General features: G+C 65.8%; 36 protein-coding genes, 3 tRNA genes and 1 riboswitch (1 of these 40 only partly in view). Of the genes, 36 read left to right on the top strand and 3 right to left on the bottom strand.

The genetic code is table 11. The annotated features are described in order from the left end of the window. Positions 1 to 284: 284 nt before the first annotated feature. Positions 285 to 467, top strand: a complete 183-nt coding sequence (locus H5T74_07610; protein ID MBC7230239.1) for a hypothetical protein — start codon at positions 285 to 287, stop codon at positions 465 to 467. Between the two features lie 308 nt (positions 468 to 775). Here H5T74_07610 and H5T74_07605 read toward each other — a convergent pair whose 3' ends face one another. Then, on the bottom strand, positions 776 to 2,245 hold the full coding sequence (locus tag H5T74_07605; protein MBC7230238.1) for a CoA-binding protein: 1,470 nt from the start codon (positions 2,243 to 2,245) through the stop codon (positions 776 to 778). Between the two features lie 241 nt (positions 2,246 to 2,486). Between H5T74_07605 and H5T74_07600 the strand changes: the two genes are divergently transcribed. From H5T74_07600 to H5T74_07580, 5 genes are all read left to right on the top strand, one after another. Continuing rightward, positions 2,487 to 2,663: a hypothetical protein gene (locus H5T74_07600; protein MBC7230237.1), complete on the top strand. Its 177-nt coding sequence runs from the start codon at positions 2,487 to 2,489 to the stop codon at positions 2,661 to 2,663. A 181-nt stretch (positions 2,664 to 2,844) separates the two neighbouring features. Then, positions 2,845 to 3,636, top strand: coding sequence for an ATPase (locus H5T74_07595; protein MBC7230236.1), 792 nt, complete (start codon positions 2,845 to 2,847; stop codon positions 3,634 to 3,636). Between the two features lie 40 nt (positions 3,637 to 3,676). Beyond that, complete coding sequence (locus H5T74_07590) at positions 3,677 to 4,042, top strand: hypothetical protein (protein MBC7230235.1); 366 nt, start codon at positions 3,677 to 3,679, stop codon at positions 4,040 to 4,042. Between the two features lie 54 nt (positions 4,043 to 4,096). Further along, positions 4,097 to 4,172 (top strand) — tRNA-Gly (locus H5T74_07585). 63 nt (positions 4,173 to 4,235) lie between these two features. Beyond that, positions 4,236 to 4,309 (top strand) — tRNA-Cys (locus tag H5T74_07580). Positions 4,310 to 4,345: 36 nt separating this feature from the next. Here the strand turns inward: H5T74_07580 and H5T74_07575 are convergent. Further along, positions 4,346 to 5,407 (bottom strand): M48 family metalloprotease, encoded by a 1,062-nt coding sequence (locus tag H5T74_07575; GenBank protein MBC7230234.1) that lies wholly within the window; start codon positions 5,405 to 5,407, stop codon positions 4,346 to 4,348. Between the two features lie 170 nt (positions 5,408 to 5,577). Here H5T74_07575 and H5T74_07570 point away from each other — a divergent pair. From H5T74_07570 to H5T74_07555, 4 genes are all read left to right on the top strand, one after another. Beyond that, a tRNA-Val gene (locus tag H5T74_07570) sits at positions 5,578 to 5,652 on the top strand. Positions 5,653 to 5,822: 170 nt separating this feature from the next. Next, positions 5,823 to 6,416, top strand: coding sequence for a zinc ribbon domain-containing protein (locus H5T74_07565; protein MBC7230233.1), 594 nt, complete (start codon positions 5,823 to 5,825; stop codon positions 6,414 to 6,416). A 1-nt stretch (position 6,417) separates the two neighbouring features. After that, positions 6,418 to 8,328 carry a threonine--tRNA ligase gene (gene thrS, locus H5T74_07560; protein MBC7230232.1) on the top strand — a complete coding sequence of 637 codons (1,911 nt, stop codon included), beginning with the start codon at positions 6,418 to 6,420 and terminating at the stop codon, positions 8,326 to 8,328. A 40-nt stretch (positions 8,329 to 8,368) separates the two neighbouring features. After that, entirely contained in the window at positions 8,369 to 8,920 is a 552-nt protein-coding gene (locus H5T74_07555) for an HIT domain-containing protein (GenBank protein ID MBC7230231.1), read from the top strand. 198 nt (positions 8,921 to 9,118) lie between these two features. Here the strand turns inward: H5T74_07555 and fusA are convergent, their stop codons facing one another. Further along, a complete protein-coding gene (gene fusA / locus H5T74_07550) occupies positions 9,119 to 11,197 on the bottom strand; it encodes an elongation factor G (protein ID MBC7230230.1) in 2,079 nt (692 codons plus the stop codon). 347 nt (positions 11,198 to 11,544) lie between these two features. Between fusA and H5T74_07545 the strand changes: the two genes are divergently transcribed. From H5T74_07545 to H5T74_07420, 26 genes are all read left to right on the top strand, one after another. Next, the gene (locus H5T74_07545) at positions 11,545 to 12,021 is read left to right on the top strand and encodes a ribosome maturation factor RimP (GenBank protein MBC7230229.1); all 477 of its coding nucleotides are present in this window, start codon (positions 11,545 to 11,547) and stop codon (positions 12,019 to 12,021) included. Between the two features lie 33 nt (positions 12,022 to 12,054). Next, the gene (gene nusA, locus H5T74_07540; GenBank protein ID MBC7230228.1) at positions 12,055 to 13,224 is read left to right on the top strand and encodes a transcription termination/antitermination protein NusA; all 1,170 of its coding nucleotides are present in this window, start codon (positions 12,055 to 12,057) and stop codon (positions 13,222 to 13,224) included. 74 nt (positions 13,225 to 13,298) lie between these two features. Continuing rightward, positions 13,299 to 15,650, top strand: a complete 2,352-nt coding sequence (gene infB / locus H5T74_07535; GenBank protein ID MBC7230227.1) for a translation initiation factor IF-2 — start codon at positions 13,299 to 13,301, stop codon at positions 15,648 to 15,650. Between the two features lie 10 nt (positions 15,651 to 15,660). Further along, positions 15,661 to 15,948, top strand: a complete 288-nt coding sequence (locus tag H5T74_07530; protein ID MBC7230226.1) for a DUF503 domain-containing protein — start codon at positions 15,661 to 15,663, stop codon at positions 15,946 to 15,948. A gap of 31 nt (positions 15,949 to 15,979) precedes the next feature. After that, on the top strand, positions 15,980 to 16,327 hold the full coding sequence (rbfA, locus tag H5T74_07525; GenBank protein ID MBC7230225.1) for a 30S ribosome-binding factor RbfA: 348 nt from the start codon (positions 15,980 to 15,982) through the stop codon (positions 16,325 to 16,327). Beyond that, entirely contained in the window at positions 16,324 to 17,292 is a 969-nt protein-coding gene (locus H5T74_07520) for a bifunctional oligoribonuclease/PAP phosphatase NrnA (GenBank protein MBC7230224.1), read from the top strand. Before rbfA ends, H5T74_07520 begins: the two co-directional genes overlap by 4 nt. Then, positions 17,285 to 18,229, top strand: a complete 945-nt coding sequence (truB, locus tag H5T74_07515; GenBank protein MBC7230223.1) for a tRNA pseudouridine(55) synthase TruB — start codon at positions 17,285 to 17,287, stop codon at positions 18,227 to 18,229. Before H5T74_07520 ends, truB begins: the two co-directional genes overlap by 8 nt. 120 nt (positions 18,230 to 18,349) lie before the next feature. After that, the gene (locus H5T74_07510; protein MBC7230222.1) at positions 18,350 to 19,273 is read left to right on the top strand and encodes a bifunctional riboflavin kinase/FAD synthetase; all 924 of its coding nucleotides are present in this window, start codon (positions 18,350 to 18,352) and stop codon (positions 19,271 to 19,273) included. Positions 19,274 to 19,503: 230 nt separating this feature from the next. Beyond that, positions 19,504 to 19,773: a 30S ribosomal protein S15 gene (gene rpsO, locus H5T74_07505; protein ID MBC7230221.1), complete on the top strand. Its 270-nt coding sequence runs from the start codon at positions 19,504 to 19,506 to the stop codon at positions 19,771 to 19,773. A 60-nt stretch (positions 19,774 to 19,833) separates the two neighbouring features. Continuing rightward, complete coding sequence (locus tag H5T74_07500) at positions 19,834 to 22,131, top strand: polyribonucleotide nucleotidyltransferase (protein MBC7230220.1); 2,298 nt, start codon at positions 19,834 to 19,836, stop codon at positions 22,129 to 22,131. 25 nt (positions 22,132 to 22,156) lie between these two features. Then, complete coding sequence (locus tag H5T74_07495; GenBank protein MBC7230219.1) at positions 22,157 to 23,422, top strand: insulinase family protein; 1,266 nt, start codon at positions 22,157 to 22,159, stop codon at positions 23,420 to 23,422. 267 nt (positions 23,423 to 23,689) lie between these two features. Continuing rightward, positions 23,690 to 24,466: a 4-hydroxy-tetrahydrodipicolinate reductase gene (locus H5T74_07490; GenBank protein MBC7230218.1), complete on the top strand. Its 777-nt coding sequence runs from the start codon at positions 23,690 to 23,692 to the stop codon at positions 24,464 to 24,466. A 310-nt stretch (positions 24,467 to 24,776) separates the two neighbouring features. Further along, positions 24,777 to 27,128 (top strand): DNA translocase FtsK 4TM domain-containing protein, encoded by a 2,352-nt coding sequence (locus H5T74_07485; GenBank protein MBC7230217.1) that lies wholly within the window; start codon positions 24,777 to 24,779, stop codon positions 27,126 to 27,128. 233 nt (positions 27,129 to 27,361) lie between these two features. Further along, complete coding sequence (locus H5T74_07480) at positions 27,362 to 27,595, top strand: hypothetical protein (GenBank protein MBC7230216.1); 234 nt, start codon at positions 27,362 to 27,364, stop codon at positions 27,593 to 27,595. 53 nt (positions 27,596 to 27,648) lie between these two features. After that, entirely contained in the window at positions 27,649 to 29,091 is a 1,443-nt protein-coding gene (gene rimO, locus H5T74_07475; GenBank protein MBC7230215.1) for a 30S ribosomal protein S12 methylthiotransferase RimO, read from the top strand. Continuing rightward, positions 29,063 to 29,665, top strand: a complete 603-nt coding sequence (gene pgsA, locus H5T74_07470) for a CDP-diacylglycerol--glycerol-3-phosphate 3-phosphatidyltransferase (GenBank protein MBC7230214.1) — start codon at positions 29,063 to 29,065, stop codon at positions 29,663 to 29,665. Before rimO ends, pgsA begins: the two co-directional genes overlap by 29 nt. Beyond that, positions 29,652 to 30,905: a CinA family nicotinamide mononucleotide deamidase-related protein gene (locus H5T74_07465; GenBank protein ID MBC7230213.1), complete on the top strand. Its 1,254-nt coding sequence runs from the start codon at positions 29,652 to 29,654 to the stop codon at positions 30,903 to 30,905. The genes pgsA and H5T74_07465 overlap by 14 nt, the downstream gene beginning before the upstream one ends. Beyond that, positions 30,895 to 31,491: an RNA 2',3'-cyclic phosphodiesterase gene (thpR, locus tag H5T74_07460; GenBank protein MBC7230212.1), complete on the top strand. Its 597-nt coding sequence runs from the start codon at positions 30,895 to 30,897 to the stop codon at positions 31,489 to 31,491. The genes H5T74_07465 and thpR overlap by 11 nt, the downstream gene beginning before the upstream one ends. Further along, on the top strand, positions 31,439 to 32,155 hold the full coding sequence (gene rpe, locus H5T74_07455; protein ID MBC7230211.1) for a ribulose-phosphate 3-epimerase: 717 nt from the start codon (positions 31,439 to 31,441) through the stop codon (positions 32,153 to 32,155). Before thpR ends, rpe begins: the two co-directional genes overlap by 53 nt. Positions 32,156 to 32,346: 191 nt before the next feature. Further along, positions 32,347 to 32,461, top strand: a riboswitch (FMN riboswitch). Positions 32,462 to 32,555: 94 nt separating this feature from the next. Continuing rightward, the gene (ribD, locus tag H5T74_07450; GenBank protein MBC7230210.1) at positions 32,556 to 33,638 is read left to right on the top strand and encodes a bifunctional diaminohydroxyphosphoribosylaminopyrimidine deaminase/5-amino-6-(5-phosphoribosylamino)uracil reductase RibD; all 1,083 of its coding nucleotides are present in this window, start codon (positions 32,556 to 32,558) and stop codon (positions 33,636 to 33,638) included. Between the two features lie 5 nt (positions 33,639 to 33,643). Beyond that, positions 33,644 to 34,303 (top strand): riboflavin synthase, encoded by a 660-nt coding sequence (locus tag H5T74_07445; GenBank protein MBC7230209.1) that lies wholly within the window; start codon positions 33,644 to 33,646, stop codon positions 34,301 to 34,303. A 72-nt stretch (positions 34,304 to 34,375) separates the two neighbouring features. After that, positions 34,376 to 35,626, top strand: coding sequence for a bifunctional 3,4-dihydroxy-2-butanone-4-phosphate synthase/GTP cyclohydrolase II (locus H5T74_07440; GenBank protein ID MBC7230208.1), 1,251 nt, complete (start codon positions 34,376 to 34,378; stop codon positions 35,624 to 35,626). A gap of 17 nt (positions 35,627 to 35,643) precedes the next feature. Further along, positions 35,644 to 36,150, top strand: coding sequence for a 6,7-dimethyl-8-ribityllumazine synthase (locus H5T74_07435; protein MBC7230207.1), 507 nt, complete (start codon positions 35,644 to 35,646; stop codon positions 36,148 to 36,150). An 810-nt stretch (positions 36,151 to 36,960) separates the two neighbouring features. Further along, positions 36,961 to 38,940: a GAF domain-containing protein gene (locus H5T74_07430; GenBank protein MBC7230206.1), complete on the top strand. Its 1,980-nt coding sequence runs from the start codon at positions 36,961 to 36,963 to the stop codon at positions 38,938 to 38,940. Positions 38,941 to 39,038: 98 nt separating this feature from the next. Beyond that, the gene (locus H5T74_07425) at positions 39,039 to 40,019 is read left to right on the top strand and encodes a response regulator (protein ID MBC7230205.1); all 981 of its coding nucleotides are present in this window, start codon (positions 39,039 to 39,041) and stop codon (positions 40,017 to 40,019) included. Between the two features lie 29 nt (positions 40,020 to 40,048). Beyond that, positions 40,049 to 40,980 carry the beginning of a PAS domain-containing protein gene (locus tag H5T74_07420; GenBank protein ID MBC7230204.1) on the top strand. It continues 1,270 nt past the right edge of the window, so 932 of the gene's 2,202 nt are visible here — the first part of the coding sequence; its start codon is at positions 40,049 to 40,051; its stop codon lies off the right edge, out of view.

Below are 40,980 nucleotides of genomic sequence, written 5' to 3'. Positions count from 1 at the left end.
CCTATGGATCTGTTCCATGTCTTCTCCTCTCATCCTGTTCGTTACACCGGGTTTTTAATTTAACCCGGCCGAGAGAAGGAGGGTGGCCTATAGAAAAGTGAATCACCTGCTGGAATATCTTAGTGCCCAGTTTTAAAGCTTAAACTGTCTACTTTTGAAATTTAGATCACAGTGAGCCCGACGGGGTTGACTATTGACGGTCCAGACAACAAAATGAAGACTGGTGTGAGCCTGGATGGAATGGAGTACCCCTTCCGTCAAGTCGAAACCCGGAGGTGAAGCAGATGACGGATACGGTATTGACCACCGGAGACAAGGCCCCGGCGGGCAAGTACTATTGCGACAAGTGCGGCTACGAGTACGAGCACAAGGACGAGAACGAGCCCCTTCCGAACTGCCCCGACGAGGGGATCTACACCGTCTGGAACCGCACCCGCCTCAAGCCGCGTTTCGTGGAGAGCATCTAGACGCGCCTCTCCCGGCGGTTGACCGCCGCGGCGGAGGAGGGGAGGACGGTCGGGGCGTTCACCACGGACTTCTTCCCTCCGGGAGCGGCCGAAGGAACGACATAGGGCGGACGCCGCAAAGCGCCGCCCTTTTTTCGGTTCTTCGCCTGGCGGCAGCCGGTTCGGCGGTCCCCCGTTGACGGCGCGCCCCGGACGCGGGCACGTCCGGCGGTGCCCGCCCTCCTTCCTCAGGCGCTCGCTCCCTGTTGCGGGTATTGGTGGCTATCCGTAGTCTCGGCAGTCCGGCGACGACCGCTTTCGTCTGGCGTTCACACCGCTCCCTTGCTCTCCAGCCAGCGGCGATAGCGCAGCATCCTGGAGAGGATCCAGGCGGCCTTCTCGGGAGCGGTGAAGATGACCGTGCTGCCGGCCTCGAGATCGCGCAGGTGCTCATCCCCGATGAACTGCATCTCCACGAAGACGATGGGTTTCCGGTGCTCGTCCATGAGCTCCCGGGCCCGGGAGAGCAGGCGGAGGTTGCGTCCCTTGAGTTCGGTGAAGAAGCCCTTGAGGGTCTCGTCGCTCATCTCCATGACCAGGCTCTGGGAGACCAGCACGGTGAGCCCGATCATGGTCCCCGTGCCCAGCGATCCCAGCAGCACCACGGCGTCGATCTCCGGCGACTTCACCATGGCCTCGAGGATGGCCAAGTGGGTCTCCATGTAGATGTTGCCCACCAGGTCAACGGGGTTGCCGTGGCTCCAGAAAGGGGGAAGGAGCTCGTCGCATACCCTGGTCACCTCGTCGTCGAGGCGCGCCAGCCTGAGGCCGGCCATGGCAGTGGCGTCGGTGGCCAGCACTCCCCATCCCCCTCCCAGGGTGATGATGCCCAGGCGGTCCCCCGGGGGCAGGGGGAGCCTCTCGAAGGACTTGGCGAGGTCGAGCATGTCCTGGGAGGTCTCGGACCTGATGGCACCGCTCTGCCGGAAGGCGGCGTCGTAGATGGCGTCGGAGCCCGCCAGCGATCCGGTGTGGGACATGGCGGCGCGGCTTCCCTCCTCGGTGCGTCCGGACTTGAGCACGATCACCGGTTTCCGCAGCGAGGTGCGGGACACCGTCTGCATGAAGGCGCGCCCGTCGTCCACGCCTTCCAGATAGGCGAGGATGATCTCCGTCTCCTCGTCCTCTCCGAAATATTCTATATAGTCGGCCGCGCTGAGCAGGGCCTCGTTGCCGCTGCCCACGAACTTTCCGAACCCGATGCCCTGGTTCATGGTCCAACCCAGCATGTTTGCGCCCACGTTGCCGCTCTGGGAGACGAAGGATATGCGCCCCGGGCGCAGCTGTACCGGCGCGCCCACCGCGAAGAGGGAATGTCCGGCGTTGACGATCCCCATGGTGTTGGGGCCCACCACGGTGAGGTCGTGGCGCCGCGCCGTCTCCACCAGCTTTCGCTCCAGGCGCGTTCCCTCCTCGCCCACTTCGGAGAAGTTGGAGGAGATCACCACCACGTGGGTGACGCCGCTGGCCGCGCAATCCTCGAGGATGCCGGGCACGGTGTGGGCGGGCGTGGTGACGACGGCCAGATCCGGCGTCTCCGGCAGCGACGCGAGGTCCGGATAGGCGGGAAGGCCATGGATGGTATTCTCCCTGGGGTTCACGGGATATACCTTCTCGCGCGGAAATCCGCCGGCCAGCATGTGCACCAGGAGAAAGGAGCCCCACTTGGAAGGCACGTTAGAGGCGCCCACCATGGCGATGGAGCGGGGCTTGAAGATCCTGTCGAGGTCTTTGGCCATGCTGCCTCCTTGTCTCTTCTTGGCCTTGGACGAGGTTTATTCTATGCCATGCTTATTCCTCCCACAAGGAAGCGGGCCATGCCGCCGTTCCGCTGCCCAAGAATCCTCCGCCGCCGCCTTCTTCTCGCCGCCGCCGGGAACGGGCCCGTGGAAATAGGGCTTGACAAATATTGATTTTGAATTATATTAATGTTGAATATGTTAAATTTTAATATTATTGTTTAACAAAAGTAACGGGGTGATGAAGATGAAGGACAAGGGGATAAGACTGGACGATTTCTTCTGGTGTGACGAACTGCACGTCCTGCGCGAGATAAGAGACGGGGAGACCCTGGAGCTCAAGGGGTTCAAGGCCTACTGCGGTAAGATGCGCAAGGACATAGACGACTCTTTCTGCCATCGTTGCTTTCTGCACTGAGAGCCTCATCGCATCTCGTCCTTCAACCGGTCGGGGCGGCGGAGACGCCGCCCCGACGCATTGGGCGCCGGTGTCGAGGGGGGAGGTCTCCGCAGGCGCCGGGCGTCGCCGTGTAACGAGGGACGCGATGGTGTAAAATAACCCTGAGGCCTTGGGCGTCGGGAAGGAGGCAGGCTCCATTTTGGGCGCAACCGGAAGAGGAACGGCGGACAACCATAGAGTGCCGACGGGGATAGCCGGGCTTGACGAGATGCTCGGCGGCGGGCTGCTCTTCAACTCCGTAGCGGTGGTCAAGGGCGCGCCCGGGACGGGCAAGAGCTGCATCGGCATGGAGTTCATCTCCCGCGGGGCGAAGGAATACGGAGAGCCGGGCCTGATCATAACCTTCGAGGAATTCCCGCGCCAGCTTTACAGGGACGCGCTGTCCATCGGTTTCGACCTGCGCGAGCTAGAGCATGAAGGTATGCTGCGCACCATCTTCACCACCCCCGCGGTCTTCCTGCGCGAGATCCAGCAGCCGGGAGGCATCTTCGACCGCACCATCGAGGAGGTATCGGCGCGACGGGTTTTCGTTGACTCCATGACCCAACTGGAGCGCATCACCCAGGACCCGGTGCAGCTGCGCGAGATCATGTACACCTTTCTCAACGGCCTGCTGCGCTACGAGATTACCGCGGTGGTGACCCAGGAGGACGCCTTCATAACCGGAAACATGTCCGTGGCGGAGGCGGGGCTTTCCTATATCGTGGATACCATAATCCAGCTGCGCTACGTGGAGATAAGCTCGAGCATCGACCGAGCCCTTTTCGTGCTCAAGCACCGCGCCTCCGATCACGACAAGCGCATCAGGCGCATGTCCATAACCCCGGAAGGGGTGAAGGTGGAGGCGGCATTCGAGGGGCGCGAGGGCATTCTGAGCGGCAATCCCTACGTGACCAGACGGCTCAAGAAAGCCGAGGAGTTCTTCAAGTAGGGGGCTTGGCGAGACGGGGTGGAAGAAGGACAAGAGGGACATGCTTGATTTCGAGAACCTCGACCAGCAGGTAGCCCTGTTCGTGGAGGAGTACGTGGATTCCTTCATCACCTGGGACCTCATCCTCTTCTTCCATGAGAACCCCTATACCGTGGGCTCGCCCTCGAGCATCGCCATGAGCATTGGGAGGCTGGGTTCGGATATCGAGCCTTACCTGGAGAGGCTGGCGGAGAAGGGCGTCCTGGCGCACGAGTTCAGGGCCGGCGACGGAGCGGAGACCATCTATGCCTACCGGCCGGACCCCGAATTCGAGAAGATGGTAATCGACTTCAAGCGGGCCCTCAAGGACAGGGCGAGCAGGCTGATCATCGTGAGCAAGGTCCTGCAGAAGGAAGCCGGGAGATAGGACGTATCTTGAGCGCCGGCGCGGCGGATGGTAAAATCCTCATGTGTAAGGCGTGCGGAAGTGGCTCAGTTGGTAGAGCATCACCTTGCCAAGGTGAGGGTCGCGGGTTCGAATCCCGTCTTCCGCTCCAGGCATAGAGGTAGGCGCAGAACGCCTACCTTTTTGGCGATGGAGCGCAACGCACCATCATCACGGCGGCGTGGCCAAGTGGTAAGGCAAAGGTCTGCAAAACCTTGATCACCGGTTCAAATCCGGTCGCCGCCTCCAGGATCTCGGGGTCCCCGGCGCGGGGACCCTCCGTTTTCAGGGGCTCTCCTCGAAAAACACCCGGGGGAAGGAATCCCTCAGTCTCCGCATGCGGTCCGCCATGGTGGGCTGGGTGCCGAAGGGGTTGTAGGAGGTGTAGTCCACCACGGGATGGAAGAGGAGGGCGTCGAAGCAGGCGGGCAGGAGCATCACGTCGCGCACGTCCTCGGCGGCGTGCTTGAGCGCGAGGTATACCGCCTCCGGGTCGCGGGAGAGGTAGGCGGCCTGGAGATCGGCGGCGTATTCGCGGCGGCGGTCCAGCAGCAGCTGCAGCAGTTTGTGCATCACCGGGGGCAGGGAGACCGCGAAGAGCAGGCAGAGCAGGATGAGGACCGCCGCGAATCGCACCTGGCTGGCCGTGGATATCTTCCGGAAGGTCTCGTCCATGGCGCTCAGGTTCCTGGAGAAATCGAAGAAGAGCAACGCCACAAGAAAAAACACCAGCGCGGAGGAGATGCTGCCGGTGACGCGGAGGGGGCGGTCCCTCCTCATGTCCGCGCCGCTGACCGTCCTGCGCAGCGCCCTGCGTCCCGTGAGGCGCAGCATCACGGTGTAGAGGGATGCGTCCCCGGCCATCATGTGCGCCGTCTCGTGGGCCATGATGGCCACGCGCTCCCTCTCCGGCAGCTTCTCCGCGATGCCGCTGGTGGCGAAGAGGGCGAAGGTGCCGTCGGGCAGGGAGAGGCAGAAGGAGTTTATATCGGGATTAGGTATGCAGAACAGCCGTATCCGTGACCGCATCCCGGATGCGAGTGCGGCCGCGTCGAGGGCGTTCGTGAGACGGACATCGGTCTGCCACGGGGAGAGGACGACGAGGCTGCGGAAGATCCAGCGGCCGCCGAGGGCATAGCGCAGCAGGGCATAGAGGAGGAAAAGGAGCCAGAGCAGGACGAGCCAGAACCAGAAGCCGGGACCGACCGCGGCGGCCTGCAGGGCGAAATGAAGGGTGAGCGCTGAGAGCCCCATGGCGAGCAGGGAATGCAGTGTCACCGCCTCCGCGAGACGCATGCGGTTGCGGCGCAGTTGCGCGTAGAGGTCGTCCGTATCCCTTCTGGCCATGCTTATGTCTCGGCAGCGTCCGCGGGATGGTAAAACCTCCGGGGGCGTCGCCCCCGCGGCCATACGCGAGGCGGGGCCATCAAACCGGGGCTGAAGCGGCCCGCCGGCCACGAAACCGGCGACGATTCGGTTGCCAAACCCGTTGAAATCAACCAAAATATTAGCGACGTGGGCGCGTAGCTCAGTGGGAGAGCGCTTCCTTGACGCGGAAGAGGTCGTGGGTTCAATCCCCTCCGCGCCCACCATCATATATCTGCTGAGGCTGGCTGGATGCGGGACGTACTGTAGGTCCCGGTGAATGGATGACCTTCGGGCGCCGGGGCGGATCAGCCCCGGCGTATCGTCGTGGAGGTCCCGGACCACCGGGCTGATCCGCTATGGGCCGGGCAAAAAAAGACCGATGGAGGTGGCGGCGATGAGGTGTCCGGAGTGCCAGGCCGAGAACGCCGACGACGCCGAGTTCTGTTCCCTGTGCTTCGCGAGGTTCAAGGCCGGGCTCCGTTCGACGGAGATGGAGGAGGCGGCGCGCCGGCTCAAGGAGGAGAACAGGGACGCGAGGCTGCGCTGTCCGAGCTGCGGCGATCTGAGCCCACTCGACGCGCAGTTCTGCCTGCGGTGCGGTTTCGTCTTCGAGGATCCCGCCTCGCTCATGGTCAGCGGAGAGGAGGCGCGGGAGCTCGAGCGACGGCGGGTCGAGGCAAAGCGGGAGGAGAGCGCGGAGAGGGAACTCCCGCCCTTCGTGGTGGCTCTGGGGACGGATGGAGGCTCGCTGATGCGCGAGTTGGAGGCGGCCCTGGAGCGAGGCCAGAGACCGCGCTTGCAGGCGAGGGGAAGGGACGGCGTCACCCACGCCATGAAGATGCTCGCTCTGCTGGCGGACGATATGCGTCCCAGGGGAAGAGAGTTGCTGGTGTCGCCGGGCCTGATGGGAGAGAGGTCCACCGTACATCTGGACGACGTGGAGCTGGAGCTGAGGTTGAAGACCGAGGAGGGAGCGGGTGAGGATTAGGCTGGCGGGAGCCGGCGAGCTGGAGGTCCCCGAGGGAGCGACCGCGGAATCGGTGCTGCGCGAGGCGTCGCCGGAGAAAGCGGGCGAGGCGGTGGCGGCCCGCATAAACGGTGACCTGGCAGACCTTACCATATCCCTCGCGGAGGGAGACGAGCTGGAGCCGGTCTACTGGGGTGACGAGGGGGCGGAGGAGGTCTACCGGCATACCGCCTCCCACGTCATGGCCCAGGCGGTGCTGGAGCTCTTTCCGGGAGCGAAGCTGGCCATAGGGCCCGCGGTGGCGGACGGCTTCTACTACGACTTCGACCTCATGCAGACGCTCTCCCCCGAGGACCTGCCGCGCATCGAGGAGCGCATGCAGGCGATCGTGGACGCCGACATGCCCCTGCGCAGAGAGGTCATGGAGAGGGGGGCGGCGCTGGAGCTCTTCCGGGAGCTCGACCAGCCCTACAAGGTGGAGATGCTGGAGGAGATGGAGGACGCGGAGGTCTCCCTGTACCGCCAGGGGGATTTCGTGGACCTCTGCCGCGGTCCCCACCTGCCCTCCACCGGCAGGCTGCGCTATTTCCGGCTGCTCAGCTTGGCCGGGGCCTACTGGAGGGGAGACGAGAAACGTCCCATGCTGCAGCGCATCTACGGAACCGCCTTCGACCGGCGGGATGAGCTGGAGAGCTACCTCCTTTTCCGGGAGGAAGCGGAGAGGCGGGACCACCGCAGGCTGGGACGGGAGCTGGACCTCTTCAGCTTCCACGAGGAGGCGGGTCCGGGGGTGGTCTTCTATCATCCCCGCGGCGCGGTGCTGCGCGGGGTCATCGAGGATTTCCTCAAGGAGGAACACCGCAGGCGCGGCTACCGCATGGTCATCACCCCCCACCTCTTCCGAGGACAGCTCTGGCATACCTCCGGTCACATGGATTATTACCGCGAGAACATGTACTTCTTCGAGAAGGAGGGCATGGAATACGTGGTCAAGCCCATGAACTGTCCGGGCCATCTCCTCATCTACAAGACCAGGCCGCGCAGCTACCGCGACCTGCCGCTGAAGTATTTCGAGTTGGGCACGGTGTACCGCTACGAGAGGTCCGGGGTGTTGCACGGGCTGATGCGCGTACGGGGATTCACCCAGGACGACGCGCATATCATCTGCGCCGAGGACCAACTCGAGGAGCAGGTGAGGGAGTGTCTGGAGTTCGCCTTCTTTTCCCTGCGCACCTTTGGGTTCGAGGAATTCGACGTCTTCCTGAGCACCCGTCCCGAGAAGGCGGTGGGGAGCGACGAGCTGTGGGAGAGGGCCACCGGAGCCCTGCGGGACGCCCTCGAGGACATGGGGATGGCCTATTCCATCGATCCCGGAGAGGGGGTCTTCTACGGCCCCAAGATAGACGTGAAGCTCAAGGACGCCATCGGCCGCTCGTGGCAGGGGCCCACGGTGCAGGCCGACTTCAACCTCCCCGAGCGCTTCGACCTCACCTACACGGGGCCGGACAACCGTCCTCACCGCCCGGTGATGATCCACCGCGTGGTCCTGGCGGGCATCGAGAGGTTCTACGGCGTGCTCCTGGAGCATTACGCTGGGGAGTTCCCCCTCTGGCTGGCGCCGGTGCAGGCGGTCATCGTCCCGGTGGCCGACCGGCACCTTCCCTACGCGCGAGAGGTCGAGCAACGCCTCTGCGCGGAGGGCCTGCGGCCGGAGGTGGACGACGACCGCCAGACGGTGAACATGAAGATCCGCCGCGCCCAGATGCAGAAGGTGCCCTTCACTCTGGTGGTCGGGGACCGGGAGGCGGAGGCGGGAACGGTCGCGGTGCGCGACCGTTCCGGAAGGGACGTGCGGGGCGTGCCGCTGCACGAGGCGGTGGCCAGGCTCGCGGCCATGGCTCGGGAGAGGAAAAAGGAAGCGGCATGGGAATGACGCGCGCCGTGACCGGGTCCTGCACGTAGCGGGAGGGCGCATGGAGAGGATGTGGCGCCCCTGGAGGATGGCCTACCTGAGGGACATAGAGAACCGCAGGGACGAGGCCTGCATCTTTTGTTCCAAGCCGCGGGCCGGAGACGATGCGGCGTCCCTCATCCTCCACCGCGGGGAGACGTGCTTCATCATCATGAACCTCTATCCCTACAACACGGGACACGTCATGGTGGCCCCCTACCGTCACGTGGGCAAGCTGGAGGAGCTGCAGGAGAAGGAGGCGGGGGAGATCATGCGCCTGGCCGCCCTGGCCATCCGCGCCATCCGCCGGGAGATGCAGCCCCAGGGCTTCAACCTGGGGATGAACCTGGGCAAGGTGGCGGGGGCCGGTTTCGACGAGCACCTGCACCTCCACGTGGTGCCGCGCTGGGAGGGGGACACCAACTTCATGCCCGTGCTGGGGGAGTGCAAGGTGATGCCCGAGAGCGTGGAGGACAACTACGCGAGGCTGCGGCGCGGGCTGGAAGCGGTGCTGGGCGAGGGGGGTAAGCCCGGCGGTCCGAGCTCCTCGGGGATGGAAAATCCTGGTCGATAAGAGAGAGGGGTGCGTCCACGAACCGCCGGAAGCCGCCCTCCTTTCCCGGCCCGGCGTCGCTACACCCGCAGCTCCCCTTCCGGCGCGATGCTGCAAAGCCTGCCTCGACCTCCCCTGAAGAGCGGGCCGCCTTCCTTTGCGTCCGGCCGTTTCTGGCGGGCCTTCGGCAAGGTCGGCGTCGGGTGGAGGAGGCGGCTCTCAGTCCTTTTTCTCCTCTTTGGCCGCCTCGATGATCTTGGCGGCGATGTGCGAGGGGACCTCCTCGTAGTGGGAGAGGGACATGCGGAAGGTGCCGCGCCCGCCGGTGATGGAGCGCAGGTCGATGGAATACCTGAGCATCTCGGCCATGGGCACCTGGGCGCGCACAAGCTGCAGCCCTCCCTCGGCTTCCATGCCCAGGATGCGGCCGCGCTTGGCGTTGAGGTCCCCCATGATGTCCCCCATATACGCCTCGGGGACCAGTATCTCCACGTTCATGATGGGCTCAAGGAGGTAGGGGTCGGCGTCGGAAACGGCGTTGCGCAGGGCGAGGGACCCGGCGATCTGGAAGGAGATGTCCGAGGAGTCCACGGGGTGGTATTTTCCGTCATAGACGGTGGCCCGCAGGTCCACCATGGGATATCCCGCCAGGTGTCCCTCCTCCATGGCCTTACGGATGCCCTTTTCCACCGAGGGGATGAACTGCTTGGGGATGACGCCGCCCACGATCTTGTCCACGAACTCGAAGCCGCCGCCCCTCTCCAGCGGCTCCACCTCCACCCAGGCGATGCCGAACTGGCCGTGGCCGCCCGTCTGCTTCTTGTGCTTGCCCTCCGCCCTGGCGCTCTTGCGGATGGTCTCCTTGTAGGGCACCCGGGGGAGTTCGGTGTTCACGTTGACCCCGAACTTGCGGGACATGCGCTCCATCGTGATGTCCAGGTGGGTCTCCCCCATGCCCGAGATGATGGTCTGCTTGACCTCCGTGTCGCGGCGTACGCTGAAGGTGGGGTCCTCGTCCGCCAGGCGGGCCAGGGCCGTGGAGAGCTTGTCCTCGTCTCCCTTGGTCTTGGGCTCCACCGCCAGGGACATGATGGGCTCCGGGAATTCGATGGGCGGGAGGATGATGGGGTTTTCCTTCTGGCAGAGGGTGTCGCCCGTGGAGGTCTCGGAGAGCTTCGCCACCCCTCCGATGTCCCCCGCCGTCACCTCGCGGGCGGGGATCTGGTTCTTGCCGCAGATAAAGAACACCTGTCCCACCCGCTCTTCCCTGTCGCGCACTGGATTGTACACCGAGGAATCGGAGCTCACGGAACCTGAGAAGACCCTGAAGTAGGTGAGCTTACCCACGTAGGGGTCGGAGATGGTGCTGAAGACCAGGGCCGCCAAGGGGGAGTCCGGGCCCGCCTTGAAGACCACCTCTTCCCCGGAGCCCTTCTTCGTGCCGCGCACCTCGAGCAGCCTCTCCGGGGAGGGAAGGGAGTTGATCACCGCGTTGGAGAGCAGGTCCACGCCGATGTTCTGGGTGGCGCTCCCGCAGAGCACCGGGACGATGGCTCCCTCTGAGACCCCCTTGAGCAGGGCCGAGAGCACCTCGGATTCCTCGAGCTCCTCCCCCTCGAGGTAACGCTCCATGAGCTCGTCGCTGGCCTCCGCCGCCCCCTCGATGATCTTCTCCCTCGCCTCCATGACCAGGGATTCCATCTCGGATGGGATCTCCGTCTCCGAGGCCTTGCCCCCCTCTTCGTAGAGGTAGGCCTTGGAGGAGATGAGGTCCACCACCCCCCGGAAGGAGTGTTCCTCGCCGATGGGTAGCTGGAAGGGCACGATGCGCGAACCGTAGATCTGCGTCAGCTGGTCCAGGCAGCGCTGGAAGCTCGCGTTCTCGCGGTCCATCTTGTTCACGAAGACGATGCGCGGATAGCCGTAGTCGTCGGCCATCTTCCAGATGATCTCCGTCTGCACCTCCACCCCGGCCACGGCGGAGATGACGAAGACGGCGCCGTCGATGACCCGCAGCACGGAGATGACCTCGCCGATGAAGTCCGCGAAGCCCGGGGTGTCGATAAGGTTTATCTTGTGGCCCTTCCACTCGAAGGCGAGAGGGGTGGCCTTCACCGAGATGCCCCGCTTCTGCTCGTCGGGGTCGAAGTCGCTGGCGGTGTTCCTCTCGTCCACGCGTCCCAGGCGCTTGACGGCGCCCGCGTTGAAGAGCATCGCCTCGGCGACGGATGTCTTGCCCGCGTCACCATGACCGAAAAGGGCCACGTTGCGTATCTTTCCTATCTCGTACTTGTCCATGCGGAATCCCGTTCCTTTCCTCGTCCCGGCGATAACGCTTATATATTATATGCGCGCGGGGTCCGGTGTGGTAGTTGGGCCTAAAGGCGCGGAGACTCGCGGCGCGGGGCGCGCGGAAAAGGGGGGGAGGCGGAGTCCGCGGAAGGGAGGGAAGGCGTCTCGGCGGCGAGGAGGAAGGGGGATCGGGCGGGCGGGGAAAGAGAGGAAAAAGCCTGATAGGACGGGTTTTGTGGGTCCGGCGCATATTTGCCTGCCGGAAAACGGCTGTGCTATAATCCCTCTATAAGTACGTAATCCGGGAGCCGAGTGGGCGAGCGCCCACTTTTTATTTGATGCGGGGTGATCATATGCACGGCGGCGCGCTCAGGGACGTGGAGCAGAGGCTGGAGGCGCTCATCGAGCCCATCACCGACGATGCCGGCCTCTCCCTGGTGTCCGTGGACGTGGAGCGCCGGGGAAGGAAGCTGGTGGTCACGGTATGCCTCGACCGAGAGGGGGGCATCGACGTGGACACCTGTGCGGAGATAAGCGAGGAGATAAGCCGGCACCTCGATGTCGAGGACGTGATCAGCGAGAGCTATCTGCTCGAGGTGGAGTCGCCGGGGCTACAGCGCGTCCTGCGCAAGCCGCGGGAATTCCGCTGCTTTACCGGACGCGAGGTGGAGATCGTGCTGCGCCAGGCCTTCGAGGGAAGGCAGAAGATAAGGGGTCTCCTCAAGCACGCCGACGAGGAGGGAATCGCGGTGGTGGTGGACGGAGAGGAGATCTCCTTTCCCTACCAGGCCCTGAAGAAGACCAGCCTCTATTTCGAGTCTCCGTGGTAGAGGTGGGCGGGCGATCACGAGGAGGATGGGTCCTTGAACCTGGACTGGCTTGAGGCACTGAGACAGATAGAGCGCGAGAAGGGCATCGATGCCGAGACCATCATCCAAGCCCTGGAGGCCGCCCTGCTCTCCGCCTATAAGAAGAACTACACCACCGAGGAAGAGGCCAGGGTGGAGGTCAACCGCGAGACCGGCTCCATCCACGTCTACGCCGAGGTGGCCGACGCGGAGACGGGAGAGGTCAGGGAGGAGGAGGTCACGCCGCGCAACTTCGGGCGCATAGCCGCCCAGACCGCCAAGCAGGTGATCCTGCAGCGCATACGCGAGGCGGAGCGGGACCTCATGTTCGACGAATACCACGAGAAGGCGGGGGACATCGTCACCGGCATCGTGCAGCAGTCCGATTCCCGCTATACCCTGGTGGACCTGGGGAAGGTGGAGGCCATCCTCCCCGTATCGGAGCAGATGCCGGGCGAGCGGTACCGGCACGGCACGCGCATCAAGGTCTATATCGTGGAGGTTCGCAAGTCCAGCAAGGGCCCGCAGATCGTGGTCTCCCGCACCCATCCCGGCCTGCTGAAGAGGCTCTTCGAGCTGGAGGTGCCGGAGATCGCGGAGGGATACGTGGAGATTAAGGCGGTGGCCAGGGAGCCGGGACACCGCTCCAAGATCGCGGTAGTGTCCCACGACCGCAACGTGGATCCCGTGGGGGCCTGCGTGGGCGCGCGAGGTTCCAGGGTGCGCATGGTGGTGAACGAGCTGCGGGGAGAGAAGGTGGATATCGTCCCCTGGAAGGAGGACCCGGCGGAGTTCGTGTCCAACTCCCTCAGCCCCGCGAAGGTGAAGGAGGTAAGGGTCTACCCCGAGGAGGAGCTGGCGGAGGTGGTGGTGCCGGACAGCCAGCTCTCCCTGGCCATCGGCAAGGAGGGGCAAAACGCCAGGCTGGCCGCCAAGCTCACGGGATTGAGGATCGACATCCGCAGCGAGTCGCAGCTGCGGGAGGAGCACGAGGGCTTTACCGCCGAGGCGGGAGAGGAAGGAGAGGCCTTCCTCGGGGATGAATACGGAGAGATGGAGGAGGGCGCGGAAGCGGACTCCGCGACAGGGCGCGCGGAAGAGGAGGGGGCGGACCGTTCAACGCCCGCCCTCGAGGGAGAGGAAACGGCGCCGGAGGCGGAGGAGGACCGTGGAGAAGAGGCATGATGCGCCGGCAGGTAACGGGAATATGATCTGATGTAGCCTGTAGGAGCGAGGCGGATCGAGCGCGGGGAGAAGTAATGGCGGGAAAGAGGGTTCATCAACTGGCCAAGGAACTGGGCATGACCAGCAAGCAGCTGCTGGAAGCCCTGCACGCCATGGGCGCGAACATCCAGAACGCCCTTGCTGCCGTGGACGAGGCGACGGAGGAGAAGCTCAGGAAGAAGCTGCGGGCAGGCGGGGAGGAGAAGAAGGCGGACGCCGTGAAGGGCATGGAGAAGAAGGCTGCGGCCAGGCCCTCGAGGCCGGCGAAGGAGAGACCCGCGGAGGAGACGAAGGCCCGTGGAGCCGAGAAGGAGCGGGGCGGCGCGCCGGCAGGGGAGAAAAAGGCCGAGGAGCCCGGGAAGCATGAGACGGGCAAGAAGGCCGGCCCGGCGGCGGCGTCGGCTGTCGAGAGGGCGGCCCCGCGGCCGGCAGCCGGGACGGGTCGGACCGGGGAGAAGCCCTCGCCCCGCGAAAAGGAAGCCCGGCCGCAGCCGGAGACGCGGCCCAGGCCGCACGCCAGGCCGGCAAGGCCGCCGGAACGTCGTGCCGTGGAGAAGAGGGAGCATCCCGTAAAGGGCGCCGGGAGGCAGGCGGCGCCGCGGGAACCCGGCACCAAGCCCATGAAGAAGAAGCTGCGCGTGCCCTCGGGGATCACGGTGCGCGATTTCGCCCAGAGAGTGGGGAGAAAGCCCTCCCAGGTGATGTCCATGCTCCTGGGGCTGGGGGAGCCGGCCGGTATCGACCAGCCCATCTCCGATGACGCCCTCGCGCTCCTGGCCGAGGAGCTGGGCATAGAGCTGGACATAAAGTCCCGCGCTCCTGAGGGGCTGCCGGAGGTCGAGGACGCGCCGGAATCCCTGCTCCCCAGGCCTCCCGTGGTCACGGTCATGGGGCACGTGGACCACGGCAAGACCTCGCTGCTCGACGCCATCAGGAACACCAGGGTCACCGAGCAGGAGATGGGAGGAATCACCCAGCACATCGGGGCCTCGGTGGTGGAACACGCCGGGGGCACCATCACCTTCATCGATACCCCAGGACACGAGTCCTTCACCGCCATGCGCGCTCGGGGAGCGCAGGTCACCGACATAGCGGTGCTGGTGGTGGCGGCCGATGACGGGGTGATGCCCCAGACCGTGGAGGCCATAGACCACGCCAAAGCGGCGGAGGTACCGATCCTGGTGGCCGTGAACAAGATAGACAAGCCCGACGCCAACCCCACCCGGGTCAGGCAACAGCTCACCGAGTTCAACCTCCTCCCGGAGGAATGGGGAGGGGACACCGTCTTCGTGGACGTTTCCGCCAGAGAGGGCACCAACCTTGACCAACTGCTGGAGATGATCCTCCTCCTGGCGGAGATAAACGACCTGCGCGCCAACCCAGACGCCCCGGCCAGCGGGGTGGTCATCGAGGCGAGGCTGGACAAGGGCAGGGGCCCGGTGGCCACGGTACTGGTGAAGAGGGGGACTCTGAGGCGCGGAGACGTGCTGGTGGCGGGCAAGGCATACGGGAAGGCCCGGGCCCTCATGGACGACAGGGGGAGGAGCATCGAGGCCGCCGGACCGTCCATCCCCGCCGAGGTCATGGGCCTCAACGCCGTGCCCGAGGCAGGCGAGGAATTCGCGGTGGTGGAGGACGAGAAGAGGGCGCGCGCCCTGGTGGAGGCGAGGACGGCCAGGGAGAGGGCGGAGGAGGACCGCAAGGTGGTACGCAGTTTCTCCCTCGAGGAGCTCTTCCAGCGCATCCAGGAGGGCGAGACGCAGGAGTTCAACCTCATCATCCGCGGCGATACCCAGGGCTCGGTGGAGGCGGTGCGCGACTCCATAGCCAAGATAAAGGTGGGCGATATCGCGGTGAACGTCATCCACGCTGGGGTGGGGGCCATAACCGAGAACGACGTCATGCTGGCCAGGGCCTCCGAGGCGGTGGTGATAGGTTTCAACGTGAGGCCGGATTCCAAGGCCCAGGAGCTGGCGGCGCGGGAAAAGGTGGAGATAAGGACCTACCGCGTGATCTACCAGCTCCTGGAAGACCTGGAGGCGGCCCTGGTGGGAATGCTCAAGCCCGTTTACGAGGAAGAGAAGGTGGGCGAGCTGGAGGTGAGGGCGGTCTTCCGCGTACCGCGCCAGGGAGCCATCGCCGGAGCCTACGTAAAGCAGGGGGAGATCACCAGGAACTCGCGCGTGAGGCTGGTGAGGGACGGCTCCATAATCTACGAGGGAGGCATCGCCTCCCTGCGCCGCTTCAAGGACGACGTGCGCTCCGTCTCCGCGGGTTACGAATGCGGCGTTGGCCTGGAGAACTTCCAGGACATCAAGGAAGGAGACGTCATCGAGGTGGTGGAGATGCGGGAGGTCCCCAGAGGCGAGACGGGGGCCGAATCCTGAGGGGGTCGCCATGTTCGTCGGCGCGCTCAGGATGGAGCTCTACATGCCCCAGTGCAGGACGCTCAAGGAAAAGCGGCAGGTGATCAAGTCCATAATCGACCGCACCCGCCACCGCTTCAACGTCTGCGTGGCGGAGGTGGACAAGCAGGACCTCTGGCAGGTCTGTACCATAGGGGTTGCCTGCGTGAGCAACAGCGAGAGCGCGGTGCGCGAGACGCTCGGCCACGTAGAACGCAGCGTGAGGGCCATGGACAAGGCGGAGGTCCTGGAGTCCCCCCTCTTCATATTCAAGCCCTGAGGCCACGGCGACCGCGAGCGAGGGACGAGAGATGATTCCCGACCGCCTGAAGAGGGTCAACGAGGCCTGCAGAGAGGCCCTCGGCGAGGTCCTGCAGGAGAAGATGAAGGACCCGCGCGTCGGCTTCGTCACCGTTACCAGGGTGGAGGTGAGCCCCGACCTCCGGCAGGCGAAGGTGTGGCTCAGCGTGCTGGGGACGGAGGAAGAGGTCGAGGAATGCATGCAGGCCATGAAGAGGGCGAAGGGGTTCATGCGCCGCGAGCTGGGGCGCAGGGTGCGCATGCGCTACACCCCGGAGCTGAGGATCCTGCTGGACCGCGGGGCGGAGGTGAGCGAAAGGGTACAGGGTATCCTCAACCGCCTGGAGGACGAGGGATGAGCGGGGCGCAAGAAGTGGCGGCGGCCCTGCGCCGGGCCGGAACGGTGATCGCCACCTCCCACGTCAACCCCGACGGCGACGGGGTGGGCTCCCTGCTGGCGGTGACCATCTTCCTCACGGGCGAGGGGAAGAGGGTGTACTCCTGCCTGCCGGAGCCCTGGAAATATCCTCCACAGTACGCTTTCCTGCCCGGGCGGGAGGACTTGGTGTCACCGGAGCAGCTCCCGGAGAGCTGCGACCTCTTCCTCGCCCTGGACTGCAGCAACCTCTCGCGCCTGGAGCCCCTTGAGAGGGCCTTCCGCAACGCCTCCCTCACGGTGAACGTCGACCACCACGAGGACAACTCCCTTTTCGCCGACGTGAACTACGTGGACCCTGCGGCATCCTCCACCGCGGAGCTGGTGTACAGGGTGGCGGAGGCGGCATCCTGGCCCCTCGACGCATCCTCGGCGACCTGCCTATACGCGGGCCTGGTGACGGACACCGGGAGGTTCCAGCACCGCAACACTACCCCGGAGGCATTCCGCCTAGCGGCGAGGATGGCGGAGGCGGGTGCGGATATACACAAGGTGGCGAGGGAGATCTACGAGTCACAGTCCCTACAGTATGCGCGCCTGCTGGGCATCGCGCTGCACCGCGCCCGGAGGCTCGAGGACCTCGCCCTGGTCTTCAGCTACATCACCCAGGCGGACCTGGAGGAGACGGGCGCGACGCTCGCGGAGACGGAGGACCTCATCGACCACCTGCGGCGTGTCAGGGGGGCGGGGGTGGTGGCCCTCTTCAAGGAGCTGGCCGACGGGTCGGTGCGGGTGAGCCTGCGTTCCGGAGACGGGTTCGAGGTCGGCCCCATCGCCAGGGACATGGGAGGGGGAGGGCACGCCATGGCCGCGGGGTACACCTTTCACGGGGACTTGGAGAGCAGCATCGACGAGCTCGTGGAGGCGTTGCGGAGCCGCCATGCGTGACCTCTCCCCTCACGGCGTCCTGCTCGTCGACAAACCGCAGGGTCCCACTTCCCACGACGTGGTGAGCGCGCTGCGGGGCATCCTCGGCGGTGTCAGGGTGGGGCATGCGGGAACCCTGGATCCCATGGCCACCGGCCTGCTGGTCATGCTCGTGGGCCGGGCCACACGGCTGGCACCCTATGTTCCCGGGGATCCGAAGGTCTATTCGGCCCGCGTCCTTCTGGGGATGGAGACGGAGACCATGGACCTGGAGGGAAAAACGGTCAGCGAAAGGGGTTTCACGGGAAGCGCGGAGGAGGTGGCGGAGGCGATGTCGGCGCTGGTGGGAGACCTGGAGCAGACACCTCCCATCTACTCTGCGGTGAAGCACCGCGGCAAACCCGCCTACCGCTACGCGCGCAGGGGAGAGGCGGTGAACCTGGAGAGCCGTAGGGTGAGGGTATACCGCATGGAGATGACCGAATTCCGCCGCGTCGGAGACAAGGCGGAGGCGGATTTCGTGGTGGAGTGCTCGCCGGGTACCTACGTGCGGGAGCTGGCGGCCAGGATAGGGGCCATGCTCTCCTGCGGCGGCACCCTGTCGCGGCTGCGCCGCGAGGCATCGGGACCTTTCAGGGTGGAGGAGGCTCTTACCCTGGAGGAGGTCAGGAGGCGCAGCGAGGCGGGCGAGGCCCTCATCATGCCCATGCACAGGGCCCTGGAGGGCATGGGGATGGTGGAGGTGACGCCCTCCGGTGTTGAACCGGTGCTCAACGGCTCCGCCGTCGACGAGGACATACTGCTGCGCCGGGACGAGGGTCTGGGTGGAGGAGACCTGGTGGCGGTAATGGGAGGGGGTGCCCTGCTGGCGGTGCACGAGGTCTCGCGCCCGAGGCCCTTCCTGTCACTCCCTCGCCGCGTGGTGGGAGAGAGGAGGCGTGGGGATGGAGCGGGTTGAAATACCGCTCCCCGACCTGTACAAAATAAGGACGTTCCGCGCTTTCCGCGGCGGGGTCCGGGGGCGCCGCCCCAGAGCCCTTTCCGGCGAGGGACGATAAGGTCGCGAGGTGAATGGCGCATGGAGGTAATCCCGGGGCTCGAAGCCCTGCCCGACGACCTCGGCGAGACGGTGGTGACGGTGGGGATGTTCGACGGCGTCCACCTCGGTCACCGGCGCATCATCTCCATAGCGCACCAGAAAGCCCGCCGGCTCGGCCTGCGGTGCGTGGTGTTCACCTTCGACCGCCATCCCCTGGAGGTGCTCAGGCCGGGCGAGCACCCCAGGCTGCTCTCCTCCAGCGCCCAGAAGCTTCGCCTGCTGGAGGAGATGGACGTGGACGTGGTGCTGATGGTCCATTTCGACGAGGCTTTCTCGCGCATATCCGCCAGGACCTTCGTGGAGGATTACCTGGTGGGCCGCCTGAGGGCGGTGGAGGTGGTGCTGGGCGAGAACTTCCGCTTCGGCCGCGGGGGAGAGGGCGATACGCGCTTCATGGCGGAGGCCGGTTCCCGGCACGGGATGGCGGTGGTCGCGGTGCCTCTCCTGCGGGGCAACGGCGAGGTGATCTCCAGCACCGTGATCAGGGGGATGGTGGAGAGAGGGGACGTCGAGGGCGCGAACCGCCGCCTAGGGTGGGATTACATGATCGAAGGAGTGGTGATACACGGCGATTCCCGAGGGCGGGAGCTGGGTTTTCCCACCGCGAACCTAGAGGTGCACGACAATCGCTGCATTCCCGCGAACGGCGTGTACGCCGGAGAGGCGCACCTCGAGCACCGTTCCTATCCTGCGGTCACCTACGTGGGCGAGGCCAGGACCTTCGTGCACGGGGGGTTGGTGAAAAGGCGTATCGAGGTACATATCCCCGGCTGGGAGGAGGACCTCTACGACCGCTACCTGGGGGTGTCCTTCAAGCGCCGCCTGCGGGGAGACATGGTCTTCCCGGATGCGGGAGCCCTCGCGGAGCAGATCGCCCGCGACGTCAGGGCCGCCCTGGAGTGAGGTGAGGAGAGGGCGCGCGCCGCGCCCCTCGCCGGAGCCTCGCCCCGGCTGCCGCTTCCCCGTGGCGGCGGCCATTTTACCCCCAGGGGTTTCATGTGTTATCATCTTCACCGAGCCCGCAGATGCGGCGCGGGCGACGAATGGCGGTCGAGGCCGCCTTAACCTAGGCCTAGGATAGGAGGGTGCCGTCTCCTTTCTTGGGCTTAAGGGGATGAAGGAGGTGAAAAGGCATGCCCCTTAGCAGTGAGCGCAAGCTCGAGATCATCGAGGAATACCGGGCCCACGAGAAGGATACCGGATCCGCGGAAGTCCAGATAGCCATCCTCACCAAACGCATCGAGGACCTCACCGAGCACCTCAAGGTGCACAAGAAGGACCACCATTCGCGACGCGGACTCCTGAAGATGGTGGGCAAGAGAAGAAGGCTCCTCAACTATCTTAAGGAAAAGGACGTGGAGCGCTACCGCGAGCTCATCGAGAGGCTGGGACTGCGGCGCTGAGTAAAGACCTGGAGCCGGAGAGCCCGGCGCATATGAACGAGAATGGAGATGAGATAGGAGATGACCGAAGAGACGAAAAAATACTCGGTCGACGTATTCGGCAAGACCATAGAATTCGAGATAGGAAAGCTTGCCCTGCTGGCTGACGGGGCGGTGTTGATATCCTGCGGCGGCACCGACATCCTGGTCACGGCCATGGGCTCCAAGCACGAGGTGGACCGCGACTTCTTCCCCCTGGTGGTGGACGTGGAGGAGAGGATGTACGCGGCGGGCAAGATCCCCGGCGGTTTCTTCCGCCGCGAGGGAAGGCCGTCCGAGAAGTCTATCCTCACCGCAAGGCTGATCGACCGTCCCCTCCGGCCCAGTTTTCCCGAGGGGATGCGCATAGAGGTGCAGGTGATAGCGACCATCCTCTCCGTGGACCAGACCAACCCCCCCGACGTGCTGGCCATCAACGGGGCCTCCGCCGCCCTGTGCATATCCGACATACCCTTCAACGGCCCCATCGGCGCCGTGAGGGTGGGGCTCCTCCCAAGCGGGCTGGTGATCAACCCCACCCTGCAGGAGCTCGAGGACAGCAGGCTCGACCTGGTGGTGGCGGGGGTCCTCAACCCCGAGAGCAACGAGGTGGACGTGATCATGGTGGAGGCGGGCGCCTCCCAGGTCCCCGAGGAGGAGATCGTCGACGCCCTGGAGTACTCCAGACAGGGCATAAGGGAGATGATCCGCATCCAGCAGCAGATGGCCGGCGAGATCGGCAAGCCCAAGCGCAGCGTGAGCCTGAAGACCCACGACTTCGAGGCGGTGGTCGCACGCTTCCCCGACATGCAGAGGCGGGTGGAGCAGACGGTGCGCGAGATCGCCGGCAACCAGCTCGAGAAGACGGAGAGGGACCGCACCCTGGAGAACCTCCTCAACGAGATACTCCTCCCCGCGGAGATGGAGGGGGTGCCGGAGGAGCTGCTGGAGGGCGCCAAGGCCTATTTCGACGAGCTGGTGGGCAGGTCCATGCGGCGCCTGGTGGTGGAGGAGGAGACGCGCATCGACGGCCGGCGTCCCGAGGACATCCGCCCCATAACCTGCGAGGTGGGGCTGGTCTCCCGCACCCACGGCTCCGGCCTCTTCAAGCGCGGACTGACCCAGGTGCTCACCCTGCTGACCCTGGGGCCCATAAGCGACATGCAGAGGATCGATGACCTCTCTCCCGAGGAGAGCAAGAGGTTTCTCCATCACTATAACTTCCCGCCCTTCTCCGTGGGGGAGACGGGCATCCTGCGTGGGCCGCGCCGCCGGGAGATCGGGCATGGGGCTCTGGCGGAGAGGGCGCTGGTCACCCTGATACCGGACGAGGACCGTTTTCCTTATACCATACGCCTGGTGTCGGAGGTGCTCTCCTCCAACGGGTCCACCTCCATGGCCTCGGTGTGCGCCTCGAGCCTGGCCCTCATGGATGCCGGGGTGCCGCTGAAGGAGAACAAGGCGGTAGCGGGCATCGCCATGGGGCTGATCAAGGAGGACGACCGCGTGGCGGTCCTCACCGACATCCAGGGCTTCGAGGACAAGTACGGCGACATGGACTTCAAGGTGGCGGGCACCGACGAGGGGGTCACCGCCCTGCAGATGGACATGAAGATCCGCGGCATCACCGTGGAGACCATGCAGCGTGCCCTCGAACAGGCGCGCGAGGCGCGGCTGTACGTCCTGCGCAAGATACGTGAGGCCATCCCCGAGCCGCGTAAGGAGCTCTCTCCCTACGCGCCGCGCGTGGTGACCTTCGAGGTGCCGGTGGACAAGATACGCGAGGTCATCGGCCCGGGCGGCAAGGTCATCCACCGCATCGTCGCCGAGCACGACGTGGAGCTGGACATCGAGGACGACGGAAGGGTGTTCATCACCGCCAAGGACCTGGCGAGCGCTCAGGGCGCGCGACTCATGGTGGAGCAGATCATCCGGGAGGCGCGTCCTGGGGAGCAGTTCGAGGGCACGGTCACCCGTACCACCAGCTTCGGCGCCTTCGTGGAATACCTGCCGGGGAAGGAGGGTCTGGTACATATTTCCAGACTATCCGACCGCCACATACCGCGGGTCGAGGACGTGATCAACGTGGGAGACCGCGTGAAGGTGGAGGTGACGGAGATAGACAAACTGGGAAGGGTGAACCTGAAGGCTCTGGATATCGAGGTTCCCGAGCATATCGCGGAGGCGGCCCCACCGCGCGAGGAGCGTAGGGGCGAAGCGCGCGGCGGCGAGCAGCGCCGGAACTCCAGGCAGCAGCCGAGGAACTCCTCGGGCCAGCAGGGCAGGCAGGGCGAAAGGGACCGGGGCCGGGGCGACCAGATGCGCCAGCGGCGTGACTGAGCGATCGGGAGCGGGCCCGCCTCAGATGCGCGAGAAGGACTTACGGATCACGCGGAACGAGAACGGCATCCGCATCCTCACGGAAAGGATGCCCAGCCTGCGCAGCGTGACCACGGGTTTCTGGGTAGGGGTGGGATCCCGCGACGAACCGCGCGAGCTCTCGGGCATCAGCCACTTCATAGAACACCTTCTCTTCAAGGGCACGGCGCGCCGCACCGCGCGGCGGATCGCAGAGGAGTTCGACGCCATGGGCGGGGAGCTCAACGCCTTCTCCGCCAAGGAATACACCTGCTTCTATTCCAAGGTGCTGGACGAGAAGCTCGACCACGCCTTCGAGGTGATGACGGACATGCTCCTCCGTTCCCTCATGCGCCCCCAGGACGTCGACGCGGAGAGGCGGGTCATCCTGGAGGAGATCGCCATGCACGAGGACTCCCCGGACGACATCATCCACGACCTCTTCGTCTCCGCCCTCTGGGAGTCCCATCCCCTGGGGCAGAGCGTGCTCGGCAGCCAGAACGTGATCCGCACCCTGGGGAGCGAGGAGATAACGGAGTATTACCGCGCTCACTACCTTCCCTGCAATATCGTGGTGGCGGCGGCGGGCAACGTGGAACATGAGAGGGTGGTGGAGTTGGTGGACCGACTGGTGGACTGCGAGGGCGGCGACGGCTGTCCCTCCCGCCACCCCTTCGTGCCCGAGATACGTCCTCACACCGTGGTCTACGACCGTCCCACCGAGCAGGCGCACATCGTCATCGGCACCCAGGGGCTTCCCCGTCAGCACCCCTCCCGCTTCGCTCTCGCGGTGCTGGACAACATCCTCGGAGGGGGGATGAGCTCCCGGCTCTTCCAGAAGATCAGGGAGGAAAGGGCCCTCGTCTACTCCATCTTCTCCTATCATTCCATGTACGTGGAGACGGGCCTGGTGGCGGTATATGCCGGGACCAGCCCCGAAAACGTGTCCGCGGTACTGGAGCTGATAAAAGAGGAGATAGCCCACCTCACCGAGAAGGGCGTGAGCGAGGAGGAGCTGAACCGCTCCAAGGACCATATCAAGGGCAACCTAGTGCTCAGCCTGGAGGACAGCGGCAGCCGCATGACCAGGATCGGCAAGGCCGAGGTATGCGGCGGAGAGATCCTGGGCCTGGACGACCTCCTGGCTCGCATCGACGCCGTCACCGGCGACGACGTCTTGAGACTGGCCAGGGAGCTCTTCGGATCCAGGAAGATGGTGGCCACGGTCATCGGCCCCCTGGGCGACAGGGAGTTGCAAGGACACCTTTTCTGAAGGTCAGGGAGGCGCTCGTTCCCCGCCGTCCGGACCGGGGCCGGTGCGAGACGGCGGACAGGCGAAAAACGTACTCTTCAATCCGGCGCCGCCCCGTGGTGATGATATCCATGGCCCCGCAGCTGTGAGGCACCCCGGCGGGCCGTGAGGGCGCGAAACCCCGGGAGGCCCACGACCGTGCCGGGGTCGCAGGCGCCGCGCGGCAGCGGGGCGGCGTCGAGGGGCAGAGGCGGCCGGCGGGTGAGACGAGATGGAAGGGGGACCGCGATGAGGGTAGGCGTTTGCGGAGCTGGCGGACGTATGGGCAGGGAGGTCTGCCGGGCGGTGTCCGCGGAGCCGGACCTGGAGCTCGTATGCGCCGTTGACCCGGCGTGGGAGGGGAGGCGACTAGCGGAGATGGTGCCCGGCCTCCCGGGGGAATTGATGGTAACCGCGGATCCAAGGGAGCTGGTGAAGAACGGCGTGGAGGCGGTGGTGGATTTCTCCCTCGCCGAGGCGGCCAGGGAGAATGTGGCCTACGCCCTCTCGCAGGGGATCCATTGCGTGGTGGGAACGACGGGCTTGTCCGAGGAGGACCTGGAGGGGTTCGCAAGGGAGGCGGAGGGAAAGGGGGTCGCGTGCCTGGTGGCCCCGAACTTCGCCGTGGGGGCGGTGCTGATGATGGATCTCGCCCGCCGGGCCAGCCGTTTCATGGAGGCGTGCGAGATCGTCGAGCTCCACCATGCCGCGAAGCTGGACGCCCCCTCGGGAACGGCACGCCTGACCGCGCGCCTGGTGGGCGAAGGCGGGGATGCGGAGACCCGTGCGGTCGCCGACGGGGGCGCGCGTGGCCTGGAGATCAACGGAATACGCGTGCATTCCGTGCGCCTCCCGGGACTGGTTGCGCACCAGGAAGTGATCTTCGGGAGCCAGGGGCAGACCCTGACCATACGCCACGACTCGTACGACCGCTCCTCTTTCATGCCCGGGGTGATACTGGCCCTGCGCCGCATCCGTGAGTTCCGGGGCCTGGTGCTGGGACTCGACAGGCTCATGGGCCTGTGACAGCTACCGCTCCGACGTGCACATCGTGCTCCTCCAGGCCGCGGCAACCCCTGCACGGAGGTCCGCGGCGGCCGCCGCGGTCGCACTGCACGCACCTCCATACGAAGGTGAAGATCGCCGCGGCGTTGAAGTTATCGTGGTAGGAAACCGGGACGCGTCCGCGCGGAGCGAGGAAGGGGAGCCGGCCCCGTACGCGGCGGGGCCGGCACGAGATGCGTCATAACGCGGTGCGGATCCCTGGGAGGTCGCGCGGGCGAGACGAGGACGAGGACGGATGGAATAACTACAGGGGAAAGGACGGCGCCAGGCGATGACCGCGAAAGGCGGCGTAAAGAGAAGTAGACCGTCGGGAAAGAGCGGCGGAGCGGGGAAGAAGGCCTCTGGGGCCGCGAAGGGCTCGGGCGGCAAACGGGGCCGTTCCGGCGAGAAGGGGCTTCCGAGAAACCTCAGGGAGATCTACGGCGTCGCCATCATCACCCTCGGCGTCCTTTTCTTCCTCGCCTTTTTCCTCGAGGCGCTGGGGCCGGTGGGACGCGGGCTGGACCTCTTCTTCTCCTACCTCATGGGTAGAGTGCGTTTCGTGCTCCCCTTCGTTTCCCCGGTACTGGGACTGGCGCTGCTGCTGGGGAGGATAGGGGAGATGGCCGAGGAAGGCCGCTGGCGCATCACCTGGGTGGAGCTTGCGGGCATGGTCATCATGGTGATGGCGGCATGCGCCCTGCTGCACCTGCGAGCGGGAAGCGTGGAGGCCATGTTCACCCGCGAGAGCCTGGAGAAGGGAGGCGGCCTCATGGGGGCGGTGGTGGCGTGGCCGCTGGTGAAGCTCTTCAGCAGGGCGGGAGCCTACGTGCTGCTGACGGCGATGTTCCTGGTAGGTTTCCTGCTGCTCACCGGCCTGACCATATCCAAGTATTTCCAGGAGAGGGTGGAGAAGAGGAAGAGGGAGCGCGCGCAGCGGAGGGCCGCCGGTGCCGCCGCGGCCGGGACGAGGAGCGGAGAGGAGAGGGAGAGGAAGGCGAGGCCGAAGACGAAGGGCGTGGAAACGGCGGCGGCCGGGGAGAGGGAGGCGGTACCGGCGTTGACCCCCATACCGCCAAGGCCCCCGGAGGCAGCCACCGATGATTCCGCCGCCGCAGTAACGGTGGAGGAAGGGGGCCAGATGGCCATCGAGGTCCCCGTGGAGGCCTCCAGGTCCTACCGCCTCCCGCCCCTGGAGCTGCTGGCGAGGTCGGGGGAACGCAGCTCCCTTTCCCGCCGCAGCGTGAACGAGAGCATCGCAGTGCTGGAGAAGACGCTGCGAGATTTCGGAGTGGACGCCGCGGTGACCACGGTGACGCGGGGTCCCACCGTCTCCAGGTTCGAGGTGGAGCTGGGTTCCGGCGTGAAGGTGAACCGCGTGCTCAGCCTGAGCGACGACATCGCCTACGCCCTGGCCTCCCCGGACATCAGGATCATAACCCCCATTCCCGGCAAGTCGGCCATCGGCATCGAGATCCCCAATCGCGAGAGGGACCTGGTCACCCTGGGAGACATCCTGAGCACGCCGCAGGCCCGCCGCTCCCGGTCCCCCCTAAAGGTGGGGCTGGGCATGGACGTCTCCGGCCAGCCCGTCGTCGTCGACCTGCGTGATATGCCGCACCTCCTGCTCGCCGGGGCCACGGGCACGGGCAAGAGCTGTTGCATCAACGCCATGATCGCCTCCGTGCTCATGGCGTCGCCGCCGAGCGAGGTGCGCATGATGATGATAGACCCCAAGTACGTGGAACTCTCGCATTTCAACGGCATACCTCACCTGCTGGCGCCGGTCATCACCGATCCCAAGAAGGCGTCGGCGGCCCTGGCCTGGGTGGTGCGGGAGATGGAGCTGCGCTACCAGGTGCTCTCCCGGGCCGGGGTGAAGAACATCCAGGCCTACCGTTCGGCCCTCAAGGAGGGGCTGGAGAAGGAGAAGGACGAGCGCGGGGAGAGGGCCTTTCCGGACCTCTATTACATCCTGGTGGTCATCGACGAGCTCGCGGACCTCATGATGGTGGCCCCCTCAGAGGTGGAGGACTCCATCGCCAGGATCGCCCAGATGGCTCGCGCGGTGGGCATACACCTGGTGGTGGCCACGCAGAGGCCGTCCGTGGACGTGGTGACCGGGCTCATCAAGGCGAACATGCCCTCCCGCATCGCCTTCACCGTGGCCAGCCAGGCGGACTCGCGGGTGATCCTGGACACCGGCGGGGCGGAGAAACTGGTGGGGCACGGCGACATGCTCTTCCTGCCCGCGGGGAGCTCCAAACCCATGAGGGTGCAGGGTTCCTATGTCTCGGAGAGAGAGATAACCGCCGTGGTCGCTTACGTGAAACGCCAGAAGCAGGCGGAGTACCGCGAGGAGATCATGGAGGAGGCGACGGGCGAGAGAAAGGAACAGGCCCGCGAGGACGAGCTCCTGGAGGAGGCCATCGAGATCGTGGTGAGGTCGGGCGTGGCCTCGGCTTCGCTGCTGCAGAGGAAGCTGCGCGTGGGATACGCGCGCGCGGCGAGGCTCGTGGACCTCATGGAGGAGATCGGCGTGGTAGGGGGTTACGAGGGGAGCAAGCCCAGGGCGGTACTCATGACCGTCGAGGAACTGGAGGAGAGGAAACGGCGGCAGGGGGATGGGGAGGGAGGGGCGTAGGGCGCGGAAGTGCATCACCATGAGGCGGCCCCTGCACGCGGCGCGGAGGGCGGGCGCACGCACCGGGGAATGTGGCCCCATGGCGCATGGTCCCGATATGCGGGGGAGAGGACGATGCGCATCCGCCGCGGTGCCGTCACGGCGGGGAGAGGCCGAGGCGAAAACGGCTGTTAACCAGAATGTGCATACTCTGCTATAATCTACCCGGAAGGCTATCGGGGCAGGAGGTGTCGGTGGCTAACAGGCTGGCGCAAGAGGTGGAGAAGATCCTTTCGGCGGCAGTGGGCGATTTCATCGCCAAGGCCACGGTGAAGAAAAACTGCGAGTTGATCGGGACGACCCCAGACGACCTCACCGCGGACCAACTGCCCGCCCTGGCGGAGAAGATAGAGAAATCGGTGTCCTTCTTCTCGGGCAAGGACGTGGGGAGCGGCGTGGCCGAGAAGATAAAGACCATCAAGATCTGACGCGAGGCGAGATACATAGGCAGCGCCTACGCTCCACGCGACGGGGAGCGGGGATGAACCGGCAGAACCCTCCTTTTTCGGACGTCCACGGACTCAGTTACCACCTTCTTACGCTGGGGTGTCCCAAGAACGAGGTGGATTCCGACCTTTTGGAGACGCGCCTGGCGGCGGCAGGCTGGAGGAGGGCGTCGCATCCGCGCGAGGCCAGCGTGCTCATGGTGAACACCTGCTCCTTCATCGCTTCCGCACTCGAGGAGACGGTGGAGGAGGTGCTGGAGCTGGCGGACCTGAAGGCGGAGACCGGCGCCAGGCTGGTGGTGGCGGGCTGCATGGTGGCGCGCTACGGCGTGGCGGTCCTCGAGGAGCTGTTGCCGGAGGTGGACGTCTTCCTCCCCTTCGAGGGATACCGGAAAGTGGCGGAGATACTGCAGAGATGCGTGGCCGGGGATCTCGGCGGGGAAATGGAGGACGCCCTTCCGGAGTGGGAGGCGGCGGGCGGGAGGGGTGTTCCCGCGCGCGCGGGAGAGAGGGAGGATGTCCCATGTCCGGGGCTGACCCCATACCGGAGGATTTCGAGCACCCTGGAAAGAGGCTTCGTGTACATCAAGATCGCCGAGGGATGCTCGAGGCGCTGTACCTTCTGTACCATCCCCGCCATAAGGGGGCGGTTGAGATCCAGGACCGTGGAGGACATCCGCGACGAGGCGCTTTTCTTCACGTCGCGCGGGGCGCGGGAGATGGTGCTGGTGGCCCAGGACACCACCGGGTACGGCCGGGATATCTACGGCAAGCCGCGGCTCCACCGGCTCCTGGAGGAGCTGGCAGCCCTGGAGGGGGACTTCCGCATCCGCGTCATGTACATGCATCCCGAGGGGTTGGACGGCCAGGTCATGAGGGCCATGCGTGACCCCCGCGTGTGCAGCTACCTGGACCTGCCCTTCCAGCACGCGGACGCAGGCGTCCTGCGGGCCATGGGGAGGCGGGGCGACGCGCGCTCCTACCTGGAGCTCCTGGAGAGGGCCCGCGAGCGGTTAGGCGAGGTGGCGGTGCGGGCCACGCTCATGGTGGGTTTTCCGGGAGAGAGTCGAGAGGCATACGCGCGGCTGCGCCGTTTCGTGCGTGAGGCGCGTTTTGACTGGCTTGCCCTCTTCGGGTATTCTCGTGAGGAAGGCACGCCGGCGTTTTCCCTGCCCGTCTCGGTGAGAAAGGAAACCGTCCGCTCCAGGATCGCGGAGCTCACCGAGATCCAGGAGGAGATCATGCGGGAGAAGGCGTCGGGGCTGGTAGGCAGGGAACTCGACGTCCTCGTGGAGGGGAAGAGCCCCGAGGCTCCCGGTTTCTGGGAGGGAAGGTCCTGGAGGGAGGCGCCGGAGGTCGACGGGGTCATCTTCATCCGCGATGCGCCGGGAGTGCAGCCCGGGACCTGCCGGAAGGTGAGGATAGTCTCCACGGAAGGGATAGACCTGCATGGCGTGGTCGCAGGAGAAAAGGGATGAGAACGTCCCGCGGCGGGCGAGCAACTTGAACCTCCCCAACGCTCTCAGCGTGTCGCGCATGCTGCTCGCCCCGGTGATCGCCGTCTACCTGAGAGACGACGACCGCAGGAGGAACGCCATGGCGGCGGCGGCGGTACTGGCGGCGGCGGCCACCGACTACCTCGACGGCCACCTGGCCCGGAAGCAGGGCAAGGAGACGAGGCTCGGCCAGTTCCTCGATCCCCTGGCGGACAAGGTCTGCCTGTCCACCGCCTTCGTGATGCTGGCGGTGCGCGGGAGGCTGGCGGCATGGATCCCCGGCCTGATCATCGGCAGGGAGGCCCTGATGACCCTCTTCCGCGTCTATGCGGGGAGCAGGGGATCGTCGGTGCCGGCGAGCATCTGGGGAAAGCTGAAGACCAACTCTCAGCTCCTGGCGCTGCTCATGGTGATCATGGAAAGGGAGGAGGAGCCGTACGCCACGCTGGAGAAGGCGGCGGTGGCGCTGGCGGTGGCGCTCACCCTGTACTCGGGTCTCGATTATATGCGCAAGGCGAGCAGGTACCTGGCGGAACCGGGAGATGCGCGAGATTAAGACGTGTTCGCTCCTGGCGGTGGGAGACGAGCTCCTGGACGGCAGGGTCGAGGAAAACAACTCCACCTTCATCGGCGAGAAGCTGCGTTCCCTGGGCGTGGAGGTGGTGCTGCGCGCGGTGGTGGGAGACGACGCGCGCAGCATCAAGAGTGCCCTGGAGAACGCGCTGGCCGTCTCGGACCTCCTGGTGGTGACGGGCGGGCTGGGGCCCACGGACGACGACCTCACCAGGGAAGCGGTGGCCGAGGCCCTCGGGCTGGCCCTGCGACGGGACCCTTCCATCGAGGAGAGGTTAAGGGGGTTCTTCCGCGCCATGGGGAGGGAGATGTCGCCCAGCAACCTGAAACAGGCCGACCTGGTGGAGGGAGCGGAGGTCCTGGAAGCCAGGCTGGGCACCGCGCCGGGGCAGTGGATAGAACACGCGGGAAAAGTGGTGGTGCTCCTGCCCGGCGTGCCGCACGAGATGCGGGACATGGTGGAGAACGAGCTCGTGGGGCGCGTCTCCGCCCGCGCCCCGGGAGAGAGGGGGGGAAGCGTGTCATTGCTGGTGGCCGCCCGGCCCGAGTCCGAACTGGGGGAAGAGGTGAAGGAAGCCCTCTCCGGCATCGAGGGCGTGGGGGCATCATTCCGCGTGGCGGACGGCAGGATAGAGGTGAAGCTCACCTCGCGGGAAGACCTCTCCCTCCTGGCGGAGGCGGAGAGACGCGTCCGGGAGAGGCTGGGAGGCTGGGTGCTGGCCCAGGGCGAGGAGACCCTGGAGGGCAACCTGGGCAGGGAGTTGCGCGCGCGCGGGCTCACCCTCGCGGTGGCGGAGTCCCTGACCGGGGGCATGCTGGGGGAGAGGATCACCTCGGTACCCGGCAGTTCGGACTATTTTAGGGGAGGCATCATCGCCTACGATTACCGGGCCAAGGAAGAGCTGCTGGGGGTGGATCCCGATCTTCTGCGCTCCCGGGGCGCGGTGAACGAAGAGGTGGTTGCGGCCATGGCCCGCGGGGCCAGGGAGCGCCTGGGAACCGACCTGGGGGTCGCCGTGAGCGGGGTGGCGGGACCGGGGCAGGGGGTGGAGAGCGAGCCGCCGGGCACGGTGGCCTTCGGGCTTTGCGACGGGGAGAGGGAGTTCACCTGGAAATACCGGCTGCCGGGAGACCGCGAGAGGGTGAGGCGCTTCGCGGTGACCGTGGCCCTCACCGTGGTCCTCTTGTACGTGCGTGACGGGGACGTGGGGCATGTGCGCTGAGAGGCTGCGGCTTTTCGTGGCGGCGGACATCCCGCGCGAGCACAGGGATTCCATCGCCTGCGCGCTGGAGCCCCTGAAGGAGAAGGTCCCGGGCGCGAGGTGGGTGAAGCCCGACAACCTTCACCTGACGGTGAAATTCATCGGGGAATACGGGGAGGACGGGCTGGAGCGCCTGTCGAACGAGATAGAGGCCGCCGCGGGCAGGTGCGCCCCCTTCGTGGCTTGCCTCGGGCGGTGCGGGGCCTTTCCCTCCCCGGGAAAGGCGCGGGTGCTGTGGGTGGGCATGGAGCGGGGAGAGGAGGAGGCTGCCGTAGTCGCCAGGAGACTGGACGCGAGGCTGGAGAGAGCGGGGGTGAGACGGGAGGGCAGAGGCTACCGGGGTCACCTCACGGTGGCCAGGCTCAAGACCCCGGCGGACTGCGGCGCGTTCCTGGAGGAGCTGGCGGCGAGGATGAAGGAGGCAGGCGGGCTGGCCTTCGAGGTGGAGAAACTGACCCTTTACCGCAGCATCCTGTCGCCGTCCGGTCCCACCTATGTGGCGCTGCGCCGTTTCGCGTTGGGAGGTGAGGGACGTGGGGAGGATTAAGCTCGCGCCCTCCATCCTGAACGCGGATTTCAGGGATCTCCGCCGCGCCATATCCTATATCGAAGGTCTGGCGGATGCCGTGCACCTGGACGTCATGGACGGCAACTTCGTGCCCAACATCAGCTTCGGCCCCCTGGTGGTGAGGGCGGTGAGGGAGCTCACGGAGATGCCGCTGGACGTGCATCTCATGATCGCCCACCCGGGGGAGTTCGTGGAGGATTTCGCGCGGGCGGGGGCGGACTGGATCTCCTTCCATGCCGAGGTGACCAGGCACCCCGGAGAGATCCTGGGACTACTCCACAACCTGGGAAAACGCGCGGGCATCGTGCTCAACCCCCAGACGCCGGCGGAGCGCATCTTCGACCACCTCGAATTGATCGATTACGTTCTGGTGATGACGGTCATGCCCGGTTTCGGGGGACAGGAGATCATCCCCGAGGCGCTGGTCAAGGTGGAGGAGATAAAGAGAGAGGCGCGGCGTCAGGGAGTGAGCCTGGAGGTGGAGGTGGACGGGGGCGTGAAGACCGGGAACCTGGCGACCGTCGCCGAGGCGGGCACGGATATCGTGGTGGTGGGGTCCTCCATCTACGCCGCTCCCGATCCCCGCGCGGCGGCGGAGGACATAAGGCGCGCGCTGGATGATTTTTCCGAGCGGCGCCGGTGACCCGTGCCCGCGGGACGCGCGCGAGGAAAAAGGCGCGTTGAACCCCGGCCGCCCCGCCGCTTTCCGCGACCGTCGCGGCCTCCCGTACGATGCCCTCGCCAGCGACCGCGATTCGCGCCTGTCGCGGCGAAGGCGCACGGCCCCGCATGGACAAGGGGAAACGCCGTCCCTTATAATGCGAACTGAGATCATCAGGTCTTCGGGGCAGGGTGAAAACCCCGACCGGCGGTGAAAGTCCGCGAGCCTTTGGCAGAACCGGTGGAATCCCGGTACCGACGGTGAAAGTCCGGATGGGAGAAGACCTCCAGGCGGCCTCACGCGGGCGCCGGGTTTTCTCCCGGCGCCCTCTTGTTTGCGTAGGAGTAACGCTTTGGACGAGGAGGCCCGGGAAGAGAGGTACATGAGGATGGCGCTGTCCCTGGCGGCCAGGGGCAGGGGGATGACCCATCCCAACCCCATGGTGGGAGCGGTGCTGGTGAAGGACGGGGTGGTGGTTGGCAGAGGCTACCATAAGGGACCCCCCAACCCGCATGCCGAGGCGGAGGCCATCGAGGAGGCGGGTCCGGCGGCGGGGGGAGCGGACCTCTACGTCACCCTGGAGCCCTGTAACCACCACGGAAGGACGCCTCCGTGCACGGAAGCGATCGTCGGGGCGGGCATAAGGCGGGTGATAGTCGCAGCGAGAGACCCTAATCCCCACGTCCGGGGAGGAGGGGTGGAGAGGCTTGAGGAATGCGGGGTCGAGGTGAGGACAGGCGTCTTGGAAGAGGAGTCCCGGCGCCTGAACGAGGCCTACGAGAAGCTGGTCCTGAGCGGCAGACCGCTGGTGGTGGTGAAGATGGCGGCCACCGCTGACGGGAGGACGGCCACGAGGACCGGCGCATCGCGGTGGATAACCGGCGAGGAGGCGAGGAAAGAGGTGCACCGCATGCGGAGGGAAAGCGACGCGGTGATGGTGGGGCGGGGCACGGTGGAGGCCGACGACCCGGAGCTCACCGTGCGCATGGTACCCCTGGGGCGCGCGCGACCGCCGCTCAGGGTGGTGGTGGACTCCCATCTCTTCATCCCCGAGAGCAGCAGGCTGGCGAGGGGTGAGGGCCCGAGGGTGCTGGTGGCCGCGACGCGTGAGCACGACCCCGAAAAGCGCGAGCTCCTGCGCGCGAGGGGGGTGGAGGTGCTGGAGATCGCTGAGAAGGGCGGCCGCGTGGACCTGGCGGAGCTGGTGAGGGCCCTGGGGGCCATGGGAGTGGCGCGTCTCCTGGTGGAGGGAGGCCCCACCCTGGTGGGGGCCCTGCTCCAGGAGGGGCTCGCCGACAGGCTGGCCCTTTTCCTTGCCCCCCGGGTGTTCGGCGACGGGGAGGCCAGGGCCTGGGCGGAGGGGAGGACGGTCCTCGACCCGCGGGAGGGCATCCCCCTGCGCTGGGAACGGGTGCGGAGGCTGGGCGGGGACCTGCTCCTGGAGGCGGAGATAGGAGGGCGTTGAGAGAGGTGTTCACGGGGATCATCGAGGAAGTGGGAAGGGTGCGGGAGCTGAGGCGCCTGGGCAGGGAGGCCTCCATAGGCGTGTCCTGCCGTGAGATATGGAGAGGGCTGGATATAGGGGACTCGGTGGCTGTGAACGGCGTGTGCCTGACGGTCACCGCCGTGGGCGAGGGGTATTTAGCCGCCGACGTCTCCGAGGAGAGCCTGTCGCGCACCACCCTGGGGACGGCGGTGCGGGGCACGGCGGTGAACCTCGAGCGGGCGCTCTCGCCGAGCTCCCGCCTGGGAGGCCATATCGTGCAGGGGCACGTGGACGGCGTCGGCCGGGTCGAGGACATAAGGCAGGTGGGCGGGGGCAGGGACTACGTATTCTCCTGCCCGGCGGAGATCAGGTCCTACCTGGTGGAGAAGGGCTCCATAGCCGTGGACGGCATAAGCCTCACCATCAGCGGGCTGAGCGAGAACGGCTTCAGCGTCGCGGCCATACCCCATACCGTGGCGGTCACCAACCTCGGGACGCTGAAGGCGGGCGACAGGGTCAACCTGGAGGTGGATATTATCGCTAAATATGTAAGGAATTACCTGGAGCGCGGCCTTCCCGGGAACGCCCGCTGGGAAAAGGAGGACACCCTGTACGAAAAGCTGTCCGAGGGAGGTTTCCTGTGATGCTCCGGAGATGCCGCCTCCATACGGAAAACCGGTATTTTATGGAAAACTGTTCGAGGGAGGTTCATGAAGATGGAAGATGAGGCGCGCGCAGCCGAAGTCGAGGCGCAACCCGAAGACAGCCCCTTCGATACCATCGAGGAGGCCATCGAGGAGATACGCGCCGGAAGGATCGTCATCGTGGTGGACGACGAGGACCGCGAGAACGAGGGCGATTTCCTCATGGCGGCGGAGAAGGTCACCCCGGAGGCCATCAACTTCATGGCCAAGCACGGCCGGGGGCTGATCTGCATGCCGTGCATCGCCTCGCGGCTGGACGAGCTGGACATCCACCCCATGGTCACCAACAACACCTCCACCCACGAGACCGCCTTCACCGTCTCCATAGGGGCCAAGGGGAAGATCACCACCGGCATCTCCGCCTATGACCGCGCGGTGACCATCCAGACGGTGATCGACCCCGCCACCCGCCCGGAGGACATCTCCAAGCCGGGGCACGTCTTCCCGCTGCGGGCCCGGGAAGGCGGGGTGCTCAGGCGGGCGGGGCACACCGAGGCGGCGGTGGACCTGGCGCGGCTGGCGGGGCTCTACCCAGCCGGGGTCATCTGCGAGATCATGAACGAGGACGGGACCATGGCCAGGGTGCCTCAGCTCGCGGAGATAAAGAAGCGGTTCGGCCTCAAGATGGTGACCATCGAGGACCTCATCCGCTACCGCAACCGCACCGAGACCTTGGTGCGGCGGGTGGCGGAGGTGCGCATGCCCACGACCTACGGGGAGTTCCGCGCCATCGGCTATGAGTCCCTGGTGGACGGACGCTGCCACCTGGCCCTGGTCAAGGGAGAGGTGCGCGGCAAGGAGAACGTGCTGGTAAGGGTGCATTCCGAGTGCCTCACCGGCGACGTGTTCTCCTCCCTGCGCTGCGACTGCGGGGTGCAGCTGAGGCTGGCCCTGCAGATGATCGAGGAGGAGGGGGAGGGGGTGTTCCTCTACATCTTGGGCCACGAAGGCCGCGGCATAGGGCTGCCCCACAAGCTGCGCGCCTACATGCTGCAGGAAGAGGGCATGGACACCGTGGAGGCCAACCTCGAGCTCGGCTTCCCGCCCGACGCCAGGGACTACGGGATCGGCGCCCAGATCCTCTCCGACCTGGGCCTCACCACCATGCGCCTGCTCACCAACAACCCCGCAAAGCGGGTGGGGCTGGAGGGATACGGACTGAAGGTGGTGGAGCGCGTGCCCCTGGCCATCGAGCCCTGCGAGGAGAATTACGCCTACCTCAAGGCGAAGAGGGAGAAACTGGACCACCTGCTGGAGTTCTAGGAGGAAAGGAGATATCCATGGCCGTATACGAAGGGCACCTGGTAGCCACCGGGCTGAGGTTCGCGGTGGTGGTGAGCAGGTTCAACGAGTTCATCAGCACGCGCCTGCTGGACGGGGCGCTGGATGCCTTGAAGAGGCACGACGCGGACATGGACGGAGTCGACGTGGTCTGGGTCCCCGGCTCCTTCGAGATACCGCTGGCGGCGTCGAGACTGGCGCGGACCGGGAAGTACGACGCGGTCATCTGCCTGGGGGCGGTGATCAGGGGATCCACGCCCCATTTCGAGTACGTGGCCGCCGAGGTCTCCAAGGGCATCGCCCGCGTCAACCTGGACTCCGGCGTGCCGACGGTCTTCGGGGTCATCACCGCGGACACCATAGAACAGGCGGTGGAGCGCGCCGGCGCCAAGCAGGGCAACAAGGGCTGGCAGGCGGCGCTCACGGCGGTGGAGATGGGAAACCTCCTCAAATCCATGGGGTCAGCCCCGGACATGGGACATAACACGCCCCGGCCGATGGAGTAGCCCGTCCTGCCTTCTTCCGTCCCGAACCCGGCGGCAAGGCGCGGGTTGTCCGGGAGGCCTGCCCCGGACATGGGACATATCAGGCCCCGGCCGATGGAGTAGCCCGTCCTGCCTTCTTCCGTCCCGAACCCGGCGGCAAGGCGCGGGTTGTCCGGGAGGCCTGCCCCGGACATGGGACATATCAGGCCCCGGCCGATGGAGTAGCCCGTCCTGCCTTCTTCCGTCCCGAACCCGGCGGCAAGGCGCGGGTTGTCCGGGAGGCCTGCCCCGGACATGGGACATATCAGGCCCCGGCCGATGGAGTAGCCCGTCCTGCCTTCTTCCGTCCCGGACCCGGCGGCAAGGCGCGGGTTGCCCGGGAGGTCAGCCGGCCCGGTTTCTTGAGCGTGGTTTTTCCGTCCATGGCCCGGAGGTGACGGCCTTCGCCCCGCGCTCCCGTGCCGCATAACCCAGAGGCACCCTTCCTCACGGGCATGCCGCTATCGTATGTCGCCTCGTGCCGACCCCCGGTTCCCGGGCAGAGCGCCAGAGGAACGGTGTTGATCCCGCTTCCGCTCGCGATATCGCCTTGCCGGCAGCTCATCACGGGCATGGCATGTGGAAGAGGTGCCCGGTCTTCATCGCCCTCGAGATGACGACCGGCCGGCTGATCCCGCCTGGCGGGACCCGCGGAACGATGGATGATGGAGACGGATGAAGGCCGGGATACGCCTGCCGGGTGGCTCGGTGAGGGTGCCGCGGGCATGAAGGTCGCGTTAAGAGAGCGCTACAGGCGTGCCGATAAATAGACTTGGAGATGCGAAAGACCTGGTGAGCATGGGCGAGGACGGGATGAGAGGCGAGGTGACCCTCGGAGAGAACGATACCCTGGCGCGATGCCTCCGCGGCGCCCTTGAAACAGCGCTGAAAGAGAAAGGGCACGGAGATCCGGCGGCCCTGCGATCCTTCTGCGAGATCCTGTCGCGTGCCGTTTACGCAAGGTGCGGAGAGGGGGTAGGGGAATGGATGGAGCGCCTGGAGGAAAGGGCGTGCGTCCTGATCAGGTCTGGCGCGGACGGACACGGTATCGCGGCGGCGATCGCGGAGGCGGCGGAGGACGTCTCCGCGCCGCAGGGGGAAGGCTATGCTCGCTACCTAGGCCTCCTGCATGCCCAGGTCGCGATAACGCGGGCGCTGGAACGCGTGGAACGAGAGAAGAGGGAGGAGCTGGAAAGGCGCCTCGGCGAGATAGACGGTTTTCCTGACACCATCGCGGCGACCCTTGATCCGCCCACCTTGGCCAGGATGGGGATGGAGAAACTCAGGGCCATGACCGGAGCGGCACGCGCATCCCTCTTCCGCTACCAGGAGAGGGGCATCTACGCCTGCGACGGTACGGCAGGAACGGAGGCGCCGGGAAGCAAGATGGTGGTGGAAGGGCGGGCGGAAGAGGTCCTGGTGCGGGAAAAAGGGGCATATGAATGCGGGGGAAGCCCCGAGCCCTGCATCTTCCTCGACGGCGTGAGGGCGGACCTTCCCGGCAGGCTGTTTCTGCCCCTGGTGGTCAGGGGTCGCACCACGGGACTGGTGATGCTGGAGCGCGACCCGGACGGAGGCCGCCTGGACGGGGAGGCCTTGAGCCTGGCGCGCCGTTTCACGAACCGTATGGCGGTGGCGTTGGAGAACGCGGAGCTGCATGCCCGCGAACAGAGGAAGATAAGGGAGACGGTCGCCCTGCTGGAGCTGACCAGAGCCATAAATTCCACCCTGGACCTGGAGGAGATCCTGGAAAGGGTGGCGCGCATGAGCGTGGACCTCTGCGGGGTGACGGAATGCGTGGTCTATCTGCGGGACCCGGAAGACGGACATTTCCATCCCGGAGCGCGCTACGGGTTCCTGGGCGAAGGCGAGGGCGAGGGCCTTCCGCGCTCCTTCCGTGCCCGGGAGATGGACCGGGGTTGTCTGCGCTCACTGGAAGAAGGGGAACCGGTGCTGCTGGGCATCGACGGATCCACGGCGCTCTATCCTCGCCAGCCCCTGTGCGAGCACGGGGTGGAGAGGGTCCTCCTCCACCCCCTGATTTCCAGGGAGCGCCTCACGGGCATCCTGGCCCTTTTCTATGCCCGGCTCGGGTCAGGCGCGCCCGGCAGGGAGGAAAGAGGCCTCATTGCGGCCATAGCGGCGCAGGCCTCCATGGCCATCGAGAACGCCTCCCTCTACGAGGATATCGAGAAGAGTTATTTTTCGACCATCAAGGCCCTGGCGAAGGCCATAGAGGTAAAGGACCCCTACACCCACGGTCACTCGGAGAGGGTCACGGAGTACGCCCTTATCATCGCGGACGCCATGCGCCTGGATGAGCGGGATAAACAGAAGCTCAAATACGCCGCCACCCTGCACGACATCGGGAAGATAGGCATCGCAGGAAGGGTGCTCAACAAGCCGGGAGCGCTGACGGAGGAGGAGTATTCGCACGTCAAGACGCATCCCCTGCTGGGGGACAGCATCATCGAACCGGTGGAGTTCCTCCAGGAGCCCCGGCCCATCATCCTCCACCACCACGAGCGTTATGACGGCAACGGATATCCCGGCGGACTCAAGGGAGAGGACATCCCCCTGTGCGCGCGAATCCTCTCGGTGGCCGATGCATTCGAGGCCATGCGTTCCGACCGTCCCTACCGGCGCGCCCTTCCCCTTGAGGAGGCGGTGGAGGAGTTGAGGCGTAACGCCGGGACCCAGTTCGACCCGGAGGTGGTGGAGGTGTTCCTTGACGTCCTGGAGCATTACGGTGGCGATCCGGTGAACAGGTAGAGACCGGCGGGCCCGCGGCGCCTGCGTCGCGGATGCCGGCGGATGGGGGAGGCCCGCCGCCCGCGAGGGGCGGTGCTTCCGGACCGCGGAGGTAGGAGTTGTTCGACGAGATACTGAGAGGCGAATCGCAGAACGGCGGAGAGCGGGGCAAGTTCAAGATCCTGGTGGTGGACGACGACCCCAACATCAGGGAGCTGATCGTCGACACCCTGAGCGCGGACAGGTTCGTGCCCATCGAGGCCAGGGACGGCAAGGAGGCGCTGCGTATCTGCGAGAGGGAGCGCCCGGACATCATCGTCCTCGACGTGATGATGCCGGACCTCGACGGCCTGGAGGTATGCCTGCGGCTGCGCGGAGAGGCGCTCACCAGCCATATACCCATCATCATGCTCACCGCAAAGGGGATGCTGGAGGACAAGATCAGGGGCATGGAGACGGGGGCCGACGACTACCTCACCAAGCCCTTCGATCCCCTGGAACTGGAGGCGAGGATAAACATGCACCTGCGGCGTTCCATCCGCGACGGAGAGGCCAGCCCCCTCACCGGGCTTCCTGGGAACCGCGCCATAGAGGAGAACATCGAAGCCCGCATACGATCGGGAGCGAAGTTCGCGGTGTGCTACGTGGACCTCGACGACTTCAAGGCCTACAACGACCGCTACGGTTTCCATGCCGGGAGCGAGGTCATCAAGCTGACCTCCCGCGTGATCCTGGAGGCCTTGGAAAAGCACGGCGGGGAGGGGGATTTCGTGGGGCACATCGGGGGTGACGACTTCATCATCGTCACCGACATGGAGAGGGCGGCGCTGCTTGCGGAGGAGATCATCCGCCTCTTCGACGCGGGCATCCAGGAGCACTATGACCCCGAGGACGTGGCCAGGGGATATATCGTGAGCACGGACAGGCAGGGCAGGGTCAACAGGTTCCCCATCATGAGCATAAGCGTGGCCATCGTCCACAACACCTACCGCCACCTGGACCATCCGGGCAAGGTGGCACAGATAGCGGCGGAGCTGAAGAAATACGCCAAGACCATGCCCGGGAGCAACTACGTGTTCGACCGCAGGCGCAGCGACTGACGGGACCGGTGGATATGGCGGCGAGGAGCATGCAGGCAGACGGGAGGAGAGCCGCGGGGCGGGAGGAGGCGGCCTCGGGCCAGCGGGCCAGCGTGAGGCTGCTGCTCAGCTCCACGCGCTTCATAGCCTCCCTTTTCTGGCTGACCATCGCGGTGGCTACCCTGCTGTTCGTGCTGCCCTATTCGCAGCGTACGGGTTCGCCGGTGTTCTACGTCTTCATCGCCCTGTCCATACTCGTCTACCTCGCTCACCGCTTCTTTCCCTTCGAGGGCTATCATCCCGTGGCCTTCTTCCTCCTGCAGGCGGCCACCGATGCCCTCATCGCGGTCATGGTTTATCTCAGCGGGGGGAAGGCGAGCGGGCTGTCTCTGCTCTTCCTGGTGGTGATCATCTTCTCCTCCGCCTATTTCGAGCTGCTGGAGACCATGCTCATCACCGCGGTGACCTGCGCCTTCTTCTTCGCCCCCCTCACCTACGAGACCGTTGACGGGGAGACCATCAAGGGCATGGCCATGGCCGTACCCGTGTATTTTCTCATCGCCCTCTGCGGCTCTTTCGTCATCAACATGTCGCGCGAGCAGGAGAGGGAGAAACAAGCCCTCTCCAACCTCTACGACCAGGCGGACACCAAGCGCAGGGAGCTGTCGTCCCTCTACGCCGCCTCCCTCAAGTTCGCGTCCACCCTGGACACCGAGCAGCTCCTGAACGTGCTCCTCGACAACGCCGGAAACCTCGTCGCCTGTGACGCCATGGCCGTTTCTCTCTATCAGGAGACGGGAGCCCTGGAGGTGAGGGGAGTAAGGGGCATGGGGCAGGGGATGGTGGAGGTGTTGGAGGAAGAAGATGGAAACCCCATCATGCTCTCCGCCTCCGCGGTGCTGCCGGTGAGCATAGGCGAAAGGGACGAGGACCCTCTCTTCACCGCATTCCTGGAGCGCACCGGCTACCGGTCCATGATCGC

This window comes from Actinomycetota bacterium, assembly GCA_014360645.1.
Taxonomy (GTDB): domain Bacteria; phylum Actinomycetota; class Geothermincolia; order Geothermincolales; family RBG-13-55-18; genus Solincola_B.
The sequence above is the reverse complement of the archived record's forward strand: the minus strand, read 5'-3'. Positions and strand labels throughout refer to the sequence as shown.

What these genes read in the sequence shown, in the direction of transcription:
- H5T74_07610 (MBC7230239.1), top strand. Translation starts at nt 285, where the DNA reads ATGACGGATACGGTATTGACCACCGGAGACAAGGCCCCGGCGGGCAAG.
- H5T74_07465 (MBC7230213.1), top strand. Translation starts at nt 29,652, where the DNA reads ATGCGCGAGATTAAGACGTGTTCGCTCCTGGCGGTGGGAGACGAGCTC.
- H5T74_07600 (MBC7230237.1), top strand. Translation starts at nt 2,487, where the DNA reads ATGAAGATGAAGGACAAGGGGATAAGACTGGACGATTTCTTCTGGTGT.
- infB (MBC7230227.1), top strand. Translation starts at nt 13,299, where the DNA reads ATGGCGGGAAAGAGGGTTCATCAACTGGCCAAGGAACTGGGCATGACC.
- H5T74_07590 (MBC7230235.1), top strand. Translation starts at nt 3,677, where the DNA reads ATGCTTGATTTCGAGAACCTCGACCAGCAGGTAGCCCTGTTCGTGGAG.
- H5T74_07510 (MBC7230222.1), top strand. Translation starts at nt 18,350, where the DNA reads ATGGAGGTAATCCCGGGGCTCGAAGCCCTGCCCGACGACCTCGGCGAG.
- rbfA (MBC7230225.1), top strand. Translation starts at nt 15,980, where the DNA reads ATGATTCCCGACCGCCTGAAGAGGGTCAACGAGGCCTGCAGAGAGGCC.
- truB (MBC7230223.1), top strand. Translation starts at nt 17,285, where the DNA reads ATGCGTGACCTCTCCCCTCACGGCGTCCTGCTCGTCGACAAACCGCAG.
- H5T74_07520 (MBC7230224.1), top strand. Translation starts at nt 16,324, where the DNA reads ATGAGCGGGGCGCAAGAAGTGGCGGCGGCCCTGCGCCGGGCCGGAACG.
- H5T74_07555 (MBC7230231.1), top strand. Translation starts at nt 8,369, where the DNA reads ATGGAGAGGATGTGGCGCCCCTGGAGGATGGCCTACCTGAGGGACATA.
- H5T74_07565 (MBC7230233.1), top strand. Translation starts at nt 5,823, where the DNA reads ATGAGGTGTCCGGAGTGCCAGGCCGAGAACGCCGACGACGCCGAGTTC.
- rpsO (MBC7230221.1), top strand. Translation starts at nt 19,504, where the DNA reads ATGCCCCTTAGCAGTGAGCGCAAGCTCGAGATCATCGAGGAATACCGG.
- H5T74_07435 (MBC7230207.1), top strand. Translation starts at nt 35,644, where the DNA reads ATGGCCGTATACGAAGGGCACCTGGTAGCCACCGGGCTGAGGTTCGCG.
- H5T74_07575 (MBC7230234.1), bottom strand. Translation starts at nt 5,407, where the DNA reads ATGGCCAGAAGGGATACGGACGACCTCTACGCGCAACTGCGCCGCAAC.
- H5T74_07500 (MBC7230220.1), top strand. Translation starts at nt 19,834, where the DNA reads ATGACCGAAGAGACGAAAAAATACTCGGTCGACGTATTCGGCAAGACC.
- rimO (MBC7230215.1), top strand. Translation starts at nt 27,649, where the DNA reads ATGAACCGGCAGAACCCTCCTTTTTCGGACGTCCACGGACTCAGTTAC.
- H5T74_07530 (MBC7230226.1), top strand. Translation starts at nt 15,661, where the DNA reads ATGTTCGTCGGCGCGCTCAGGATGGAGCTCTACATGCCCCAGTGCAGG.
- rpe (MBC7230211.1), top strand. Translation starts at nt 31,439, where the DNA reads ATGTGGCGCTGCGCCGTTTCGCGTTGGGAGGTGAGGGACGTGGGGAGG.
- H5T74_07605 (MBC7230238.1), bottom strand. Translation starts at nt 2,245, where the DNA reads ATGGCCAAAGACCTCGACAGGATCTTCAAGCCCCGCTCCATCGCCATG.
- H5T74_07545 (MBC7230229.1), top strand. Translation starts at nt 11,545, where the DNA reads ATGCACGGCGGCGCGCTCAGGGACGTGGAGCAGAGGCTGGAGGCGCTC.
- H5T74_07485 (MBC7230217.1), top strand. Translation starts at nt 24,777, where the DNA reads ATGACCGCGAAAGGCGGCGTAAAGAGAAGTAGACCGTCGGGAAAGAGC.
- fusA (MBC7230230.1), bottom strand. Translation starts at nt 11,197, where the DNA reads ATGGACAAGTACGAGATAGGAAAGATACGCAACGTGGCCCTTTTCGGT.
- ribD (MBC7230210.1), top strand. Translation starts at nt 32,556, where the DNA reads ATGAGGATGGCGCTGTCCCTGGCGGCCAGGGGCAGGGGGATGACCCAT.
- pgsA (MBC7230214.1), top strand. Translation starts at nt 29,063, where the DNA reads ATGGCGTGGTCGCAGGAGAAAAGGGATGAGAACGTCCCGCGGCGGGCG.
- H5T74_07490 (MBC7230218.1), top strand. Translation starts at nt 23,690, where the DNA reads ATGAGGGTAGGCGTTTGCGGAGCTGGCGGACGTATGGGCAGGGAGGTC.
- H5T74_07440 (MBC7230208.1), top strand. Translation starts at nt 34,376, where the DNA reads ATGGAAGATGAGGCGCGCGCAGCCGAAGTCGAGGCGCAACCCGAAGAC.
- thpR (MBC7230212.1), top strand. Translation starts at nt 30,895, where the DNA reads ATGTGCGCTGAGAGGCTGCGGCTTTTCGTGGCGGCGGACATCCCGCGC.
- H5T74_07495 (MBC7230219.1), top strand. Translation starts at nt 22,157, where the DNA reads ATGCGCGAGAAGGACTTACGGATCACGCGGAACGAGAACGGCATCCGC.